43 protein-coding genes, 2 pseudogenes and 1 riboswitch are annotated in these 42,324 nt (G+C 62.2%); of the genes and pseudogenes, 20 read left to right on the forward strand and 25 right to left on the reverse strand.

Annotation, left to right across the window (positions count from 1 at the left end):
* Window positions 1-104 precede the first annotated feature (104 nt).
* The 8 genes from GM909_RS23715 to GM909_RS23745 all read left to right on the forward strand — a co-directional run bounded on the left by GM909_RS23715 (window position 105) and on the right by GM909_RS23745 (window position 6,540).
* On the forward strand, window positions 105-383 hold the full coding sequence (locus tag GM909_RS23715) for a lipocalin-like domain-containing protein (protein WP_268890790.1): 279 nt from the start codon (window positions 105-107) through the stop codon (window positions 381-383).
* Window positions 384-457: 74 nt separating this feature from the next.
* Window positions 458-985 carry a cyclophilin-like fold protein gene (locus GM909_RS23720; RefSeq protein ID WP_157019862.1) on the forward strand — a complete coding sequence of 176 codons (528 nt, stop codon included), beginning with the start codon at window positions 458-460 and terminating at the stop codon, window positions 983-985.
* A 96-nt stretch (window positions 986-1,081) separates the two neighbouring features.
* A complete protein-coding gene (locus tag GM909_RS23725) occupies window positions 1,082-2,173 on the forward strand; it encodes an alpha/beta hydrolase (protein ID WP_157019864.1) in 1,092 nt (363 codons plus the stop codon).
* A 132-nt stretch (window positions 2,174-2,305) separates the two neighbouring features.
* Window positions 2,306-2,659 carry a cyclophilin-like fold protein gene (locus GM909_RS23730; protein ID WP_235912047.1) on the forward strand — a complete coding sequence of 118 codons (354 nt, stop codon included), beginning with the start codon at window positions 2,306-2,308 and terminating at the stop codon, window positions 2,657-2,659.
* 423 nt (window positions 2,660-3,082) lie between these two features.
* Window positions 3,083-3,287, forward strand: a riboswitch (cobalamin riboswitch).
* Between the two features lie 115 nt (window positions 3,288-3,402).
* On the forward strand, window positions 3,403-3,591 hold the full coding sequence (locus tag GM909_RS25880; protein WP_198174382.1) for a hypothetical protein: 189 nt from the start codon (window positions 3,403-3,405) through the stop codon (window positions 3,589-3,591).
* A gap of 89 nt (window positions 3,592-3,680) precedes the next feature.
* Complete coding sequence (locus tag GM909_RS23735; RefSeq protein WP_157019938.1) at window positions 3,681-4,691, forward strand: ABC transporter substrate-binding protein; 1,011 nt, start codon at window positions 3,681-3,683, stop codon at window positions 4,689-4,691.
* A complete protein-coding gene (locus tag GM909_RS23740) occupies window positions 4,688-5,716 on the forward strand; it encodes a FecCD family ABC transporter permease (protein ID WP_157019868.1) in 1,029 nt (342 codons plus the stop codon). Before GM909_RS23735 ends, GM909_RS23740 begins: the two co-directional genes overlap by 4 nt.
* Window positions 5,713-6,540: an ABC transporter ATP-binding protein gene (locus GM909_RS23745; RefSeq protein WP_157019870.1), complete on the forward strand. Its 828-nt coding sequence runs from the start codon at window positions 5,713-5,715 to the stop codon at window positions 6,538-6,540. The genes GM909_RS23740 and GM909_RS23745 overlap by 4 nt, the downstream gene beginning before the upstream one ends.
* 588 nt (window positions 6,541-7,128) lie before the next feature.
* Here GM909_RS23745 and GM909_RS23750 read toward each other — a convergent pair.
* From GM909_RS23750 to GM909_RS26335, 3 genes are all read right to left on the reverse strand, one after another.
* Window positions 7,129-8,157, reverse strand: coding sequence for a LacI family DNA-binding transcriptional regulator (locus GM909_RS23750; RefSeq protein WP_157019872.1), 1,029 nt, complete (start codon window positions 8,155-8,157; stop codon window positions 7,129-7,131).
* Window positions 8,158-8,238: 81 nt separating this feature from the next.
* Window positions 8,239-8,538 (reverse strand): AtzH-like domain-containing protein, encoded by a 300-nt coding sequence (locus GM909_RS23755; protein ID WP_157019874.1) that lies wholly within the window; start codon window positions 8,536-8,538, stop codon window positions 8,239-8,241.
* A gap of 147 nt (window positions 8,539-8,685) precedes the next feature.
* Window positions 8,686-8,808, reverse strand: coding sequence for a hypothetical protein (locus tag GM909_RS26335; protein ID WP_268890791.1), 123 nt, complete (start codon window positions 8,806-8,808; stop codon window positions 8,686-8,688).
* 166 nt (window positions 8,809-8,974) lie between these two features.
* Between GM909_RS26335 and GM909_RS23760 the strand changes: the two genes are divergently transcribed.
* Window positions 8,975-10,099, forward strand: a complete 1,125-nt coding sequence (locus GM909_RS23760) for an acetolactate synthase large subunit (RefSeq protein WP_157019876.1) — start codon at window positions 8,975-8,977, stop codon at window positions 10,097-10,099.
* A 445-nt stretch (window positions 10,100-10,544) separates the two neighbouring features.
* Here the strand turns inward: GM909_RS23760 and GM909_RS23765 are convergent, their stop codons facing one another.
* The 5 genes from GM909_RS23765 to GM909_RS23785 all read right to left on the reverse strand — a co-directional run bounded on the left by GM909_RS23765 (window position 10,545) and on the right by GM909_RS23785 (window position 15,348).
* Complete coding sequence (locus GM909_RS23765; protein WP_157019878.1) at window positions 10,545-11,471, reverse strand: SRPBCC family protein; 927 nt, start codon at window positions 11,469-11,471, stop codon at window positions 10,545-10,547.
* Entirely contained in the window at window positions 11,468-11,809 is a 342-nt protein-coding gene (locus tag GM909_RS23770; RefSeq protein ID WP_157019880.1) for an ArsR/SmtB family transcription factor, read from the reverse strand. The genes GM909_RS23765 and GM909_RS23770 overlap by 4 nt, the downstream gene beginning before the upstream one ends.
* A gap of 187 nt (window positions 11,810-11,996) precedes the next feature.
* Window positions 11,997-12,848: a sugar phosphate isomerase/epimerase family protein gene (locus GM909_RS23775; protein WP_157019882.1), complete on the reverse strand. Its 852-nt coding sequence runs from the start codon at window positions 12,846-12,848 to the stop codon at window positions 11,997-11,999.
* Between the two features lie 141 nt (window positions 12,849-12,989).
* Window positions 12,990-14,192, reverse strand: a complete 1,203-nt coding sequence (locus GM909_RS23780) for a Gfo/Idh/MocA family protein (protein ID WP_157019884.1) — start codon at window positions 14,190-14,192, stop codon at window positions 12,990-12,992.
* Window positions 14,193-14,286: 94 nt separating this feature from the next.
* Window positions 14,287-15,348 (reverse strand): sugar phosphate isomerase/epimerase family protein, encoded by a 1,062-nt coding sequence (locus GM909_RS23785; RefSeq protein ID WP_157019886.1) that lies wholly within the window; start codon window positions 15,346-15,348, stop codon window positions 14,287-14,289.
* Between the two features lie 342 nt (window positions 15,349-15,690).
* Here GM909_RS23785 and GM909_RS23790 point away from each other — a divergent pair, with 342 nt between their 5' ends.
* The 4 genes and pseudogenes from GM909_RS23790 to GM909_RS23805 form a co-directional block, all read left to right on the forward strand.
* The gene (locus tag GM909_RS23790) at window positions 15,691-16,578 is read left to right on the forward strand and encodes a sugar phosphate isomerase/epimerase family protein (RefSeq protein WP_157019888.1); all 888 of its coding nucleotides are present in this window, start codon (window positions 15,691-15,693) and stop codon (window positions 16,576-16,578) included.
* A 56-nt stretch (window positions 16,579-16,634) separates the two neighbouring features.
* Window positions 16,635-17,804: a mandelate racemase/muconate lactonizing enzyme family protein gene (locus tag GM909_RS23795; RefSeq protein ID WP_157019890.1), complete on the forward strand. Its 1,170-nt coding sequence runs from the start codon at window positions 16,635-16,637 to the stop codon at window positions 17,802-17,804.
* Between the two features lie 2 nt (window positions 17,805-17,806).
* Window positions 17,807-18,523, forward strand: a complete 717-nt coding sequence (locus GM909_RS23800) for a FadR/GntR family transcriptional regulator (protein ID WP_157019940.1) — start codon at window positions 17,807-17,809, stop codon at window positions 18,521-18,523.
* Between the two features lie 36 nt (window positions 18,524-18,559).
* Window positions 18,560-18,769: pseudogene (locus tag GM909_RS23805) on the forward strand (transposase domain-containing protein); the annotation flags it as partial.
* Window positions 18,770-18,828: 59 nt separating this feature from the next.
* Here GM909_RS23805 and GM909_RS23810 read toward each other — a convergent pair.
* From GM909_RS23810 to GM909_RS23845, 8 genes are all read right to left on the reverse strand, one after another.
* The gene (locus GM909_RS23810; RefSeq protein WP_157019892.1) at window positions 18,829-19,224 is read right to left on the reverse strand and encodes a YybH family protein; all 396 of its coding nucleotides are present in this window, start codon (window positions 19,222-19,224) and stop codon (window positions 18,829-18,831) included.
* Window positions 19,225-19,544: 320 nt separating this feature from the next.
* Complete coding sequence (locus GM909_RS23815; RefSeq protein WP_157019894.1) at window positions 19,545-20,621, reverse strand: ABC transporter ATP-binding protein; 1,077 nt, start codon at window positions 20,619-20,621, stop codon at window positions 19,545-19,547.
* 3 nt (window positions 20,622-20,624) lie between these two features.
* Entirely contained in the window at window positions 20,625-21,728 is a 1,104-nt protein-coding gene (locus tag GM909_RS23820; protein ID WP_157019896.1) for an ABC transporter ATP-binding protein, read from the reverse strand.
* On the reverse strand, window positions 21,725-21,982 hold the full coding sequence (locus GM909_RS23825) for a hypothetical protein (protein WP_157019900.1): 258 nt from the start codon (window positions 21,980-21,982) through the stop codon (window positions 21,725-21,727). The genes GM909_RS23820 and GM909_RS23825 overlap by 4 nt, the downstream gene beginning before the upstream one ends.
* Window positions 21,979-22,938, reverse strand: a complete 960-nt coding sequence (locus tag GM909_RS23830) for a carbohydrate ABC transporter permease (RefSeq protein WP_157019902.1) — start codon at window positions 22,936-22,938, stop codon at window positions 21,979-21,981. The genes GM909_RS23825 and GM909_RS23830 overlap by 4 nt, the downstream gene beginning before the upstream one ends.
* Window position 22,939: 1 nt before the next feature.
* Window positions 22,940-23,845: a carbohydrate ABC transporter permease gene (locus GM909_RS23835; RefSeq protein ID WP_157019904.1), complete on the reverse strand. Its 906-nt coding sequence runs from the start codon at window positions 23,843-23,845 to the stop codon at window positions 22,940-22,942.
* An 86-nt stretch (window positions 23,846-23,931) separates the two neighbouring features.
* The gene (locus tag GM909_RS23840) at window positions 23,932-25,242 is read right to left on the reverse strand and encodes an ABC transporter substrate-binding protein (RefSeq protein ID WP_157019906.1); all 1,311 of its coding nucleotides are present in this window, start codon (window positions 25,240-25,242) and stop codon (window positions 23,932-23,934) included.
* 355 nt (window positions 25,243-25,597) lie between these two features.
* A complete protein-coding gene (locus tag GM909_RS23845) occupies window positions 25,598-26,230 on the reverse strand; it encodes a TetR/AcrR family transcriptional regulator (RefSeq protein ID WP_157019908.1) in 633 nt (210 codons plus the stop codon).
* A gap of 71 nt (window positions 26,231-26,301) precedes the next feature.
* On the opposite strand from GM909_RS23845, the gene GM909_RS23850 reads away from it, so the two are divergent.
* From GM909_RS23850 to GM909_RS23860, 3 genes are read left to right on the forward strand one after another with little or no spacing between them, the layout of a single operon-like run.
* On the forward strand, window positions 26,302-27,498 hold the full coding sequence (locus tag GM909_RS23850; RefSeq protein WP_157019910.1) for a Tm-1-like ATP-binding domain-containing protein: 1,197 nt from the start codon (window positions 26,302-26,304) through the stop codon (window positions 27,496-27,498).
* An 8-nt stretch (window positions 27,499-27,506) separates the two neighbouring features.
* Window positions 27,507-28,346: a phosphoenolpyruvate hydrolase family protein gene (locus tag GM909_RS23855; RefSeq protein WP_157019912.1), complete on the forward strand. Its 840-nt coding sequence runs from the start codon at window positions 27,507-27,509 to the stop codon at window positions 28,344-28,346.
* A gap of 13 nt (window positions 28,347-28,359) precedes the next feature.
* Window positions 28,360-28,776, forward strand: a complete 417-nt coding sequence (locus tag GM909_RS23860) for a cupin domain-containing protein (RefSeq protein ID WP_157019914.1) — start codon at window positions 28,360-28,362, stop codon at window positions 28,774-28,776.
* 105 nt (window positions 28,777-28,881) lie between these two features.
* On the opposite strand, the gene GM909_RS23865 is transcribed toward GM909_RS23860, so the two are convergent.
* The 6 genes and pseudogenes from GM909_RS23865 to GM909_RS23890 form a co-directional block, all read right to left on the reverse strand.
* Window positions 28,882-30,072 (reverse strand): M24 family metallopeptidase, encoded by a 1,191-nt coding sequence (locus tag GM909_RS23865; protein ID WP_235912048.1) that lies wholly within the window; start codon window positions 30,070-30,072, stop codon window positions 28,882-28,884.
* 226 nt (window positions 30,073-30,298) lie between these two features.
* Window positions 30,299-30,886, reverse strand: a complete 588-nt coding sequence (locus GM909_RS23870; protein ID WP_157019918.1) for a DJ-1/PfpI family protein — start codon at window positions 30,884-30,886, stop codon at window positions 30,299-30,301.
* A 71-nt stretch (window positions 30,887-30,957) separates the two neighbouring features.
* Complete coding sequence (locus GM909_RS23875; RefSeq protein WP_235912051.1) at window positions 30,958-31,917, reverse strand: substrate-binding domain-containing protein; 960 nt, start codon at window positions 31,915-31,917, stop codon at window positions 30,958-30,960.
* Window positions 31,918-31,971: 54 nt separating this feature from the next.
* On the reverse strand, window positions 31,972-32,967 hold the full coding sequence (locus GM909_RS23880) for an ABC transporter permease (RefSeq protein ID WP_157019922.1): 996 nt from the start codon (window positions 32,965-32,967) through the stop codon (window positions 31,972-31,974).
* Window positions 32,933-34,523 (reverse strand): annotated as a pseudogene (locus GM909_RS23885) (sugar ABC transporter ATP-binding protein). The gene GM909_RS23880 and the pseudogene GM909_RS23885 overlap by 35 nt, the downstream one beginning before the upstream one ends.
* Entirely contained in the window at window positions 34,520-35,206 is a 687-nt protein-coding gene (locus tag GM909_RS23890) for a GntR family transcriptional regulator (RefSeq protein ID WP_157019926.1), read from the reverse strand. Before GM909_RS23890 ends, GM909_RS23885 begins: the two are co-directional and overlap by 4 nt.
* Window positions 35,207-35,312: 106 nt before the next feature.
* Between GM909_RS23890 and GM909_RS23895 the strand changes: the two genes are divergently transcribed.
* Genes GM909_RS23895 through GM909_RS23910 form a run of 4 tightly spaced genes read left to right on the forward strand, consistent with a single transcriptional unit; the run spans window position 35,313 to window position 39,886 of the window.
* Window positions 35,313-36,317, forward strand: a complete 1,005-nt coding sequence (locus tag GM909_RS23895; RefSeq protein ID WP_157019928.1) for an Ldh family oxidoreductase — start codon at window positions 35,313-35,315, stop codon at window positions 36,315-36,317.
* 27 nt (window positions 36,318-36,344) lie between these two features.
* A complete protein-coding gene (locus tag GM909_RS23900) occupies window positions 36,345-37,544 on the forward strand; it encodes an iron-containing alcohol dehydrogenase (RefSeq protein ID WP_157019930.1) in 1,200 nt (399 codons plus the stop codon).
* Window positions 37,545-37,564: 20 nt separating this feature from the next.
* Window positions 37,565-39,028, forward strand: coding sequence for an NAD-dependent succinate-semialdehyde dehydrogenase (locus GM909_RS23905; RefSeq protein ID WP_157019932.1), 1,464 nt, complete (start codon window positions 37,565-37,567; stop codon window positions 39,026-39,028).
* Between the two features lie 18 nt (window positions 39,029-39,046).
* Window positions 39,047-39,886, forward strand: a complete 840-nt coding sequence (locus GM909_RS23910) for an alpha/beta hydrolase (RefSeq protein WP_157019934.1) — start codon at window positions 39,047-39,049, stop codon at window positions 39,884-39,886.
* Between the two features lie 51 nt (window positions 39,887-39,937).
* On the opposite strand, the gene GM909_RS23915 is transcribed toward GM909_RS23910, so the two are convergent.
* The 3 genes from GM909_RS23915 to GM909_RS25890 all read right to left on the reverse strand — a co-directional run bounded on the left by GM909_RS23915 (window position 39,938) and on the right by GM909_RS25890 (window position 42,149).
* Entirely contained in the window at window positions 39,938-41,314 is a 1,377-nt protein-coding gene (locus tag GM909_RS23915; RefSeq protein WP_198174383.1) for a hydantoinase B/oxoprolinase family protein, read from the reverse strand.
* Window positions 41,278-41,457 carry a hypothetical protein gene (locus tag GM909_RS25885; RefSeq protein ID WP_198174384.1) on the reverse strand — a complete coding sequence of 60 codons (180 nt, stop codon included), beginning with the start codon at window positions 41,455-41,457 and terminating at the stop codon, window positions 41,278-41,280. The genes GM909_RS23915 and GM909_RS25885 overlap by 37 nt, the downstream gene beginning before the upstream one ends.
* 89 nt (window positions 41,458-41,546) lie before the next feature.
* Window positions 41,547-42,149: a hypothetical protein gene (locus GM909_RS25890; protein WP_198174385.1), complete on the reverse strand. Its 603-nt coding sequence runs from the start codon at window positions 42,147-42,149 to the stop codon at window positions 41,547-41,549.
* Between the last annotated feature and the right edge of the window lie 175 nt (window positions 42,150-42,324).

The raw sequence follows: 42,324 nt of genomic DNA on the forward strand, positions 1-42,324 counted from the left end.
AAACGACGGAGCGACTGGCGGCGTAAAACGAACCCGATCCACCTTAGCCAAGCCGCCAAACTGTCTCATCAGACGGGTCCACCTCTGTACCATATTCGGGACAGGTGATCTTCACAGAAGGCGGCACCCTGTCTGTGCAGGCGAAGAACGCTAATCCTGATGCTGAAGACACGACGTACACCATGAACGGCTACGAAGCCTATTACGGCCCCGTCGTTGTCGACGATGAAGCGGGCACGTTCACCATCACCGTTGCCTCTTCGCTCGTACGCGCGCTCGAAGGCCAGTCCCTCGTCCGCAACTTCGATGTAACCGACGACCAGCTCGTCATCACTCCGGTCGACGCCTCCGAAGGTTGGCGCGTCACCTACCACCGCCAGTAACTCGCCAGCAGGGCGCCGGCGGCACCCGGATGAGGCGCCATGCAAGACGTAATAACTGACTCAAAGGAACGCACATGACACAGCCAAGCTCCCTCGCTCCAATGTCTTCGCCGAGATCCGCAGCGCGATTTTCCCTGACGGCGGTACTTCTCACACTTGGCTCCGTTGCTGCCACCACGACGGCCTTTGCCCAGACGACCGCAGCAGCTCCGGTGACTCAAGGTGAAACCGCGATCACGATCACGGTAGGCGATACGGTCATGACCGGACGGCTCAATTCGACCGTGATGGCCCGGCACCTGGCAGACCGCTTGCCGATGACGGTTGATTTTACAGATCACGGCATCGGCACGGACGATTTTCCGACGAAAGTTCATGAGATCGAGCCACCCCTGCCTGCCGAGGGCACCGAGCTTGGCGGCCAGCCGGGAACCGGCGAGATCGCGCATTATGTGCCGAACGGCAATTTGGGTTTCTATTACGGGCAGCTCGCCTCCTACTGGCCCGGAGTTGTCTCGCTGGGCACTTTCGACGGCGATCCGGAAGTGTTCGCGCGTCAGACCGGCCTGTTCCCGGTCACCATTGAAGTCGCAGAAGAATAGGACCGGGCAGAGGCGCGGAGAACTCCCGGTGCACCTCGACATGCTGCGTGTCCCAATACCACCAAATGAAATCAATCGCTTGAAGGAGAAAATGACATGACCGAAGAAACAACTCACACACTCAACGATCTGCCTAACGCCGGCCGCCGGACCCTGCTGATGATCACCGGGGCAGGTCTCGCCGCCGCCGGGCTTGTCTCGATGGGTGCCGCGCCCGCTCGGGCGCAGGCCAGCGGCGAATGGGACAAGACGTTCCCCCGCAGCGAGAATGTGGCTCACGAAAAGGTCACCTTCACGAACCGCTACGGCATCACGCTCACCGGCGACCTCTACATGCCGGCCGACAGCGGCGAAGCCGCCCTGCCGGCCCTGGCTGTCGCCGGGCCGTTCGGCGCCGTCAAGGAACAGTCGGCCGGTCTCTATGCTCAGACCATGGCCGAGCGTGGCTTCATCACGCTGGCCTTCGACCCGTCCTTTGTCGGTGAGAGCGGCGGCGAGGTGCGCGACGTCGCCTCGCCCGACATCAACACCGAGGACTTCATGGCCGCCGTCGATTACCTCGGCCTGCACGACGCGGTGGACCGCGAGCGGATCGGCGTCATCGGCATCTGCGGCTTCGGCGGTATGGCGTTGAACGCCGTGGCCGCCGACAAGCGCGTCAAGGCCGTGGCGACGACCAGCATGTACGACATGTCGCGCGTCATGGCGCGGGGCTACTATGACAGCCTGACGGACGAGCAGCGGGCCGAGGCCCTCGCGCAGATGAGCCGGCAGCGCTGGACGGATGCCGAGACCGGCGCCCCGGCAATGGCCGGCGGTCTGCCGGACAGCCTCGACGGCATCGATGACCCGGTCATCCGCATGTACCACTCCTACTACAAGACGGATCGGGGCTATCACCCGCACTCGGTCAACTCGAACGGCGGCTGGACCGTCACCAATCCGCTGTCCTTCATGAACATGCCGCTGCTGACCTACATCGCGGAAATCTCGCCTCGCCCCATGCTGCTGATCGCCGGTTCCGAGGCGCATTCGCGTTACCTCGGCGAGGACGCCTTCGCGGCCGCGGCCGAGCCGAAGGAGCTGATGATCATCGACGGCGCCGGCCACGTCGATCTGTATGATCAGATGGACGTGATCCCCTTCGACCGGCTGGCCGATTTCTTCGGCGAGCATCTCGCGGCGTGAGCAATGCGGGACGGGCCTGCGCGCGAGCGCGGGTCCCATGCCCGCCAAAAAATCCACTGAACGGAGGAACGTCGCATGTGGAAATCAACATTGGGCGCCGCCTGCCTCGCCCTCGGATTGTCAGGAGCTGCCATGGCACAGGAACAGATTCGTATTTCGTCCGACTGGGGCGAGGTGACCGCCACGCTTGCGGATAACAGCGCCGCCGATGCGTTGCTGGAGATGCTGCCGCTTACCATCGAGATGCGCGATCATCTTCGGCAGGAAAAGACAGGCTACCTGCCGTCTGACCTGCCCGAACTGCCGCGACAGCGCGACTTCGGGGTGGGCACGCTCGGTTTGTGGAGCTCCAATCACTTCGTGATCTACTACAACTCCGGCAGCGTCCCGGCCCCAGGCATCATCATCCTCGGGCAGATCACGGGCGACGTGTCGATCTTCGATCGGCCTGGCAACGTCACTGTCGAACTGACCCGCCTCGAATGAACCTGCGGCGGCGCTGACCGCCCCACGATTGCGCCGCGGTCCGAACGGCGGCCCGCCGTTCAATCCCCGGTGCCGGTCGAACGTCTTCGGCCTGCCGGCAGAACGCTCACCACACAAAGGATACCTGATGAAGCTTATCGCACCGCTTACCCTCGCCCTCAGCATGTCCACAGGAATCGCAATGGGCCAGACCGGGAGATACATCGCCTGCTACGAAATGACGTGCGACTGCCCAGAGGCCGCCAGACACTTTACTCGCACTGGCATCGCTCCCTCAGCGAAGAGGAGATAATCGTCATCGGTGGAGAAGCATACCTGCCGTAGAAGCCGCGTGCCAGCGTGTACGCCCAATAATCTCCTGCTTTCGAATTTCAAAACACCGCACAGAGCCGATCTGCCCTTGCGCATTCTTCAATGAGGCACCTACAGTTTGGCTGTTACGGTCTTTCGATTCGCAAGTTCGAAAGCGAAGAGGGAATCCGGTGAGCCATGCGGCGATGCCGGAGCTGCCCCCGCAACTGTGAGCGGTGAGCCACGATCCATCAGTGTCACTGGGATTTTCCCGGGAAGGCCGGATCGAAGGTGAAGACCCGCAAGCCAGGAGACCTGCCGTGACCAGTGAAGAAACGTCCTCGGGCGGGGTGTCCCGGTGGATCGCTTGGTGCGTACGTCAACGGACTCCCGTTCTGACCTGATCCATGCATCCGCTCGGCCCCTGCCCCAGATCAAGGGGTTTGACGCCGATGCCTTCCACCACCGAAGAATTACGTCCAGCAACCGCCGGGGTCTTTTTTGGAGATAATCCCGGCGCGCTCTTTATCGGGTTAGAGTTGCAATTCAGCAGCGTGATGTTATTACATTACAATCGCATCTGCGCGATTGAATTCGCGCCGAATGCCGATCATCGCCATACGAAAAGATCACATCGATAGCTCAAGCCCGCCCTGAGCATTTCCTGACCTGCCGGTCGGCAGGGCTCTCTCACAAATGGATCAGAAACTTGCTCAACAACGCCTTCCGTATGTTCGTCAGCGCTTCCGCGGTTGCCACGCTTGTCGCCGTTTCACCTGCGAACACATACGCCGCGGAAACGCACTATCCCTTGACGTTTGAGAACTGCGGCAGGGAAATCACATTCACTCACGCTCCGGAACGAACCGTTTCAATCGGTCAGAGCTCGACGGAAATTCTTTATCTGCTTGGCCTGGCCGACAAGGTCGTAGGCACGGCCCTGTGGCTTGGTCCGGTACTGGAAGGTTACGAGGAGGCCAATGCCGCTGTCCCCCGCCTGGCCGACAACGACCCGAGCTTCGAAAGTGTAGTCTCCACGAAACCGGACGTGGTGACCACCCAGTTCCAGTCTCAGGTCGGGCCGGAGGGCGTTATCGCAACGTCCGAGCAGTTCGAGGAGCTGGGAATCCCTGTCTATACCTCCCCCTCCGATTGCCTTGGGAAGGACAACAGCGTCGGCGGAGACGGCATCCGCCACACTGTTTTCACCATAGAACTGATTTATCGGGAGATCGCGGAACTCGCACGAATATTCAACGTGCAGGATCGCGGTGAGAAGTTGATCGCCGAGTTGAAGACACGCGAGGATGCCGCCAGGGAAAAGATAGCGTCGACGAATGACAAGGTTTCCGCCGTGTTCTGGTTTTCCAGCCCTGCGGAAGGCACCGATCCCTATGTTGCGGGTCGGAACGGAGCGCCTGGATATATCATGTCAGTGTTGGGCATCGATAACATCATAGAGAGCAACGAAGAATGGCCCACCGTCGGCTGGGAAACCATTGCGAAGGCTGCCCCTACCATCATCGTGGCTGGAGAGATGGAGCGCCGCCGTTATCCGGCTGATGACCTTGAATACAAGCTCCGGTTCCTGAAATCCGATCCGGTCACGAAACTGATGCCAGCCGTCCAAGCGAACCACATCGTCGTCATGGACGCCCAGACGATGAATCCGACGATTCGTACCATTGACGGCATCGAGGCTCTCGCCGACGCCGTTGAAAGTTTCGGCCTCGGAAAATGACTCGATCAGCTCCCCTGCCCTGGCGGGCCGGCAGCATTCTTGCCGCGCTCGCCCTCCTGCTGTTTGCGCTCTGGCTCGGGGCGGCGAGCGGCGAAACCGCCATTCCCATGGAAGTAGTCGCCAAGACCGTCGCAAACCGCATTTTGGGCACCGATTATGCGCTGGATCCGATCGACGAGGGAATCGTGTGGAATTACCGCCTGAGCCGCGCAGTGGTTGCTGCATGTTGCGGGGCAGCGCTTGCGGTTTCCGGCGTCGTACTGCAGTCACTGCTGCGCAACCCCCTTGCCGATCCCTACATCCTTGGCATCTCGGCTGGCGCTTCCACCGGAGCGGTGGGCGTCGCCATTCTTGGCTTAGGGGCAGGCGCGTTGACGCTGCCAGTCGGTGCCTTCGCTGGCTCTCTGGTTGCATTCGGGCTCGTCAGCCTGCTTGCCATGCGAGCCGGACGGGGTACTGGCGCGATCATACTGGCCGGGGTGGCAGGCTCTCAGCTCTTCAATGCCCTCACGTCGTTTATCGTGACCAAGGCAGCCAGCGCCGAACAGGCACGCGGCATCATGTTCTGGCTGCTCGGCAATCTTTCCGGCGTGCGTTGGGCGGATGTCACGCTTGCGCTGCCAGTCGCCGTCATCGGTCTCGGTGTCTGTCTATGGCACGCACGTGCACTCGATGCCTTCGCCTTCGGAGCGGATTCGGCGGCATCGCTCGGAATCCCGGTGAGGCGCGTCTATGCCGTGCTGATTTGCGCCTCAGCCATGATGACTGCAGCCATGGTCAGCATCGTCGGCTCCATCGGCTTTGTCGGCCTGGTTATTCCTCATGCGGCGCGGATGTTTGTTGGCGTGCGCCATAGCCTGCTTCTTCCGGTTTCAGCCCTGATCGGTGCGGTATTCATGATTGCTGCCGACATTCTTTCACGTGTCATCATTCCGGGGCAGGTCCTTCCGATCGGTGTGATCACGGCACTGTTCGGAGCTCCGGCCTTCGCCCTGATCCTCAGCCAGCGCAGGGCGGCCGCATGAGCATCTCCGCAATCGAAGTTTCCTGGTCGGCAGGCGGAGTGGACATTCTTCACGGCGTATCGATTGAGGTGGTTCCGGGTGAATTCCTGGGCATCATCGGTCCCAACGGCTCAGGAAAGAGCAGTCTCTTGTCGCTCCTGTCCGGAATAAGGCGACCGCGTGTCGGCGAAGTGTACTTGGCAGGAACACCGATCCATCAATTCCGCCGTCAGGAAATCGCGCGACGCATCGCCTTCGTGGAACAGCAGGCGGAGACGACCGAACGCATCACTGCCCGTCAAGCTGTCGAACTCGGCCGTACGCCCTATCTGGGGCCTCTCGCGCCCTGGAACCGCGAGGATGACGAGATCGTCGACCGGGCCATGCGCGAGGTCAGCATGGCTGCTTTCGGGGAAAGAAGATGGCACACGCTATCCGGGGGTGAGCGCCAGCGCCTGCATATTGCCCGTGCCCTGGCGCAGGAGCCGGAGACTCTTCTGCTGGATGAACCCACCAACCATCTCGACATCGGTCATCAGATCGGGCTGCTCCACCTCGTAAGGGAACTGAACCTCACAGTCGTGGCAGCTCTTCACGATCTCAACCACGCGGCGATGTTTTGCGATCGGATCGCCGTCATGAAATCGGGCAGGATCGTGGCACTTGGCAGCCCACATGACGTTTTGACAGCCAACCTTATTCGCGAGGTTTTCGGCGTCATCGTCGAAGTGCAACATGAAAGAGACAGTGGTTTCTCCATCCGTTTTCTGCGGCCAATCGATACAACCCGCCCCTCGGCATCGCGATGTAACGTCCAACCAAGTGCCTTTTCCAAAAAGAAGTAAGTAGTTTCAGTCGGTTGTGACCGAAAGCTTCCAACCCGGTTGCAAAATCCGGGTGAACGGATTCGCGCCAGGAATGAAAAAGGTAATTGAAGGAAAGGGTTGGTTGGGAGTGGTACCGTTCTATTGCCCTCGCCCCTACCTTCAACGTAGCTGTGCGGAGCCGTTCCCGGTTGACCGGATGAGGATGTGGCCGATCAGGCGTGATGTCGGGTCGCCGCGGAATGACAGGCCAGACATCCTTGACCCAATTGATTTATAGCCGACCGACGGTCGCCAGCCTCGCACGGATGTACCCAAAACTGAGGCTCGCCTCCAGGATTTCAATCCGGCCCGCAAGATAGTCCCGTTCGCCAAGCAGGGCTATGACCGCCTCCCTCGGATCACCACCACATGCCTCGATCAGGGCGTCCGCAGTGGGTTCATAGGGATCGGGCTCGCTTGTTCCTGTTGGCGCAAACATAACGTTTACGAGCCTGAGACTAAATGAGGTACGTACCTCATGTCAATCGCATATATGAACTGCCCTCGCGCGCGGCGCGCGCAGCGGATGCGTCACACGGATTTCCAGAGGCTGGCGCGACAGCGCGATCAGATCAGGTTTTCGCGGACCACGATTTCGATGCGGATGCGTTCCTGCGAATGGACGATGTCGCGCCCGTCGCTTTTGGCGCGCAAGACGCGCAGCGCGCTGCGAACGATGTGACCGACATCCTGGCTGACCACGGCGTCCATCAGATTGTCGCGCAGAGCCTCCCGCGTGATCTTGGTCAGTTCGTGCGCGATGAGCGTCATGCTCTCCCGGCGTTCGTGGTCGCGCAGCACGTCGACGAGCGCGCGGCTGCCATGCCCCACCGAATAGATGCCGGCAATGTCAGGCCTGTTTCTCAGCATTTCGGTGACGAGGCGCTCGGTGGCACCCTCGTCGTCATGGGTCTCGATCGAAGGCAGCACTTCGATCTGCCGAAAGGATTCCGCCATCACTTGGTCGAAGCCGAGGCGCCTCTCCACATTGTCCCTGGCTTGCATGGAGCTCACCAGAACCATCACCGAACCGCCTGTTTTTCCGAGGAATTTCCCCATCAGAAATCCGGCCGTGCGTCCCGCGGCAATGTTGTCGATGCCGACAAAATGATCGCGCTCGGTATTGGGGAGGTCCGACACCAGCGCGACAATCGGAACGCCATCGGATTTCAGCCTGGCGATCGCATCGCGCACATGCGGCGTTTCCGGCGCGAAGATCGCAACGCCGTCGGTATCGTCGGCGTTGAGCGCGCGTAGCGATTTGACCAGGGCGTGTGGATTGCCGTTCGGGAAGGTGATGATCCGCACTTCCGTCCTGTCGGCGAGCGAACTCGATGTTGCTTCGGCGATTGCATCGCGCAGCGTATCGACAAACAGGGCCGGCGCGTCCGGCAGCACAAAGACCATTTGATAGAGACGCTGCCGGGCAAGGTTGGCGGCCGTGACATCACGGACATAACCAATCTGCTCGATCGCAGCATTGACACGCTCTACGGTCTTTTCCCGTACGCCCGCACGCGCATTGAGAACCCGATCGACGGTTGCCAGGCTGACTCCGGCGGCCCTGGCTACGTCATTTACTGTTGGTCTCGCCATCGAGCTCCTCCCGAAGGCCGTATATGGCGATTTGGTGAGGTACGTCAATCAGGAGCGCCGGCGTTGCGCGTTGCGAGGCTGTTAGGCGTGACTTGCCATCATACTGACATGCGCGGCGGCAACCTTCCAGCCGTCGGAAGTCTTCACACATGTCTGCATCTGGCGGCTGACATGTCCGGGAAAGTCATCCCGGTGAAACAGGGTGGAGGCGATCGCCACGTCCTTGCCGTAGGTCGTGATGAGGGTACGCGACAGGCTGCGGTCGAAGGGCTGCTGTGCTGCCCGGAAGCGCCTGATCTCCGCGATTCCGTATTGCACCTCGGCCACCCCATAGTGCACGGTCTTGTCGGAGGACAGGAACATCGCGTCCAGCGCCACCATGAGGGGCAATTTTCATCCAAAAGGGGCTCGCAGCCGTCGATATCAGCAGCGGCTTTTCCAATCGGCGGCATGACGGGCCGATGTTGTCCACGCTCGACCACGCCGTGAGCAACTCTGTTGGGGTGATGACAACAGGCCCCGGCAGGCTTAGATGGCAAAGAGCAGCTCCAGCCTGGCCAGCAACGCCTGGTCGAAACGGGCCCGTGCGGACGCATCCGCGCCTGCGGCGTCACGCCCCTCGGCCACCGCCAGTTCGCCACGTCCCGGCACCGAGAAAGTCGTGTCGGGGAGCGCACTGGCGTCTCATTCGTCATTTGCCTTGCGATTGTGCACAGCAGCATTTATTTGCAAATTGCAATTGATAAGCAACTATACCAGCAATATTCCTATTTTATAAGGATTGCCGCGGTGCGAGGAGCGGGCCGAAAGGTCCGACATGCCAAGGACCGCCTGCGGCTGGAACGACCGGGTCCGCAGAAAACTCTGCCGTTGTGCGTCGCAAGACAGCACCGCAGCAAAACGAGAATGGAGAGGGGAACAGCGCCGCAACCAGGGTCGTCGATGGGTGGTCGAAGCGGCAAAGGCGTTGAAGAGCGGCAAAAGCGCCGTCCTCATTCTGGCGGGCAAGGCGCTGCGCGCCGACGCTCTGGCGACGGCAGGACGCATTGCGGCCGCCACCGGCGCGGCGCTCTTCTCACAAACATCGGATCGCACCCAGCGCGGCGCCGGCCGCGTCGCGGCGCGTCCGGTTCCCTACAATGTCGACCTTGCGGTCTCGACGATGAAGGAGTTCGAGGTCGCGATCTGCATCGGAGGCAGGCAGCCCGTCGCCTTCTTCGCCTATCCTGGCAAGCCGAGCACCATTCTGGATCCGGCCTGCGATGTGATCGAAATGGCCGGCCACGAGCACGATCTGGCGGCGAGCCTGGCCGGTCTTGCCGACGAACTGGGCATCGCGCCCAATGCGCCGTTCGTGCCGAACCGCTTCATGCAGCACGAGATCGCCGATCCGACGGGTGCGCTGAATGCCGAGACGATCGCGCTCGCGGTGGCGCGCCGCCTGCCCGAAAACGCAATCATCTGCGAAGAATCCATTACGTCGGGCGGCAAACTCGCCGCGCTTGCTCCAGGCCTTCATCCGCACGATCATATTCCGTTGACCGGCGGTTCGATCGGAGAAGGCATTCCGCTTGCTGTCGGCGCCGGCATCGCCTGTCCCGATCGCAAGATCGTCGCCATGCAAGCCGACGGCAGCGGCATGTACACGGTGCAAGGCCTGTGGACGCAGGCGCGCGAGAACCTCGACGTGCTGACTGTTGTCTATTCCAACCGCGCCTATGCAATCCTGCAAGGCGAGATGCGCAATGTCGGCGTCAATGATTTCGGCGTGAACGCGCGCCGCATGCTCGACCTCGATCGTCCGAACCTCGACTGGTGCAAGATGGCGGCCGGCATGGGCGTGGAGGCCGGACGCGCCACGACGGTGGAGGAATTTTCGAGACTTCTCGACGCCGGACTGTCGCGCAAGGGCCCGTTCCTGATCGAAGCCGTCATGACCTGAAAACGGTCCTTTCCCGATCTTCATCCCGCCCTTACCTCAGTTAGTCAGGTTGAGCTCGAGGACAATTGACATGCCTCCCAGACCGTTCTGAGTTGGAATTTCCAATGATGATCTCGGCGTTCGGGGAGGGAGAATTCCATGAAGATGCGGCGCCGGGGCACCGTAAAGTTATCGATTGATTGGTGCAGCGATAGCTGGCAGCCCGAGGCATCCTCATGGAATCCTCCTCTTCGCGTATCCCTTCGTGAATTCTCGGCCTATCGCGCGAAGCGGAAGCGCATGTTGGTGATCTGACCGCTTCCCAGACCTCGGTCTTGTCCAGCCTGACCGGCTCCACGCCCTTGTGAGCGAAGAGGCGGATGCCGTCGCCGATGAGGACGGACGCGCCATGGATGAGGACCTCGTCCACAAGCCCTGATTCAAGCCGACGGGAAGTCGCAGCATGTCAGCGGGACTTGACGAAGCGTTCCAGTTTGCCCAGCGTTTGCAGACCCAGTTCCACGGCGCCGAAGCCTTTCGCCTCCTGGAACTCGGCAGCCGTGCTGAAGATCATGCCCAGCGTAACCTTCGTCGCCCCGTCGTGATCCTCGAACGAGGCCCAGGCATCGGCATGTTTCGGCCCATTCTCGCCCCAAAGAAGCGTGTAGCCGATACTTTCCTCGGCCCGGACCTCGCCATAACGATGGTGGTTCGGGAAGACCGTGCCATCCGGCGCAATCATGTCGAAGACCCATTCGCCGCCCGCGCGCAGGTCGATCCTTTGCGTCCGACAGGAGAACCCGTCCGGTCCCCACCATTGCGGCAACGTCTCGGGGTTCATCCACGCACCCCAGACCAGGGTTCGCGGCGCCTGTATCACGCGCTCCAGCACCATGGTCCGCTCAGCCGCGCCCGCAAGATTGTCCAGCCCCGCCCCAAAGCCTTGCCGGTATCCCGCCTCCATATTCTCGGCCAGCGACGAAAGCTGCACCGTCACGGCCAGCCGGCTGCGCTCGTCCGCGCCTGAGAAATCCGCCGTCACCAGCGCGGCCGATTGCGTCACGCCTTTGGACGAGATCACCTCGTAGTTCACACTGCGCAGCGCCGGCTGCAACTCCAGCCAGCCAACCTCGCAGCGGATATCTGGCTGGCCCTTGACCTTGCAGAGCGAGACCTCGCGTCCGCCCACCCTGGTGGCGGCCTCCAGAAACTCCACGGTGACTGAGGGCGTGGGCGCGGCCCAGACCGCCCGCGCGGCCGGGGCCGTCCAAGCCTGCCACAGCACCGATAACGGCGCGGCCACGTCCCGCTCGAAGGTCAGCGTCGCAAAACGGTCCTTCCTGTCATCTAGCGCCGTGCGGGCCGTGCTGCTTGAATCCGGGTTCCGTGTCATTCTTCGCTTTCCTTCATCACATTCATCACAAATGCGTCCAACCGATCGAGCCGGGCTTCCCAAATGGCCCGCTGTTCATCGAGCCATGTCCACACCGGGTTCAGAGCCTCGGGCACGATGGCGCAGGTGCGTATCCGCCCGTCCTTGGATGTGGTGATCAACCCTGCCTCCTCCAGCACGGAAAGGTGCCGCATCACCGTAGGCAACCGCAGTCCCGTGGGCCCAGCCAGATCCGTCACCCGCGCGGGCGTTTCGGCGAGCCGAGTCAGGATCGACCGACGGGTCGGGTCGGCCAAGGCGTGGAAGAGCAGCGAAAGATCAGCATCATGCTTAGCCATATGGCTAACTATCGCTCGATTTGCCGATAGCGCAAGCAAAAACTTCGTTAAGTCGCTAAGTTTTTTGCCGACCCAAACGCGCCGAGCCTACGGAGTAGTCGGCTTCTGTTGCTGGGTTCCCTGAGAGCATTGTCTCCGAAGTTCGGCTCTTACACCATCACCGGGACATGCCCACTAATACGTATCATCACCGGGCCAAGTCCAAATGCTCTGCTATGTGTTTGTAGCCCTCGCGATAAACCATCTGCGGACTTTCGGCGAAGTCGCGCCACACCTTAGTTGCCGCGGCGAGGTCGGGCAGGCCGCGGCCGAACGCCTCGATCGTCAGCCAGCCGTCATAGCCGCTCCTGCGGATCGCAGCGAACGTCTCGGCCCACGGAATATTGCCGCGCCCCGGCACACCGCGATCATTTTCAGAGATGTGAACATGAACGATGTTGCGCAGGTTGCGGGTGAAGGCGCCGACGGGGTCAGTCTCCTCGATGTTGGCATGGAAGGTGTCGTACATCGCCCTGATGCTGGGATAGCCCACATCGTCGACGAGCCGCGACAGGTCATCCATCGTATTGACGAGATAGCACTCGAAGCGGTTGAGCGCCTCCAGCCCGACCGTCACGCCCTTTTCGGCCGAGTAAGCCCCGATCGCCCTTTGCGTCTCGACCGCTCGCTGCCATTCCGCAGCACTCGGCCCCTCGCCGCTGAATTGACCGAGCGTGGAATGAAGCGGTCCGCTCACCGTGTCCGCGCCAAGCGCCGCCGTGCAGTCGATCACCCATTTCATGTGCTCGATGCCGGCGCTGCGCTGCGAGGCTTCGGCCGAGATCAGGTTCATCGCCGGATCGCCCATCGCCGCGACCGCCGTCCGCTCCAGTCCAATCTCGTCGAGCAGACGGCCGAGGTCGGCATAGTGCTCCGGGCTGCCCTCAAAGATCGGGATCTCGACCCCGTCAAACCCGGTCGCCCGGATGTCGCGCAGCAGCGCCTCATGGTCACGCGTCACATGCGTGGTCCACAAGAACATGCACATTCCGATCTTCATGCGTCCCTCCCGGCGTCTTGCCGCGTGGCTAGAACATGTCCCGCTCAAACGGAATCGTTTGAGCGAAAGGTACATGCTCCAACATATTGATCTGGCGCGCATATCTTTGCTTCAAACGTTTCCGTTTGAAGCAAACGCGCGCTAGATATCGAGCGACACCCATTTGGCATTGGCCTTCGCCGAGCGCACGCATGCATCGACGAACGCAACGCCCTCGAGGCCGTCCGTGACGGTGGGATAGGTGACGGCCGCGTCAGGCCTGGCACCCTGCCGGGCGGCACGGATGGCGCGGGCGGCTTCCGAATAGATGTTGGCGAAGCCTTCGAGATAGCCCTCGGGGTGGCCCGCCGGAATGCGGCTGACGCGGCTGGCTGCGTCGAGCGCACCGGCGCCGTTCCTGGTGATCAGGCGCTTTTCCTCGCCAAAGGGCGCAAACCAGAGGTGGTTGGGATGCTCCTGTTCCCATTCCAACCCGCCCTTGTCGCCATAGATCCTGAGCTTCAGCGCGTTCTCGTTGCCCGGCGCCACCTGGGAGGCCCAGATCATGCCCTTGGCTGGCCGGGCCCTGCCGTCCTCACTCTCCTGGGCCTTGAAGCGCAGCATGATATGGGCGTTGTCGTCGACGCGGCGGCCCTCGACGAAGGCGTCGAGGTCGGCCGACAATGTGTCGAGCTCGAGCCCGGAGACGAAGCGGGCGAGATTGTAGGCGTGTGTGCCGATGTCGCCCGTCGCCCCACCCGCACCCGACTGGACGGGATCCGTGCGCCAGGACGCCTGCTTCTGGCCGGTCCTTTCCAGATCGGTTGTCAGCCAGTCCTGCGGATATTCGACATGAAGGAGCCGGATCGTGCCGAGCGTGCCGTTGGCCACCATCTCGCGCGCCTGGCGCACCATCGGATAACCGGTATAGTTGTGGGTCAGCACGAACAGACTGCCGCTTTCCTTCACTAGCGCGGCGAGTTTCTTCGCGTCGGCCAGCGTGGATGTCAGCGGCTTGTCGCAGATGACGTGGATGCCCGCTTCAAGGAAGGCCTTCGCGGCGGGGAAATGCACATGGTTGGGCGTCACGATCGCGACCGCCTCGATCCCGTCGTCACGCCTTGCCTCCGCCTCAGCCATCGCCGCGAAGCTGTCATAGGACCGCTCGGGGTCGATGCCGAGTTCGCGGGCCGAGGCCTGCGCCCGCTTCGGATCGGAACTCAGCGCACCGGCCACGAGCTGGAATTCGCCGTCGATGCGCGAGGCGATGCGATGCACCGCGCCGATGAAGGCGCCCTGCCCGCCTCCCACCATGCCGAGACGGATCGGACTCTCGGCGGCCTCAGATTTCGATGCGCTGACCATGTTTATCCTCCCGAATTGGCCCGAAGTGGCGAGCGAGACGGCGGGGCAATGTTGCGCGGGCAAGTGTGCGCGCTCGCCACCGCCCCTTCGCGCCCTACCCTTCGATCCCCATCATCTTCCTGAGCGCCGCGCGGTCGGACTTGCCGCCGGCAAAATCGTCGAACGCCTTTTCGGTGACGCGAATGATATGATGGTCGATGAACGGCGCGCCTTCCGCCGCACCCTGTTCGGCGCTCTTGATCGCGCATTCCCATTCCAGAACCGCCCAGGAGGAGTAGCCGTACTGCGCCAGTTTCGAGAAGATGCCGGCGAAATCCACCTGCCCGTCGCCAAGGCTCCTGAACCGGCCCGCCCGTTCCATCCAGGAGGCGTAGCCCGAATAGACGCCCTGCCTGCCGGTGGGATTGAACTCCGCGTCCTTCACATGAAAGGCGGAGATGCGCTCGTGATAGATATCGATGAAGGCCAGATAGTCGAGCTGCTGCAAGACGAAGTGGGAAGGATCGTAGTTGATCGTGCACCGCTTGTGGCCGTCGAGCGCGTCAAGGAACAGCTCGAAGGTGGCGCCATCGAATATGTCCTCGCCCGGATGGATCTCGAAGCCCAGATCGACCCCGTTCTCCTCGTAGACGTCGAGGATCGGCTTCCAGCGCTTCGCCAACTCGGCGAACGCCTCCTCGATCAGTCCCGCCGGACGCTGCGGCCAGGGATAGAGATAGGGAAAGGCGAGCGCCCCGGTGAAGCCGACGGCCACGTCCAGGCCCATGTTGCGCGACGCGATGGCGCACTTCTTCGCCTGGTCCACCGCCCATGCCTGGCGGGCCTTCGGATTGTTGTGCACGCTTTCAGGCGCAAAACCGTCGAACTGCGCGTCGTAGGCCGGATGCACCGCCACAAGCTGCCCCTGCAGATGGCACGAAAGCTCCGTCACCTCCACGCCCGCCTCGGCACATGTACCCTTCACCTCGTCGCAATAGCCCTTCGACGAAGCCGCCTTCTCCAGATCGAACAGACGGCCGTCCCAGGTCGGTATCTGGACACCCTTGTATCCGAGCTCGCTCGCCCACAGCGCAATGCTCTTCAGCGAATTGAAGGGCGCCTCGTCCCCTGCGAACTGCGCCAGAAATATCCCGGGGCCCTTCATCGACTGCGGCATCGCTCTATCCTCCTCCAATCACGCGGCCCGATTCCCGCCTTGGCATATGGTTCATTGGACCGCATTTCATCAGCGTCATCTGGTAATACCAAACAGGCCCGACGCGTCAAGAGACACCATTGTGCGCTGGTGAGCAAGTCACCGGCTCCGCATGGCGGCAAGCATCATTAATACGTGCACTTCAACAGAAATCGGCATCACGACTCGTCCTTGCAGGGTGAACGATAATACGCTAGACGAATTTTACGGCTCAAAATTGGTCTAACCAGTTTGGGCTAAACAATGACAAAGCGGCATGGCGACCAAAGCCGGAGACCGCATCGATCACGGGAGGAACTGGACATGCATCTGTCGACGCACAACTGGATGCGCGCCGAACCGCTGGAAGTCACCCTGAAGCGGATCAAGCAGTTCGGATACGAATCGATCGAGATTTCAGGAGAACCCGAACAGTACAAGGTGGCAGAGACCCGCGCCCTGCTGAAGGAGCATGGAATACGCTGCTGGGGCGCCGTGACGTTGATGCTCGGCGAACGCAATCTCGCCGCGAAGGACCAGGGCCAGCGCGAGCGCTCGGTCCAGTATGTCAAGGACGTGCTCACGATGGTGAGTGAGCTCGACGGCGAGATCATAACCCTTGTGCCGTCAACGGTCGGCAAGGTCGTGCCGGATGGCACGGAAGAGGAGGAATGGAACTGGGTGGTGGATGCCACACGTGAATGTTTCACCCACGCGAAGAAGGTCGGCGTGCGCGTGGCGGTCGAACCGCTCAACCGCTTCGAGACCTACCTGTTCAACCGCGGCGAGCAGGCGCTGGCGCTGGCCGACGCGGTGAGCCCCGAATGCGGCGTCTGCCTCGATGCCTATCATCTTCACATGGAGGAATTCGACGTCGAGGAGGCGATTCGCAAGGCGGGCAAGCGCCTGTTCGACTTCCATGTCGCCGACAACAATCGCTTTGCCGCCGGTCTCGGCACGATCGACTGGCCAAGGATTGTCTGCATCCTGGAGGATATCGGTTATGACGGCGCGCTGACCAACGAATTCGTCGCACCGGTCGACCGCACGCCCGCCAACCGCTATCCCGACATGGTCGAGCGCAACCCGGTCGACATCTCGCCCGAGCAGCTGAAGTTCATCCAGGACCACGGTTCGAGCCTGCTCACCGAAAAATTCTACACCGACCAGATGCGCATCACGGCGGAAACGATCCTGCCGCTGATCAAATAGAGATCGCAATGCAAGGCCGAGGCTGCCGCCTCGGCGACGGTGGACTGGGTTCGAACATGCGTATCAGCAAGGTCCGGGCATGGTGGGTCACGATTCCCATAGAAGCGAAGCGCCAGCATCGCAGCGACTTCGGCCGGCTGCAGACCTTCGATTCCGCAATCGTGCGCGTCGAGACCGATGATGGGCTCGTCGGCTGGGGAGAAGGCAAGAACGCCGCCGGCAGCGCCGGCACATACGGCACGCTTGTGCATCTGATCAACCACGAAATCGGGCCGATGCTCGTTGGTCGCCACGCCGGCGACATCACGACCATCTGGGAAGCGATCTACAATGGCGTAAGGGCGGATCTGGCAGGCTCGGGTGGCCATGCCATGCCCGAATTGTCGCGCCGGGGTCTGACAGTCGCAGCAATCAGTGCGATCGACATCGCACTTTGGGACATTCTCGGCAAGTCGCTCGGCCAGCCCGTCTGGCAATTGCTCGGCGGACGCAAAGCCGACCGCCTGCCTGCTTACGCCTCGGGCGGCTGGGCCGATGCGGGCAACATCGGCGAACAGCTCAACGCCTATATCGCGTCCGGCGGCTTCCAGGCGGTCAAGATGCGCGTCGGTGCCATGGACGGAGGACCCCAGGTTTCGGCTGCCCGTGTGCGAGCGGCCCGCCAGGCGATCGGGCCCGAAGTCGACCTCATGGTCGATGCCCACGGCACCTACACGGTCGCGGAGGCAAAGCGGTTCATCCACATGGTGGCCGATTGCGACCTCGCCTGGTTCGAGGAACCGGTGGTGGCCGACGACAAGCGTGGGACTGCAGAGGTAAGGGCTGCGGGCCCGGTTCCGATCGCGACAGGGGAGTCGGAAGCCACGCGCTTCGCCTTTCGCGAACTCGCCATTCTGCGGGCGGCAGACATATTCCAGCCGGACCCGGCTTTCTGCGGCGGCATTACGGAGGCGATGCGCATTGGAGCGCTTGCCAGCGCCTTCAATCTCAGACTCGCGCCCCACCTGTGGGCGGGGGCTCCTTGTTTCTTTGCCGGCCTGCATGTCTGCGCGGCCTCGCCGGCCAGCTTCATCATCGAGTTTTCGCTTGGTGCCAATCCGATGATCCACGACCTGATCGATGAAACCGTCGAGGTCAAGGATGGTATGATTGCAATTCCCGACAAGCCGGGGCTGGGATTCACGATCTCCGAGAGATTCCTGAAAATGCACGCGCAAGGCTCATGACGATGAAGGAAAACGGACTGCTGCCCGAACTGGCGGCTTATCTCTACACCCATTCCGATCCGGAAAGAGGCCGCACGCCGTCGGAGCGCGAGCTGGCGGAGCATTTTTCCGTCAGCAGAGGCCAGATACGCGAGGCGCTCGCGATACTGGAGGCAATGCGCATCGTGGAGCGCCGCGCCAAGTCCGGCATCTATCTCACGACGACCGACACCAGCGTGGAGGCGCTGGCGCTGTTCGCCAAGGCCGGCCTGCCGCTCGACCCGATCCAGATCTACGAGACGGTGGAACTCAGGAAGATCCACGAGATCAAGGCTGCCGAACTCGCCTGCACCCGGGCCACGGAGGAAAATTTCGAACGGTTGCGCGAAATTCTGGCCCGTTCCGAAGAGAAGGTGGCCAAAGGAGAGCCGCTTGCGCGCGAGGACCGTGATTTTCACCTCGAGATCGTGCGTGCCACCAAGAACAGCGTCTTTCACAAGATCTGCTCGATCTACTACGTGATGGGCGAGCAGCGTCTGCCCGTCTATTTCTCGGACCCCGAACGCGGTCGGCGCTCGCACGCCGAGCATATCCAGATCTATGAGGCGCTGGAGCGGCGGGACGGCAACCTCGCACAGGCCCTGATGAGCGCCCATCTGCAGGGTGCGGAAAGCTACTGGAAGGGCCTGATCAGCGGCACCGACGCGAACAATCCCAACTCCGAGCTCGAAAGCGCCTGAGCGCCGCCCCGAGATTGTCTCCGCGCACAATCTTCACCGATATCGCTCAATCGGAAGAACGCGCTCTTTGCTGGTCGTGATGCTGGCGCAGAGAACTGGGCGACCATCGCGTCGCTCATCGAAACGTGCAAGCTCAATTCGGTTGATCCCTTCGCCTATCTGACGGCCACCCTGACCGTCATTGTCAACGGCCATAAACAGAGCCGGATCGATCAGCTTCAGCCGTGGAAGTATGCGGCAACGTAATCTGCGCCAACCGGAACGCTGTCCCCCGACCCAACGTGGGCACCGGGCCGGGAGCCTTCTCAGCTATCGAGGAGAGCCGTGCCGTAGGAATTGTCTACAGCGCATAACCAGGTGCCAGACGAGTCCCGACGAAACACATAGGTGGCACGTCGTACCGTCGACGTCGCAATGCCGCTTTCGTCGACGGCATCCAACCAGGTTTCCATGATGACCAGCGCTGTGTCTCCGCCCTCGATCACCTCCATCCTCCCTTGGCGGACTTTCAATTTACCTTGGAAATGAGCAGAGATTGCTTCGAACGCTTTCCTGATCTGGTCTTTGCCTTTGGCGTACATGCCTGCCTTGACCACCAAGGTGGCATCATCGGTGTAAAATCGCATCAAGCCGTCGAAGTCTTTGGCCGATATGGAACGGTCTGCAGATTCGATAAGGGTTTTCAAGGGATGGTCGGACATTCTGGACTCCAAAATGGCCGCGAGCGGAAAACAAAACCCGCCTCGCGGCGGGTTGCTTTGTCTTGAAATATGACGTGCTTAACCCACCACTCGATGAATGGTGATAATAATCAAAGTGAAAGCGCGAACAAATTCCATGGTGCGTCTTTATCACCAGCGTCAGCGACTGGCAAATGATCACGTCCAATTTTGAGCAAGCTAGTCAAGGTGCCAGCGGCACCCCGTTTACTCTTCACCCAGAGGCAGCGGCGATGCACGAAGCCGTTTGAATCTCCAGATTGTGTGGAGCAGACCAAGCCAGGCAGGCGCCATCAGGCCCGTCAGGTATTGTGGCGCAAGCTTAGTCCGCTGGTCTTGTCGAAGAGGACGACCTTTTCCGGATCCCAGGAGAAACGCACCTGCTCGTCGATCGCCAGGCGGTCGCGCGCAGACGTTGTCAGCCGCACCAGCCCCTCGCCGACCCGCAAGGTCACGATCTTGGCGACGCCATGGTTCTCCACGTCATGCACGGCGGCTTCCGCCGGGGCGCCCGGATCGAGGAACATGTCCTCGGGACGAATGCCGAACGTGATCGGACGCCCGTTGCCCGCGCCGTTCGCCGATGCGGCGACCGGGAGCGAGAAGCCGGCGTCCGTCACCGCCAGCCCGCCGGAGAGCGAGCCGTCGATCAGGTTCATGGGTGGCGAGCCCACCGACCGTGCCACGAACGTGTTGCGGGGATTGCCGTAGATCTCCGAAGGTGTTCCCACCTGAACGAGGCGCCCATTGTCGAGCACGCCGATCCTGTCACCCATCGACATCGCCTCGACCTGATCATGGGTCACGAACAGGAAGGTCGCGCCAAGGTTCATCTGCAGGTTCTTGAGCTCGGTCCTGAGCGTCTCGCGCAGCTTCGCGTCCAGCGCCGACAGGGGCTCATCCATCAGGAACACGCGCGGTTGCCTGACGATCGCACGGCCAATCGAAACGCGCTGCATCTCACCGCCTGAAAGCCGGTCCGTCTTGCGGTCGAGCAGGTGATCGATGCGCAGCGTCCTGGCGACCCGGTCGACGCGCCGCGCCATGTCGTCCGGCTCGACCTTCCTGATCTTCGACTTGAGCGGAAACTCCAGATTTTCGCGAACCGTATAGCGGGGATAAAGCGAGTATTGCTGCAGCACCAGCGCCACGTCACGCTCCGCCGCCCCCCAATCGCTGACATCGACGCCGTCGATCAGAACGGTCCCCTCGGTCGGTTTCTCCAATCCCGCCACGATGCGCAGCGTCGTCGTCTTGCCGGCACCGGTTTCGCCAAGCAGCACGAAGAACTGGCCGTCCTCGACTTCAAGGTCCAGCCCTTTCAGCGCCGTCTTGGCACCGAATGTCTTGGTGATGTTTCTGAGCTCGATATGCGCCATGACCTACAATTTCACTCCGAGAGACCTGCCGGTCGCCGTGTCGAAGAAATGTGCCTGCTCGGGGTCGATGCGGACATGGACCGTTTCGCCGACCCGCGGCACGAAGCCGGCAGGTGTCCGGGCACGGATCACGCCGCCGCCGACCTGGAGATCGACGATATCGTGCGAGCCGAGCGGCTCGATGATGTGTGCCGCCAAGGGCAGATACCCCGCCTTGGATTCGCGTGACACGAGCACCCCTTCGGGCCGGATGCCGAGCGACAGGCCGCCTGAGGCGTGGCCGTTGAGTTTGGCGAGCAGCCTACTCGGAAACTCGAAGCCGGCGTCCCTGGGATCGAGGTGGACACGCACCGCGCCGCCCTCCTCGCTGACCCGCGCGTCGGCGACGTTCATCACCGGGCTGCCGACGAACTGGGCAACGAACAGATTGTACGGGTGGGCATAGACTTCTTCAGGCGTACCGACCTGCTGCAGGACGCCCTCATGCATGATGACGATGCGGTCGGCCAGGCTCATGGCCTCCACCTGATCGTGCGTCACATAGACCGTGGTCGAGCCCTGCTTGACGTGCAGCCGCTTGATTTCGGCGCGCATCTCCTCGCGCAGCTTGGCATCGAGCGCACCGATCGGCTCGTCCATCAGCATCGCCTTGGGATGGCGCACCAATGCCCGACCGATCGCCACGCGTTGCATGTCGCCGCCCGACAATGCCGAGGGCCGGCGGTCGAGAAGATCGGTGATCCGCAGCACGCTGGCGATCTCGCGCACGCGGCTTTCGAGGTCGTCCTTGTTCATGCGCGTGGCGCGTAGTGGAAAGGCGATGTTCTCGAAGACCGTCATGTGCGGGTAGAGGGAGAAGGACTGGAACACCATGGCGATGTCGCGGTCGGAGGCCTTGAGGTGTTGAACCGCCCTGCCGTCGATGAGGATGTCGCCCTCGTCGATCGTCTCGAGCCCGGCGATCGCGCGCAAGGTCGTCGTCTTGCCGCAGCCCGACTGGCCGAGCATGACGATGAACTCCCCGTCCTCGATCGTCAGGTTCATGTCCTTGATGACCTGGACGCTGCCAAACCATTTCTGGACGCCGCGAAGCTCGATATGCGTCATGTGCTTCCTCCGGCCTTCCCTTCGTGGTGGTCGGAAACGTCGAAGGCATCATGCTCAACATCGTCGTCGGCACCTATGGACCCTGGCCCGATATGCGAGGTGATGATGAAGCACGCCAGCCCGAAGATCGTGATCGTGATGCCGTAGCGGTGCAGCAGGAAGTTCCACGGCTGGCAGAGAGCCACGATGCCGAAGATCATCAGCCACATCGATCCCGGTTCGAGATAGCGGCGGTTGAGTTCGCGGAAACTCATTTGCGGATTGCTCCGAAGCTCATGCCCCTGAGCAGGTGATTGCGCAGGAGGAAGGTGAAGATTGCAACCGGCAGCAGGAACAGGAAGGTGCCGGCCGCGATGACCGTCCAGTCCGGCAGACCCGAACCCACCTGGCTGGGAATGAAGGGCGGTGCGGTCTGTGCGTCGCGACGCGTCATGATGAGCGCGAAGGCGTATTCGTTCCATGCGATGATGAAACAGAACACGGCGGTGGCGGCGATGCCGGTCGCGGCCTCGGGAAGGACGATCTTGAAGAAGGCCTCCATGCGCGTATAGCCGTCAACCAGCGCCGCTTCCTCATACTCCCTCGGGATCTCGTCGATGAAGCCCTTCATCAGCCAGACCGAGAAGGAGAGATTGAACGCGGTGTAGAGAATTATCAGCCCGAGATGCGTGTCGTTGAGAGCGAACCAGCGGTACATCAGGAACATCGGGATCGCCACCACCACGGGTGGCAGCATTCGCGTCGACAAGATAAAGAACAGCCAGTCCTGTTCCCCTGCCACCTTGAAGCGCGAGAAGCCGTAGGCGGTCAGCGTTCCCATGCCGACCGCGAGAATGGTGGAGACCACCGCCACGATCAGCGAATTCATGAAACGGCTCGGATAGCCTGAGAACTGAACATTGCCGCGCCCGTCGCGGACCACCTTTTCGCCACCGTCGAACACCAGCTGCTCCCACCAGGGTGCGGCGGCGTATTCCTCCGGCGTCGGCTGCTCGCGCAACTGCGAGCGGCGCAGGAACAGCTTCACGAACGGCGATGTCTCCGGCTGGAACACCACCGTGGGCGGGATGGTGGTCGCCAGGTGGCGCGGCTTGAAGGCTGTGGACGCGATCCAGTAGATCGGCGCCAGGAAGATGATCGTCACGATCAGAACGGAGACGATCGCAATTCTGTTGAGGGCGACTTCGGAGCGTGTCTTGACTGCGGCCACCTTAGCGCTCCTTCACCTTGTTGAGGTATTTCACGTAGATGTTGGTGATGGCGACGACCATGATCAGCATGATGTAGGCGAGCGCGCTCGACATGCCGGTCTGCCATTCCTGGAACGCCATCTTGTAGAGGCGGATCGAGATCACCTCCGCGGAAGGCTGGCTGGTCAGGATGAAGGCCAGGTCGAATGTCTTGAACGCTTCCATGGTGCGAAAGATGATCGCGATCATCAGGATGGGCGCGACCAGCGGCAGCGTTATACGGAAAAATGTGTAGAAGGGTCCGGCGCGGTCGATCGCAGCCGCCTCGTAGAGATGCTTCGGCACCGCTGAAAGTCCCGCCAAAGACAAGAGCATCACGAAGGGCGACCACATCCATATGTCGGTGATCGCCACCGCATAGAGCGCCATGTCGGGATTGGAGAGCCATTCGAAGCGGCCCAGACCCAGCGCATAGTTGATGATGCCGAACGAGGGGTCGTAAAGCAGCTTCCAGAACAGCCCGACCACGGCCATGGACAGCATCATCGGCAGCAGCAGCAGCGTGGTGATGAACCCCTTGAACGGGATCGACCGGTTGAGAAGCATCGCCACGCCGAAGCCGACGATGACCTGACCTGCCACGGAGACGATGACGTATTTCGCCGTGATGGCGAAATTGGCCCAGATGAAGGGGTCATTGAGCAGCTCGCGGTAGTTGGCGAGGCCCACCCAGTTCGCCGGCGCATTCGTCGAAGCGCGGAAATCCGTGAAGGAATAATACAGCGAATAGAGCAACGGAAAGATGTTGAAGACGATCAGGAACACGATCGTCGGAATGATGAACGCGTTGCGGATCGTGAGGTCGCTCCAGCCGCGGCGCGCAGCGCGCGATTGTGGATCCAGCCTCGTCATCACAAGGGTTGCCAAAGACCTACTCCTCCCGGTCACAGGGGTCATGCCCGCCGAATGACGCGAGGGGCGACCGTGGCCGCCCTCTCGCAGTTCCGCCAGGCCTACTCGTAGCGCTTGTATTTTTCGAAGGTCGACTTCCAGTCGGCGGCCAATGCGTCGAGCGCATCCTTGGCCGTGCCCTCGCCCGCCGTGATGTAGGGATAGATGCGCTGGTTCATCTGGATCAGCAGCTCGGCATATTCCGGCGTCGCCCAGAAATCCTTCACCTTGAACATGGTCTGGTAGAAGGCCTCGTTGTAGGGTGTCGCGTTGCGGAATTCCTCCGACTCCAGCGTCTTGGCGTGGGCCGTGTAGCCGCCGAGCTCGGCCCAGCGCTTCTGCACGTCGTCACGAATGAACCACTCGAGGAATTTCATCGCCTCTTCCTGGTTCTCCGAATAGGAGACGATGGAGATGCCCTGCCCGCCGAGAGCGGCAAACTGGTCACCGTCCGGACCGGTCGGATTGGCGAAGAAGCCGGTCACCGCAGCATTCGGGTTCGATGCCTCGTTCACCAGCGCCGGGAAGAAGGCGAAGTAGTTCATGCTCATCGCCGCCAGGTTCTCGGTGATCGCCTGATTGTTCTCGACGAAGAAGGTCTTGGCCCAACCGGGGGGCGTGAAGCCGTAGAGTTCCCGGTACACCTCGAGCGCCTTCACGTTCTGCTCGGAATTGACGATGCCCTCGACCTCGTAGGTCTCGTAGTTGCCGAGTTCGCCGCCATAGGAGAAGATGGCGTTCTCGACCCCCATCACCAGGCCGTCATAGGAGTTGTCCGTATAGATGGCGATGCCATAGCGGTTGTCGTCCGGACGGTGGAAGAACTCCGCGATGTCGCGCATCTGGGCCCAGGTCTCCGGCGGCGCCAGATCGTAGCCGTATTTTTCCTTGAAGGCGGCCATCTCGGCCGGATCTTCAAACCAGTCCTTGCGGTAGGACCAGCCGACCGCATCGCCTTCAGCCGGGATCGCCCAGTATTTTCCGGAATTGGAAGGGTATTCGGCGTAGTACTTGACCGTCGCCGGAGCCATCACTTCGCTAAGGTTGTGCTTGTTGAAGAACTCCGTCAGATCAACATAGTGTCCCGCCTCGGACGCCGCACCAAGCCACTGTGAATCGCCGACAACCATGTCGTACGCCGAGCCGCGCGCATTGAACTCGGTGAAGGCCTTGGTCTGGAAGTCCGACCACGGCGTGGTCTCCACCGTTACGCGGACTCCGGTCTCTGCCTCGTACTCGTTTACGAGTTCCTGCAGATAGTTCGCCGGATCCCATTCGGCCCAGAAGATGGTGAGCTCCTGCGCGAACGCCGACGTCCCACAGGCAAGCGTAAAGGCCATGCCAGCCAGAAGGCCGGTTGCTCTATTTCGCATGTTCATTCCTCCCGTTTTGCACATGCCGGCTTCGGCCGGCCTCGCGCTTCATTGCGGGTTGTGCCGAAGTTGCCGCAGCCCGCAAGTTCCCTGTTCATTCTCCTCGTTCCGCCGACAATCCGAAGGATATCCTCCAATACCTTCAGACCCAATCTGGTATTACCAAAATTGAAGAATAGTCAAGCCCTCTTCACACTCTCGCAAACCCGACTTTTGGGCTACTTGCCCAAAATTTACCCATTTCAACCGATTTTTGCAGCTGGCCATGAAAGTCCACAATAGGGATGCTGGTCAATACCCGCCAGTGAGGGTGCACGAATTGAGCCAATCTGGTCAAACCAGTTAAGAGCCCTGCCTACCCGCCTTTCTGCCCTCCCGCGATCGTTGCCTCTACCAAGGACAGCGCCGCCCATTCGGCCACGGAAAAGGCCTGCCGCTCGCTCAGGCCCCACATGTCCTTCAAGACGATCAGCACCTCCACGCCGAACATGAGCGAAAGCGCCTGCGCCAGCCGGCCGACCTGCTGCGGCGGCAACGTTCCGCGCAATGGCTGCAAGGCCTGCTTCAGAAGATCGACGCGGTGCCCGCGCGTAAAACGCGGCTCCGCATCCGAACTGCCCTCCCCCTGCGCCGCCTGCTCCAGAGACAGCTTCAGCGCAGCACGGAAGGTCGCCTCGAATTCGGCGATCCGGGGCATGGAGCTGCGCAACAATTCCCCGACGCGCTGCCGGGCGTCATCCGATTGCGATTGCCATGTCAGGATCGGACCGAGCGCCTCGTCGACCACGGCATGCACGAGCGCAGCCTGGCTTGGAAAGTAGCGATAGGCCGTGGCGCGCGAGACCTCGGCGGCTTCAGCCACCTCGCTGACCGAGGGCGTTTTCCCCTCCTGCATCAGCCGCGTCGCCGTCTCCAGCATCAGCCGCCGCGTCCGAGCCCGAGGCCCGCGCTCAGCGACCTTCTCTCGTTGTTGACGTGAGATATCCATATCAATATGATACGCGCGTCTCATCAAATTGCAACGCCTTTCGTGGCGGCCGACGATGAGAAGGAGGCGGAATGGCGCGCATCTATGTCGTCGGCACGGCCGATACCAAGGGAGAAGAACTGGCCTATCTGGCTGGCGTGGTCCGCGATGCCGGCGGCAATCCGCTGATCGTCGACATCGGCACGCGCGAACCGTCGATCACTGCCGACATCGTAGCCGCCGAAGTCGCCAGCCACCATCGCCTTGGCGCGAACGCCGTTCTGGCCACCGACGACCGCGGCACCGCCGTCGCAGCAATGTCCGATGCCTTCTCCGCCTTCGTCGCCTCGCGCACCGACATTTCCGCCATGATCGGCCTTGGCGGCGGCGGCGGCACGGCAATCGCCACCGCCGGCATGCGACGCCTGCCCTATGGCGTTCCAAAGATCATGGTCTCGACGCTCGCCTCCGGCGACACGGCACCCTACGTCGATGTCTCCGACATCATCATGGTGCCGTCCGTCACCGACATTGCCGGCCTGAACCGGTTGAGCAGGGTCATTCTGCACAATGCGGGCCGGGCCATCGCCGCAATGGCGGCCGTGCCGGCGCCGGAGACCGGGGACAAGTCCTCCGTCGGCCTGACGATGTTCGGCGTCACCACACCGTGCGTGACCGCGATCGTCGAGCACCTGCGGGGCTCCTATGACTGCATGGTCTTCCACGCCACAGGCACAGGCGGCCGCACGATGGAGAAACTGGCCGACAGCTCGATGCTGACAGGCATTCTCGACATCACCACGACCGAAGTCTGCGACCACCTGTTCGGCGGCGTACTGCCGGCAACCGAAGACAGGTTCGGAGCGATCGCCCGCACTGGTCTACCCTATGTAGGATCGGTAGGCGCTCTCGACATGGTCAATTTCTGGGCGCCCGAGACGATCCCCGAGCGCTATCGGGGCCGCAAGTTCTACAAGCACAATCCGAATGTCACCTTGATGCGCACCACGGCCGAGGAGTGCCGCCGCATCGGCGAATGGATCGGGGCGAAGCTCAATCAGTGCGCCGGGCCCGTGCGCTTCCTGATCCCCGAAAAGGGCGTCTCGGCGCTCGACATCGAGGGCGGAGCTTTTTTTGACCCTGAAGCAGACGCTGCCCTTTTCGAGGCGCTTGAAGAAACGATCCAGCAGACGAATAGCCGCCGCGTCGTTCGACTGCCGCTGCACATCAACGATCCCGAATTCGCCGCGGCGGCAGTCGCCGCCTTCCTCGAAATCGCCAGTCCGTGAGTGTCTGAATGCCTGCAATCCCCCGCAAGACCATCCTCGAACGCTTCCGCTCCATGGTTGCCCAAGGCATACCGATCGTCGGCGGCGGTGCCGGCACCGGCCTCTCGGCCAAGGCCGAGGAAGCCGGCGGCATCGACCTGATCGTGATCTACAACTCCGGCCGCTATCGCATGGCCGGCCGCGGCTCGGCGGCAGGGCTTCTCGCCTATGGCAACGCCAACGAGATCGTCAAGGAGATGGCGGTCGAAGTATTGCCGGTGGTGAAGAAGACACCCGTTCTGGCCGGGGTCAACGGCACCGACCCGTTTGTGCTGATGCCTCAGTTCCTTGCCGAACTGAAGCAGATGGGCTTCTCCGGCGTGCAGAACTTCCCGACGATAGGTCTGTTCGACGGCGCGATGCGGATCTCCTTCGAGGAGACGGGAATGGGCTTCGGGCTTGAGGTCGACATGATCGCCGCCGCCCACGATCTCGACCTTCTGACCACGCCCTACGTCTTCAACCCCGACGAGGCACAGGCGATGACCAGGGCGGGCGCCGACGTCATCGTCGCCCACATGGGCGTCACCACCGGCGGCTCGATCGGTGCGACCTCGGCCAAGACGCTCGACCGGTGCGTGGCTGAGATCGATGCGATCGCGGATGGCGCGCGCAGCGTGCGTGACGACATCATTGTCCTCTGCCACGGCGGGCCGATCGCGATGCCCGACGACGCCCGTTTCGTCCTTGAGAACTGCGCCGTCTGCCACGGCTTCTACGGTGCAAGCTCAATGGAACGCCTGCCGGCCGAGGCCGCGATTCGCGGCCAGACGGCCGATTTCAAAAAACTGCCGGCCCGGACCAGATAGGAGGAGAAGAGCAATGAGCGGCGAAGGGGATAAGTTCGTCTATGCGAAGGATGTCAGCGCATTCGGCTTCGACTGGGGGCGCCTCTCGCTCACCGTCGCGCCCGAGGTCAACGGCGCGGAGCGCTTCTCAGGCGGCCTCGTCGAGGTGAAACCCGGCATGGGCCACGAACGGCACAATCATCCCGGCGCGGAGGAGATCATCTTCGTCATCGCCGGCGAAGGCGAGCAGATGGTCGAGGACGAGAACGGGAATCCGGTGACACGCAAGGTCGGCCCTGGCTGCACCGTCTATGTACCGGAAAGCCGCTACCACTCGACGCTCAATACGGGATCCGGACCGATGCAGCTTTTCGTTGTCTATTCGCCGGCCGGTCCGGAACGGGCCCTGCGCGACCTGCCCGATTTCAGACTGCTGCCTCCGGGCGAATAGCCGCTAGATCGGTTCATTGCTTCACGGAATCGATGAACCGATCTAACCTTTTGATTTGACGCAATTCCGGACGGAGAACCGGTTTCCACTTCTCCTGGAATTGCTCTAGGCAGCGCCGCGATTCCAGCCCCGGCCCCGATCCCCATACATCTCGTATCCGGTGTCGGTGACGGCCAGCGTGTCTTCCAGCTTGATGAAGCCGCGCTTGGGGTGAAGCATCGTCGTCTCGACCGAAATCACCATGCCGGCCTCGAGCTGCCGGTTGACGTCGACGCCTTCATAGGTGACTGGATGATTGGTCATCAGGAACGGGGCTTCGTGCGTGATCAATCCCATTCCATGCGCGAAGAAGTCGGTGAACGCAGCGATTTGAGATGACGCCAGACGCGCCTGGCCGGCTTCGATCAGGGCGCCGCCGGCCGCGCCCGCCTTCACCTTCGAGAAGGCCGCCTGCTGCACCGCGTCGACCTCGCCCAGCAGGCCTTCCAGCTCTGGATCCGGCTCACCCAGGATGCCCATGCGGCAAAGGTCGCCTATATATCCGCGAAAGTTGCCACCGGAGTCGATCGACAGCACCTCGCCCGCATTCCATGTCTGGTCGGAAGCCGCACGGTTGTGGCTGGGGCCGAGCGTCAGCAGGCAATATTCGAACTGGAGACCGCGCTGCGTCTCCTCCTGTCGCAGCCGCTCGATGATCGCCCTCTTGGACGTTCCCTCGCCCGCCCAGCCGATCGTTGCCTGCATGGCGTCGGTGATCATCTCGGATGCATGCCTGAGTTTTTCCAGTTCCTCCGGCGTCTTGACGGCGCGTAGCCGCTCCAGCATGGCTGTCGCATCCACGAGACTGGCGTTCGGCAGCCCGGCCGCGATGATCTTGTAGGCGTCGACCGGCAGGAAGCCCGGTTCGATCCCGATGCGGGCATTCTCCTTGCCGATTGTCCTGACATGCTCGACCGCAAGCTCCGCCGCTTCCCAGGACGTCCAGGTCGCAGGATGAAGCGTCGGCGTCCAGAACGGATGGTTGGCGTGCTCGCCTCCTTCCATGCGGTTCGCGATATAGGCGGCGTGGTCGGTCCGGCCCCTCTCATAGGCGACAACCGGCAGGTAACGGCTGTGGCCGATGGCGTCCATGGCCGAGAAGAAGATGAACCGATAGCCCCCAAGCAGATACTGGGTGTTGTGTTTCGAGGTCGCCAACACCACGTCGATACCGGCGTCTTCCATGAGCCCGTCAAGACGGCCGGTGTCAAAGGGAATGGCGGCAGGGGACTGCTCGTGGGTGCTCGAAATGTTCACGCTACCGCAGCTCCTTGCAATTTGGTCGGACCAATTCCCGATCATCCGGCGAAGGCCGTCTCTATGTCAAGCAAGTAGTCTCGAGAGCACACCAGCGTCACTGCTCCCGGCCAGCCAGTCTCGCCGAAGTCTCCGGGCATCGCCGCCCACTGCAGCGATAATCCCGGAGACAGTCACAGCCGACGGGCGCGGAGTGCAGCGTCCGCGCCCGATCGATCATGGTCGATCAGCCATGCGTGATCTTCGTGCCGAGCACGTTGAGGCATTCGCGCATGAAGGCGGCGAGCCCGGTCCAGCCCTTGGCGGAGACCATGTTGCCGTCGACATAGGCCTCGGTCGGCTTGACGTCGATATAGGTGCCGCCCACTGCGGTCACTTCCGGCTCACAGGCCCCAAGCCCAGCCACCTTGCGGCCCTTGAGCACGCCCGGCACCGCCATCAGGATCTGGACGCCGTGGCAGATGGTGAAGATCGGCTTGCCGGTCTCGTGGAAATGGCGAACCATGTCCTGAATCCGCTTGTCGGTGCGGATATATTCCGGCCCACGGCCGCCAGCGCAGTAGACCGCGTCGTACTCCTCGACCCGGACCTCGGAGAAGGTCTTGTTGATGTCGGCATAGTGGCCGAGCTTCTCGGTATAGGTCTGGTCGCCTTCGAAATCATGCAGCGAGGTCTTGATGCGGTCGCCCGCCTTCTTGTCCGGGCAGACCACGTGGACCGTGTGGCCGACCGCCTCCATGCCCTGCTGGTAGACGTAGATTTCGTACTCTTCCGTGAATTCGCCCGTGAGCATCAGGATCTTCTTGCCGCTCATCGCAGGTCTCCTCTCGATTTTCGAATGGGATGACACCCGGCATCAGCCGGGTGCCGCTCGGTCAGATCAGGTCAGAATGGAGAATCGGGGAAGTAGAACTGATCCGCATTCTCCGGCGTGATCAGCGGCGCATCCAGGAGGAAGGAACCCCGCATCGGCGCCTGCCCGGCGAACTGGCCAGCCGTCATGTAGATTGCCGACTTGATCATGGACGGCGGATAGGGCGTGGAAATCGGCGTGCGCTCGTCGCCTTCCTTCACCATCTCGATCACCTGTTTCATGCCATTGCCGCCGAGAGCGAACCGGATGTCCTCGCGGCCGGCCTGGTCGATGGCCTCGATGACACCCAGCAGCATGTCGTCGTCATTGGCCCAGACGGCGTCGATCTTCGGATATTTGGCCAGGTAGTCCTGCATCAGCGTAAAGGCTTCGTCCTGGTTCCAGTTGGCGTACTGGATGTCGAGGATATTGATGTTCGTCTCCGCGATGACGTCGGAGAAGCCTTTGATGCGTTCGTCATCGATGACCGTGGGAATGCCGCGCAGCACCACGATCTCGCCCTCGCCTCCAAGCTGGTCGGCCAGCCAATGCGCCGTATTGGCCCCGACGGCAATATTGTCGCCGGCAACATAGAGATCCTGGATCGAGGGATCGGCCAGTCCGCGATCCACGACCGCGATGAAGGTTCCGTTGGACTTCACCTGTTCGACCGGGCCGGTCAGTTCCTCAGAGGTGAACGGCAGGATGACGAGGGCGTCGAGATCGCGTGTCGCGGACAGGTCTTCCAGCGCGGAGACTTGCGCCGAAGCCGAGGACGCCGTCGACAGGACCACGTCGATATTGGGGAACGAGGCCTCGATTTCCTTTTCGGCCTGTTCGGCGTGATAGACGACGCCCCCTGTCCAGCCATGCGTCGCCGCCGGTATCGAAACGGCAATGGTGACGTCGCGCTCCTGTGCACCTGCAGATCCGATCGACATGGCGCTCGCCACGGCGATAGCGGATACGAATGTACGTGTCCTTGTAGTCATGGACTTCATGATTTTTCTCCTCCGTTGAAGTCGTAACTCAATTTTGAGCAGCCATCAGCGGCTGCCGGTAAAGCGATGCGCAAGCATTGCGATGATGATGATCGCGCCCTGTACCGCGCCCACGAGATATTCGGAGACCATGTCCGACAGGACCATGACGTTCGCGATGATCTCGAGAATGAGTGCTCCGGCGACGGTGCCCCAGATCCGTCCTCTGCCGCCCCGCAGCAGTGTGCCGCCGATCACCACCGCAGTGATGACCTGAAGCTCCCACAGCTGGCCGGTCGTCGGAGTTGCGGCGCCAAGACGCGGCACGTAGCAGATCGCCGCGACGGCGACGCAAAGGCCCTGAATCACATAGGCGGCGGCACGAACCCGGCCGACATTGACACCTGAAAAACGTGCAACCTCGGCGTTGGACCCGACCGATGTCAGCCGACGGCCGTACTTGGTGCGATAGAGCAGGAAGGCGCCGAGCAGGACGACGGCGAGCGTGATGAGCACAGGATAGGGAACGCCCAGGAAATCACCGAAATAGACCGGGCGATAAGCCTCGCGCAGGCTGCGGTCGATGGGCAGCGAACCACCATCGGTCATGAAGGTGATGAAGGCCCGGAATATGCCCATGGTGCCGAGCGTGACGATGAACGGCTCAATTCGCCCCACTGTAATTATCAGTCCGTTGAAGAGGCCGCAGAGCGCCCCGACCACCAGCGCCACACCGGCACCCATGACGATCGCCCAACCGCCATAGGCCGGCGCCAGTCCGTTCATGGTCATGATCATGATGCCCGTGACGAAGGCCATCATCGATCCCACCGAAAGGTCGAGGCCGCCCGACGAGATCACGAAGGTCGCGCCGACCGCGATGATGGCAATGAAGGCACTGCGCGTGATGACGTTGATGAGATTGGCCGTCGACGCGAAATTGGAGTTGATGAGAACGCCAAGGAACACGATCACCCCCAGCGCGATGAAGGGGGCAAGATCGGCCCATCGGATTCGCCTTCCTTCGTCAGCGGTCGCGACAGTTGCGGTCGCTGTAGTCATGCGGTGCCTCCCGTGTGTTGTCCCGTGCCGGACGTGGCTGCGTAGACAACGTTCTCCTCATTGATCTCTTCGCCCAAGAGCTCTGCCACGATCCTCCCGGCACGCATGACCAGAATCCGGTCGGCGAGGCCGACGAGTTCCTGCATTTCCGACGAGATGACGATGCAGGCCCTGCCGGACCGCACCATTGCGTCGATGAACTCGTAGATCTGGCTCTTGTTGCCGATATCGATGCCGCGCGTCGGCTCGTCGATGATGACGACAGAGGGATCGGTCATCATCACCTTGGCGAGAAGCAGCTTCTGCTGGTTTCCTCCCGAGAGCTTGCCCGCTTCGAGGGTCAACGAACGCACGCGGATATCGTAGTCGGCGACGGCCTTGCGCAATGCCGCCATCTCGGCGCCCCGGCCGAGGACCGTGCCCGGGTTGACGATCTCCAGGGCTTGCAGGGTCAGGTTCGGCGCGAGCTTCTCGTCGAGCAGCAGCCCTTTGCCCTTTCTGTCTTCGGTCAGGTAGACGAGCCCGGCCTCCATCATCGAACCGACGGAACGATGGGCGATCTCGCTGCCGTTCACCACGACGCTTGCCGCCTGCGACGGCCGCAGGCCCATCAAGCCCTCAATCAGTTCCGTTCGGCCGGAACCGATCATGCCGCCAAGACCGAGCACCTCGCCGGGCCGCACGTCGAACGAGGCCTTCTGCGCTCCGTGATCGACCTCCAGACCGGAGACCGAAAGCAAAGGCTCGTGCGTGGTTGCAGGACGCTTGTGCGGGTAGAGCATGTCGAGCTCTCGCCCGACCATCAATTCCGCCATCTGACGCTGAGTGAGCTCGGCCGCCGGCCAGGTGCCGATCATCCGCCCGTCACGCAGCACCGTGACCCGGTCGGCGAGTTCCTGGACCTCGTCGAGACGATGGGAAATGTAGAGCACCGCGACGCCATGCTCGCGAAGACCGCGCACGATGTCGAGCAATGCGGCGACCTCATCATTGGCCAAGACCGCGGTTGGCTCATCAAAGATGACGACCTTGCGCTCGTCGAGGAGCGCACGTGCGATCTGCACCAGCTGCCGCTGCGCCAGCGGCAGGTCGCTGACACGGTCCCGCGGCCGAGCGGCGGACCCGATCCGGGCAAGCAGTTCTGCGGCCCGCCGATCCATCGCCCGGTCGTCCACCATGAATCCGCGCCGGATTTCGCGACCGAGAAACAGGTTCTGCGCCACGGTGAGGTCAGGCGCCAGGAGGATCTCCTGGTGGACGAGAACAATACCGTGTTTCTCCGCCTCGACCGCGTTGGCAAATGAAACCGCCCGTCCGTCCATCGCGATGTGCCCGGCCGTAGGCGAGGCATGACCCGACAAAAGCTTCATGAGCGTTGATTTGCCCGCGCCGTTCTCGCCGATGATCGCATGCACCTCGCCGGCATGAATATCGAGCGTCACGTCGGACAGGACCGTGATCTGGCCGTAGGACTTGCCCAGCCCATCCGCGCGCAGGGACGCGAAGGCCGGCACGGATGATGCTCCTGCCGCGGTCAATTTCGAAACCATGTTCATTCGAATGCCGATAGCAACCGATCGCGCGAACGCTCGATGTGTTCTTGCATCGCCTTATAGGCCGCATCCGAATCCCCTGCCCGGAATGCGGCAAGCAGATTCTCGTGCTCCTGCAGCGCCTCCTGCGTCACGCGGGTGTGGAACATCAGCCGGAAGATGTGGAGATGCACATGCTGGTTGAACAGCGTGTTACGGATCACCTCATTGCCGGCGATCTTCATGATGTCGTCGTGAAAATGGGCATCAGCTCGCGCAAAGCGGGAGTAACGCGTATTCCGGTCCACGGGCGCTTCGCCATGCTCCATATCGGCGGCCGAGCTCTCCAAAAGCGTCAAAGCCTCGGGCGTCATGTTGTGCATGGCCAGTCGTGCGGCCTCCGGCTCCAGAAGCAGGCGGAAGGCGTAGAGATCCTCGAACTGCTTGCGTGTCCATTGCGGCGCGGCACTGTATCCGACCAGGTGCTCCTTTCGCACCAATCCTTCACGCTCAAGCCAACCGAGCGCCTCGCGGACCGGCGTCTGCGACACGCCAAGCTCACGCGCAAGCGCGTCGATGGGTATGCGCGCGCCCGGAGCAATCTCGAGCGCCATAAGCCTGTGATAGATGTTGTCATACACACCATCCACCACGCTGCTCGACCTGAGACCCACTGGCTTGCCCTGCCGCTCGGCCGCAAATGACATGTTTGGCCCTCCCAGAAAGTCCTTGTTGACACCGAGAATTGTGTTGCAGATAAGATATCAGATGTCAAATATAATATCATATACGATCTGATATAGGATTTTTGAGATGAGATTTCCCGCCGGCCAACTCCGGCAAGTGGCAGTTGCAGCGCTGGAAAGGCACGGCGCACCGCCCGACAAGGCGCAGCTCCAGGCCGACATCCTGATCGAGGCCGAATTGCGCGGCCTGCCCTCACACGGACTGCAGCGGCTGCCGCGCCTGCTGGCGCGAATCGACAGGGGGCTCGCCGACCCGCACGCCAGCGGTACGGCGACCTGGAGCAGGAAGTCCTTTCTGTCCGTGGACGGTCAGGGCGGTCTCGGCCCCGTCGTCCTGATGGCGGCAATGCGCAAGCTCGAAAGTGCGGCCGCCATTGGCGGCATCGCCGCTGCCGCGGTTCGCAACGCCAACCATATCGGCATGCTCGCCTACTATGCCGAGGCGGCGGCGCGTGCCGGCCTGATCGGGATCGTCGCTTCGACGAGCGAGGCTTTGGTCCATCCGCACGGCGGCACGCAGGCTATGCTCGGAACCAATCCGATGGCCGTCGGCATTCCGACCGATAGCGAACCGTTCGTCCTCGACCTCGCCACCAGCATCGTATCGATGGGAAAGATCCACAATCACGCGTTGCGCGGCGAACCAATCCCTGCCGGCTGGGCCGTGGATGCCGCCGGCCGTTCGACAACCGACCCGGAGGCCGCAAAAGGCGGCGCGATTGCCCCCTTCGGCGGCGCCAAGGGGTACGGCCTGGGCCTCGGCATCGAGCTTCTGGTGGCGGCCCTGGCCGGCTCCGGCCTCGCGCCTGAGGTGCGCGGCACCCTGGACGACACACACCCGGCAAACAAGGGCGACCTGCTGATCCTCATCGACCCCGCAGCTGGGGCGGGCGATGCCGCGACACTCGGCGCGTATCTCGATGCTTTGCGTTCATCCGGCCCAGCCGATCCGAACCGGCCCGTGGCCATACCCGGTGACGGCTCGCGGGCGAGGCGCGGCAGGGGACTGTCCTCGGGCGTCGATGTCCCCGACGCACTCTTCGACACTCTCTCGGCTCTAGCAGCCGCCTGATCTCATTTGTGGAAGGAAAACAAAGGAATGAACCTATTCGGCACCATCAGGGCCCCGCGGGAACTGATCTTCGGATACGACCAGCGCAACTCCCTGGGCCGTGTCGCCAGTAAGCTCGGGCGTCGGGCGCTGGTCGTCACGGATGCACGGCTGACCTCGGACCTGCATTTTCTGGCGATGATGAACCAGCTGGAGGCAGCGGGTGTTGGCTTGCGGATCGATGGCTCGACGCTGCCGGACGTTCCGGTCGAGTCGGCCATCGCCTGTGCTGTGGCGGCACGCGATTTCGCTCCCGATCTCGTTGTCGGCATCGGAGGCGGCTCCTGCCTCGACATGGCGAAATGCGTCGCTGTTCTGCTCACCCACGGAGGAAATCCGCGAGACTACTACGGTGAGCACAACGTGCCCGGCCCGGTCATGCCAATCATCGCCATTCCGACGACGGCGGGTACAGGCTCGGAGGTGACGCCGGTTGCGGTGCTTTCAGATGCCGAACGCAACCTCAAGGTGGGCATCTCAAGCCCGCACATCATCCCGACAGCATCGATATGCGATCCCGAACTCACCCTCACCTGTCCACCAAGCCTGACCGCGATTGCCGGTGCGGATGCGCTGACACATGCGATCGAGGCATTTACCGCCATACGGCGCGAGCCGCTGCCGGGCCTCGCACAGGAACGCGTTTTCGTCGGCAAGAACGTCTTTTCGGATCACTTTGCGCTGCGGGCCATATCGCTTCTTTGGCAAGGGCTTGAAGCTGCCTGCATGAACGGCGCCGACACCGCCGCCCGCGAGAAGGTGATGATGGGCGCCACGCTGGCCGGACTTTCCTTCGGCGTGGCCGGCACCGCCGCCGCGCATGCCATCCAGTATCCGGTCGGCGCGCTCACCCAGACGGCCCACGGAGCGGGGGTCGCCTGCCTGATGCCGTACGTCATGAGCTGGAACAAGCCGGAAATCATGAAAGAACTCGGCGAAATCGCCAATGCGGCAGGCCTTGGCAGCGCAGACGAGGTGATTCCGGCCATCGCCAGTCTTTTTGCCCGCATTGGCATACCATCGACATTGCGCGAACTCGGTCTCCAGGACGACCGCCTCGACTGGGTGGCCGAGCAAAGCTGCGGCATTTCCAGGCTGATCGAGAACAACCCACGCCCCCTGGCCTTGCCCGACATGCGCAGGCTGGTTGCCGCGGCCCATAGCGGCGACACCTCACTGCTCGACTGACATTCAGAGGAACATCGACAATGACCCTCCACACCAAGATCTCCGGTTTCGCCGACCCTTCCCTCCATGCGCACGGTCTCTATATCGGCGGACGATGGGAGAAGGGCTCGGGCATCCCCGTATTCGATCCATCGACCGGCAACGTGCTCGCCGAAGTCCCCGACGCTACGGTCGACGATGCGATGCGCGCCGTCGATGCCGCCGAGGCAGCCGCGCAGACATGGCGAGCGACGCCCGCGCGCCAGCGCTCGGAGGTCCTGCGCAACTGGTTCGCCCTGATGAGCGACCATGCAGAGGAACTGGCGGTTCTGATCGCACTGGAAAACGGCAAGGCTCTGCCCGACGCCCGCGGCGAGGTGGCCTATGCCGCGGAGTTCTTCCGCTGGTATGCCGAGGAAGCCACCCGCATACCCGGCGAGTTCCGGCACACCCCGTCCGGTTCGCACAACATTCTGGTCGATCACGAACCCATCGGCATCTCGGTGCTGATCACCCCGTGGAATTTCCCCGCAGCCATGGCGACACGCAAGATCGGCCCGGCTCTCGCCGCCGGCTGCACGGTCATCCTCAAGCCTGCATCAGAAACGCCGCTCACCGCCTATGCCATGGCACGGCTGGGTGAACAGGCCGGCGTACCGGCAGGCGTGGTCAACGTGCTGACCACCAAGGATCCGGGCGCAGTCACCAATGCGATGCTCGCCGATCCGCGCATACGCAAGCTTTCCTTCACCGGCTCGACCGGCGTCGGACGCCTTCTTCTGGCCGAAGCGGCGAAGTCGGTCGTGAGCTGCTCGATGGAACTGGGCGGCAACGCACCATTCGTCGTCTTTGATGACGCCGATCTCGACGCCGCGCTCGACGGTGCGATGATCGCCAAGATGCGCAATGCCGGCGAGGCATGCACCGCCGCGAACCGGTTCTACGTCCAGAGCGGCATCCATGACGCCTTCGTCGAGGGTCTGACGAAGCGCATGGCGGCGCTGACGATCGGTGCCGGTTACGACCCCGCCACCCAGTGCGGCCCGATGATCACGAAAAAGGCCGTTCAGAAGATCGACCACCTCGTCTCCGAGGCGATCAAGCACGGTGCCCGTGCCACGACAGGCGGCACACCCCTGCCCGGCAACGGCTATTTCTACCCGCCGACCGTACTCGAGAACGCCCCCGTCGATGCAGCCATAGCTCACGAGGAAATCTTCGGTCCCGTGGCGCCGGTCTATCGCTTCGAGACCGAGGAACAGGCGATCGAGCTCGCCAACAACACGGAATATGGCCTGGCCGCCTACGTCTACACTCGGGATTTGAAACGCGCCATGCGTGTCGGCAAGGGCATCGAGACCGGCATGCTCGGCATCAATCGCGGCCTGATGTCCGACCCGGCTGCGCCATTCGGAGGCGTCAAGCAGAGCGGCCTTGGACGAGAGGGCGGCGTCACCGGCATACTGGAATTCATGGAAGCCAAATATTATGCCGTTGAGTTCTGAGACCCGGGGGAGAATCGAATGGCTGGCAAAGACCTCTATCTCATCCGCGATTTTGTGCCGGACTTCGATGCCATTGCGGCTGAGTTTGCGGCACGCAGCCGCGAGTTTTCGGCACGCGCAAGGATGTGCACCGACATTGCCTATGGCGCGCGGCCGCGCGAGACGCTGGACATCATCATGCCCGACGATGCGGTCAAGGATGCGCCTCTGCACGTCTTCGTGCATGGCGGCTACTGGCGCTCCGGTGAAAAGGCGGATTATCGCTTCGTCGCCAGTCCGGTGCTGGCCGCCGGTGGCATTGCCGCTCTGGTGGAATACGACCTGATGCCCGGCCAGCGGCTGCCGGTCCTGGTCGATCAGGTCCGGCGCGCGGTGCTGTGGCTGCAGGAACACGCCGCCAGTTTCGGCGCCGACCCCTCGCGCATATCCGTCAGCGGCCACTCTGCCGGCGCGCATCTGGCCTCATATCTTGCGGCAAGCGCTCCGGGAGAGGCGGGCGCCGCGGTCTTGCCAGCTCTCAAGGACATGCTGCTGTTGAGCGGCATATACGATCTGTCGGGCATTCCCGACAGCTTTCTGCGCCACGAAGCCGAAATGACCCACGCGGAAGCCGCCGCGTGGTCGCCCCTTGCCTCTACGCATCATGCCGGTCCACGCCGCACACTTACTTATGGAACTGACGAAACAGCGCCTTTCCATGAGCAGGCGCAAAGCCTTCACGCCAAGCTTGGAGACGAAGGACTTGAGACCGAACTGCTGCCTCTGCCGGCACTCAACCACATGAGCGTGGTGCTCGATTTGGGCAATGTGGACGGCCGGCTCGGACGGCGGATAGCCGACATGGTGGCAGCGGACTGACGCATCTCCGAGGCGTCTATCCGGTGACGTTGCGCCTTATGAACAGCGAGTCTATCGCGGATCGGGTGCGCCCCAGCCGCCACCATTGGCAGTCCGCACGACGATCTCGTCGCCTGGCGCGATGACGAGGCCGCTGACGAAGGCATGGTTCTCCACCCGGCCGTCCACCCGCCGCACCGATAGCGAATTGGTGCCGCCTGGGCGTCCCCCTTCCAGCGACCAGACCGGCTGCTTGTTGCGGCTGTAGCCGGCCGAAACGACCGGGTTTCCGCGCGGGCGATAGCTGACCGACAGGCCCTTGCCGCCGCTGTGCCTGCCCCTGCCCTCCTCGGCCTCGTTAAGGCGTTTGTAGGTGACGTCGATGCCGTAGCGCGCCTCGCAGATCTCCACGGGGCAGTTGAATGTCTCGCCGTGGCTGGCCGAATACATCGCATCGAGGCCGTCGCGCTCGGCGGTCGCTCCCCAGCCGCCCATCTGCGGCTCGACCATGGTGAATGCGCGCCCGGTGTCGGGATGCCGTCCGGCAATGACGGTGCCGCAAATGGAGGCGAAGTGGCCGGCAGGCAGGCGCTCGGGCATCGCCCGTGCCATGCATTGCCACAGCATGTCGTAGAGCCTGATGCGCGTCTCGAAATAGTAGCCGTGCGGCGCCGTGCCGGTGGCGTGAAAGACCGAGCCCGGCTCGGTGATCACCTCCAGGGCACGGAAGGAGCCGGCATTGGCGAACAATGTCGGGTCGGTCAGCGCCTTGAAGATCATCTGGGCCGAGATCACGGCCCCGTCGCGGCTCGTATTGTAGGGCGCGGCGCGCTGCTCGCAATTGCCCGTGAGGTCGACGACGAAACGGTCGTCGCTCATTGTGATGGCGGCTTTCCAGACGGCGCCGTCGTCCTGTTCCTCCTCGATGCGGTAGGTGCCGTTGGGCAGGGTTGCCAGGCCGGCGCGGCCGCGCCGCTCGCCTTCCTCGAACAGGTCCGCGAGCGCCGCCCGGTAGGCTTCGAGGCCGTAGGTCTCGACGAGCTGGACGATGCGTGTCTGCGCCTTGCGGCTCGCCGCCACCTGCGCCCACAGATCGCCGCGGACGAAATCCGGCAGGCGCGAATTCGCCGCGATGATGTCGAAGACGGATGCCAGGGGCTCGCCGCCCTCGAACAGCTTGACGGCGGGCAGCCTGAGACCCTCCTGGAAGATCTCGCTGACATCGACCGCCATCGAACCGGGGGTCCGGCCGCCGACATCGTTCCAGTGGGCGATGGAGGCGGTCCAGGCGACCAGTTCGCCTTCGACAAAGACCGGAAGGGCGATGACGACGTCGTTCAAATGGGTGACGCCGCCGTAATAGGGGTCGTTGGTGATGTAGCAGTCGCCCGGCCGGATCGCCTCGGCACCGTTCAGTTCGATGATGCACTTGACCGCCTTGTCGAGCACGCCGACGAAGGTGGGGATGGATGCGGGTGAAAGCCGACGAGCCAGTCCATATGCGATCCCGGCGCGAGGGCGACGAGGTCGGCGCCATGCGCCTTCATGGCGGCGCGCAGGCGGGAGAAGCGGTCGGCGGTCTGGTTGCTCATGGTTCTTGCGTTCCTTGGATTGAATGTCAGCTGAATTCACGCCGCTTAGCCGGTGTGCCCGTAAACCGCGCGGGCCCGCTCGCGCGTGATCAGCCCATTCCTGATGTCTTCTTCCACGGCGGCCTTGTCGCGCTCCTTCGGATCCGAATGGCCTCAACGCTCACACCCCTGAACGTGTCTGTGAAGGCGCGAAAGGCATATGTGGCATCAAGGTTGTCGTAGACTGCGGACGACGTTTCAGCGCTCGGCGTCTCATTCGAGAATTCGAGCGTGCCGATCCGGGTCTCGACACTTTCGGGCGAGGAGATCGATTGTATCGCCTTCTCCGAGACCTGGGCCGAAGCGGCGGGCGCAAGAATAAGGGACAGCGCGGTGGCAAGCGCAAGGGATCGTGTCTGCATATCAAGCCCCTTCGTTTGGCAAGGGGGCAATACCCGCCGCGCACTCTGCAGCACATCTGCAACATGATGGCGCACAAAACGAACCGCCGTCCGGCGTTGCCTTCGATCACCGGACGACGGTTCCGCCTTGCTGGAGCATGTCCCCCTCAAACGGAATCGCTTGAGCGAACGCGCGCTGGAGGGCGATGCAAGGGCATGCGCCGCACGGCAATCCCACCCTAGTGTGGTGGTTTTGAAGTTCGTTGCATTCTCGATATCAGGAGCCGGGACGAACTTCAAAACCAAAACCACACTAGATTCATAAACTTGCTGGTGTCCTCGCGATTCTGCAATTCGACTGGAGCTTGATATCAAATGAAACGAATTTCAGAATCGGGACACTAGGAGCCTGTCCAGATAGCTCCGGCATAGGGCTGTTGGCTGAACGATAGTGGGTTCATGCCGCTTGGGCGAGCTTGGTGAGGTT

Origin of the sequence: Mesorhizobium xinjiangense (genome assembly GCF_009749525.1) — a bacterium.
In the GTDB taxonomy this organism is placed as follows: Bacteria; Pseudomonadota; Alphaproteobacteria; order Rhizobiales; family Rhizobiaceae; genus Mangrovimarina; species Mangrovimarina xinjiangensis.

Coding starts and splice junctions, on each gene's coding strand:
- GM909_RS23825 (WP_157019900.1), bottom strand. CDS start 21,982: ATGAGTTTCCGCGAACTCAACCGCCGCTATCTCGAACCGGGATCGATG.
- GM909_RS23725 (WP_157019864.1), top strand. CDS start 1,082: ATGACCGAAGAAACAACTCACACACTCAACGATCTGCCTAACGCCGGC.
- GM909_RS23785 (WP_157019886.1), bottom strand. CDS start 15,348: ATGCCGCAGTCGATGAAGGGCCCCGGGATATTTCTGGCGCAGTTCGCA.
- GM909_RS23775 (WP_157019882.1), bottom strand. CDS start 12,848: ATGAAGATCGGAATGTGCATGTTCTTGTGGACCACGCATGTGACGCGT.
- GM909_RS23760 (WP_157019876.1), top strand. CDS start 8,975: ATGCCAAGGACCGCCTGCGGCTGGAACGACCGGGTCCGCAGAAAACTC.
- GM909_RS23890 (WP_157019926.1), bottom strand. CDS start 35,206: ATGTCATTTGCGGCCGAGCGGCAGGGCAAGCCAGTGGGTCTCAGGTCG.
- GM909_RS23735 (WP_157019938.1), top strand. CDS start 3,681: ATGTTCGTCAGCGCTTCCGCGGTTGCCACGCTTGTCGCCGTTTCACCT.
- GM909_RS23795 (WP_157019890.1), top strand. CDS start 16,635: ATGCGTATCAGCAAGGTCCGGGCATGGTGGGTCACGATTCCCATAGAA.
- GM909_RS23780 (WP_157019884.1), bottom strand. CDS start 14,192: ATGGTCAGCGCATCGAAATCTGAGGCCGCCGAGAGTCCGATCCGTCTC.
- GM909_RS25885 (WP_198174384.1), bottom strand. CDS start 41,457: ATGAGCAACCAGACCGCCGACCGCTTCTCCCGCCTGCGCGCCGCCATG.
- GM909_RS23745 (WP_157019870.1), top strand. CDS start 5,713: ATGAGCATCTCCGCAATCGAAGTTTCCTGGTCGGCAGGCGGAGTGGAC.
- GM909_RS23790 (WP_157019888.1), top strand. CDS start 15,691: ATGCATCTGTCGACGCACAACTGGATGCGCGCCGAACCGCTGGAAGTC.
- GM909_RS23740 (WP_157019868.1), top strand. CDS start 4,688: ATGACTCGATCAGCTCCCCTGCCCTGGCGGGCCGGCAGCATTCTTGCC.
- GM909_RS23910 (WP_157019934.1), top strand. CDS start 39,047: ATGGCTGGCAAAGACCTCTATCTCATCCGCGATTTTGTGCCGGACTTC.
- GM909_RS23755 (WP_157019874.1), bottom strand. CDS start 8,538: ATGGTGGCGCTGGACGCGATGTTCCTGTCCTCCGACAAGACCGTGCAC.
- GM909_RS23750 (WP_157019872.1), bottom strand. CDS start 8,157: ATGGCGAGACCAACAGTAAATGACGTAGCCAGGGCCGCCGGAGTCAGC.
- GM909_RS25880 (WP_198174382.1), top strand. CDS start 3,403: ATGCCTTCCACCACCGAAGAATTACGTCCAGCAACCGCCGGGGTCTTT.
- GM909_RS23770 (WP_157019880.1), bottom strand. CDS start 11,809: ATGGCTAAGCATGATGCTGATCTTTCGCTGCTCTTCCACGCCTTGGCC.
- GM909_RS23840 (WP_157019906.1), bottom strand. CDS start 25,242: ATGCGAAATAGAGCAACCGGCCTTCTGGCTGGCATGGCCTTTACGCTT.
- GM909_RS23850 (WP_157019910.1), top strand. CDS start 26,302: ATGGCGCGCATCTATGTCGTCGGCACGGCCGATACCAAGGGAGAAGAA.
- GM909_RS23900 (WP_157019930.1), top strand. CDS start 36,345: ATGAACCTATTCGGCACCATCAGGGCCCCGCGGGAACTGATCTTCGGA.
- GM909_RS23810 (WP_157019892.1), bottom strand. CDS start 19,224: ATGTCCGACCATCCCTTGAAAACCCTTATCGAATCTGCAGACCGTTCC.
- GM909_RS23800 (WP_157019940.1), top strand. CDS start 17,807: ATGAAGGAAAACGGACTGCTGCCCGAACTGGCGGCTTATCTCTACACC.
- GM909_RS23905 (WP_157019932.1), top strand. CDS start 37,565: ATGACCCTCCACACCAAGATCTCCGGTTTCGCCGACCCTTCCCTCCAT.
- GM909_RS23895 (WP_157019928.1), top strand. CDS start 35,313: ATGAGATTTCCCGCCGGCCAACTCCGGCAAGTGGCAGTTGCAGCGCTG.
- GM909_RS23870 (WP_157019918.1), bottom strand. CDS start 30,886: ATGAGCGGCAAGAAGATCCTGATGCTCACGGGCGAATTCACGGAAGAG.
- GM909_RS23815 (WP_157019894.1), bottom strand. CDS start 20,621: ATGGCGCATATCGAGCTCAGAAACATCACCAAGACATTCGGTGCCAAG.
- GM909_RS23765 (WP_157019878.1), bottom strand. CDS start 11,471: ATGACACGGAACCCGGATTCAAGCAGCACGGCCCGCACGGCGCTAGAT.
- GM909_RS23860 (WP_157019914.1), top strand. CDS start 28,360: ATGAGCGGCGAAGGGGATAAGTTCGTCTATGCGAAGGATGTCAGCGCA.
- GM909_RS23845 (WP_157019908.1), bottom strand. CDS start 26,230: ATGGATATCTCACGTCAACAACGAGAGAAGGTCGCTGAGCGCGGGCCT.
- GM909_RS23720 (WP_157019862.1), top strand. CDS start 458: ATGACACAGCCAAGCTCCCTCGCTCCAATGTCTTCGCCGAGATCCGCA.
- GM909_RS23730 (WP_235912047.1), top strand. CDS start 2,306: ATGGCACAGGAACAGATTCGTATTTCGTCCGACTGGGGCGAGGTGACC.
- GM909_RS23820 (WP_157019896.1), bottom strand. CDS start 21,728: ATGACGCATATCGAGCTTCGCGGCGTCCAGAAATGGTTTGGCAGCGTC.
- GM909_RS23875 (WP_235912051.1), bottom strand. CDS start 31,917: ATGACTACAAGGACACGTACATTCGTATCCGCTATCGCCGTGGCGAGC.
- GM909_RS23855 (WP_157019912.1), top strand. CDS start 27,507: ATGCCTGCAATCCCCCGCAAGACCATCCTCGAACGCTTCCGCTCCATG.
- GM909_RS23880 (WP_157019922.1), bottom strand. CDS start 32,967: ATGACTACAGCGACCGCAACTGTCGCGACCGCTGACGAAGGAAGGCGA.